Consider the following 52,059-nt stretch of genomic DNA (forward strand, 5'->3'; position numbering starts at 1 on the left):
TGAACTGCGCCGAGTATCTCGGAGGCTTTTTGGTTTGGGTCAGGCTGCAAGGTTTGGACCTCGGCCTGGGCATAGTAGCGCGCTTCCGCCTCGGCGGGAGGGATGTGGCCGATGGGTTCGAGCAGTCGGCGGTGGTTGAACCAATCGACCCATTCGAGGGTGGCGTACTCGACGACCTCGAAGCCTCGCCATGGCCCGCGCCGATGGATCACCTCGGCCTTGAACAGGCCGATGATCGTCTCGGCCGGGGCATTGATGCTCCTATAGCGGTCAAGCAGTTTTTGCGTCGCGCACTGGAGCTCCCCCGGTACAAAGATGACGGTAGATTTCTCGGGCGATGTAGCGCTTCAAGCATCGGCGGATCTCGCGAGGCGACTTGCCTTCGTTGGTTCGGCGCTGGATGTATTCCCGAGTCGGCCGATGATACCGCATCCGGACCACAGCGACGCGGTACAAGGCGGCGTTCGCCCGGCGATTACCACCGCGGTTCAGACGATGGCGGCTGGTCTTTCCGCTCGATGCCGGCACCGGGCACACGCCGCAGAGTTTTGCGAATGCGGCTTCCGACCGGATCCGCTGGGGATTGTCGCCCAGAACGACGAGCATCTCGGCGATGGTGCCGGTCGACACGCCAGGCGCTTCCATCAGCGCTGGGGCCTGGGCACGCACCAACTGTTCGAGGACGGCGTCGTGCTCCTTGATCTCGGCATCCAGCACCAGCCACCGATTGGCCAGTGCGCGAAGCGCCACCTTGGCGGACGCGGTAGTGGACACCGGCGCTCCCGGCCGCAACGCGGCGATCGCGCGGATGAGCGTCATCTTGCCGGTGATGCCGATGAACCGCTCGCGGAGCTCCTGTGGTGCATTGACCAGCAGCGTTTTGAGCGTGACCATCGCCTGGGTTCGCGCCTTCAGCGCGGTATCGCGGGCAATCTTGAGGTGACGGATCATCTCGACGGCCCCATCGCCGAGCTTGGGCTCGTCGGTAGCCTCACCGGCCAGAGCGGCCCGTGCCGCCGACTCGGCATCGACGGTATCGGTCTTGCCATGGCGGCGGCGGAGCTGCCGGTTGACCCGACCAACTTCGATGACGCGCAAGCCCATGGCAATCAGGGCCCGCGTGAGGCCGGCACCGTAGGAGCCGGTTCCCTCGATGCCGAAGGCATGCACGATACCGAGTTCGGCGGCCCAGGCTGCCAGCTCGCGATACCCCGCGCTGGTCACCGGGAATGATGCGGTGGCAAGCCGTGCGCCCAATCCGTTGATCGCGACGGCGACGTGGACATCCTTGTGCGTGTCGACGCCGATGACGACGGCGTCCGGTGTGATAGCGTGCATACAGGTCCTCCAGGTCGGTAGAACCCGAAGGCGATCTGCGAGCGGACAGGACTGTGACGGGACGGCACTCCCTCAAGCTCCTATCAGGTCACGTCTCGTGACGCCCTGGGTGCAGCCTGGAGGGCCGACAGATCAACGCCATGACACGCGGTCAATCGTAAGCACGGGTCAGGCCTCCCAGGCTGCACGCACCTTCTCACAGTCGTAGGCGTCGCCCACCGAGCCCATGGAGGGCCACACGCCCGCTTCGCGGCAGCGACCGCCGAAGGCCAGCGACGTGTATTGCGANCACCTTCTCACAGTCGTAGGCGTCGCCCACCGAGCCCATGGAGGGCCACACGCCCGCTTCGCGGCAGCGACCGCCGAAGGCCAGCGACGTGTATTGCGACCCACGGTCGGAATGGCGGGAGGCCGCCGCCAGCGAAGGGGCGGCGCTCGTGTAGCGCCTGCTCCAGGGCATCGAGCACGAAGTCCGCCCGGGCAGTGCGCGACACGCGCCAGCCCACGATACGGCCGGCGAAGTCGTCGATCACGTAGGCCGCATAGACGAAGCCGCCCCAGGTGGCGATGTCGGTGAGATCCGCCATCCATGGCCGGTTCGGCCCCTCGGCCCTGAACTGTCGATTGACCCGGTCGCGGGGGCAGGCCGCCGCCGGATCGGGAACGGTGGTGCGGACCCTGCGCCCGCGGACGACACCGGCCAGGCCCATCGCCCGCATCAGCCGGGCCACCGTGCAGCGCGCCGCCGCGATCCCCTCGCGGGCGAGCTGCCGCCAGACCTTCCGGAAGCCGCTGACGCCGAAATTGGCCGCGTGCACGCGCCGGATCTCGGCCGAGAGCACCGCGTCGCGCTTGGCCCGGGCCGGTAGCCGCTCCGGATCGGCCCGCCGCGCGGCATGGGCGTGGTACGTCGACGGGGCGATCGGCAGCACCCTGCAGATCGGCTCGACCCAGTAGGGCGCGCGATGATCGTCGAGTGATCGCGATCATGACCGGAACCGGCGGTCGAGCTCCGCCTGGGCAAAATACGCCGATGCCCTTCTCAGGATCTCATTGGCCTGCCGGAGTTCGCGCACCTCCCGCTCCAGGGCCCTGATCCGCTCGCGCGCATCCGTAGTCGGCCCGGCCCGAACGCCATTGTCGCGCTCGGCCTGTCGCACCCAGTTGCGCAGCGTCTCGCCCGAGCAGCCGATCTTGGCCGCAATCGAGCGGATCGCGCCGTACTGAGAGTCGTGCTCGCCCTGATGCTCCAGCACCATCCGCACCGCACGCTCGCGGACCTCAGGGGGAAACGATGGGGTTCGCTTCGTCATAGCCCCATCCTCGCAAGAGTTGGGGCCTCCGGGAAACCCGGCGTGGTTCAGATCCAGCCGCCCCGTCATGGCCGGCCTCCCTCGGCCAAGCGGCGGCCGACGGCGGCGTAGACCTCCAACGAGCGCAACGCGACGTGCTCGCCGGTGCGGCCGATCCGAGTCAGCCGAGGATGGCGAGGTGGACGCGGCCGACGCCCGGCAGGCCGATGGTCCGGGCCGCACCGCGCCGCGCGAGAGGTTGATCGCTCGGCCGGCGACAAAGGAGCCGCGGTCGTCGATCCGCACCACCGACCGGGCGCCGCGGATCCGCGCCCGCGTGCCGAAGGCGAGGATGCGGTGCGGAGCGGTCAGGCCGTCGGGTGAGAACCGCTCGCCGTTCGCCGTGCGGTGGCCGGAGCCGTTTCAGGAGGCGGTCTCGGCCAGGGCGCACGGGGCCGATCCCGCGAGCACGAGGCACGCGAGGGCGGCCCGCGCCGGGAAGCGCAGGAGCATGACGGGGTCCTGAGAAGAGAGCTTAGCAGGGGAGCTTAGGAGGCTGCCCGGCCATGGCTCACGGTAGTTCCTTGAAGGAGGCGATCCGGCCATCGACCTTGAGGGTGATCGAACCGGCCAGCGATCCGCCGCTGTAGGTCGCCGGGACCCGAGCTCCGACACGCACGGCCCCGGGCGTGGTCGTGGTATCGAACTGGAGTTCGACCGGAGCGGCACCGGCGTCTTTCTGCGCCGCCACGGGGGTCGGCGCGGTGACGGTCGTGCCGTTGTGGATCAGCAGCACGTCAGCCACGGAGTTCACCGCGCCGACATTCTGCATCAGCCCCTCGACCTCGACGCTGAGACGCAGGCCCCGATAGGGCGCCAGCGCGATCTCGTAGAACGGCACGCCCCTCGACCTCGACGCTGAGACGCAGGCCCCGATAGGGCGCCAGCGCGATCTCGTAGAACGGCACGAATGCGGCGGAGCTGGCGGGGGTCGGCAGGCTGATCGGCCGCTGCTCCGCGATGGCGATGCGACCAGCGCCGGTCACGCGCTGGTCCGCGACCTTGGTTTTGCAACCGGCGCAGAGGAAGTCGTCGATCCGGACGTTGGTGGCCGGATCCTGGATCACGACACCCTGCTGCAGGATGCGGAGCAGGCTCGTCCCCGGCAGCACGCTGATGTTGTCGCCSCCGGCGATGATGATGCCGTAGTTGGTATCGCGGGTGATCGGTGCGAGCCGCACGTTCTCGACGCCGGGATAGACGCCGATCGAACCCGTGACCTGCGCCTCGATGCTGATGTTTCCGACCTTGCCGGTGGTGCCGCCCTCGATGCGCCCGAGCTTGATCGCCTCGCTCGAGCGTGGGTTCTCGAAGGAGTTGGACCCGTCGATCATCAGGTTCGAGGTGCCGCCGCCGTCCGCGATGGCCAGCACGAAGCTGCGGTTGAACTGGAGCGTCTTGACGCCGACCAAGCGCAGGCCGCCCCCGCTCTCCTGCCGGATCGCCGTGTCTCCGATCGGACCGTCCGCGTAGAGGACGGAATTGGCGATCACGCCATCGCCGCTGTCCGCGTGGAAGCCATTGCGGACACGCATCGCGTACCGGGCCGCGTTGTGCAGATCGAGGTTGTCCGCGGTCCAGAACTCGCCGGACTGGATATCGATCTGGTCTTGGAATCCCTCGGCCTTGATCCGCTCGACCATCTGCCCGCGCGGATTTGAGATACCGTCCGCCATCTGGACTGCAACGGCGGTTGTGGCCGTGATGGCGTTCCCGTTGAGATCCTTGTTCTTGAAGAATATCCCGGACACTGCCGCGGCGTCGCCCATCATCTTGACGGCCGGACCGGAGTTGTTGGTGTACCGCAGTTCCGTAGCAGCGAGCGCGCGCCCCACGCCGCGCAGCCTGCGCCCGTTGAGCTGGATCGTCCCGCTGACCGCGATGCAGCCGGGCGGCAGGGCCAACTCAGCCCCGGCCGGCGCCGCCAGTATGGCCGCGTTGATGTTGGCGAGCTGATCGGAAGCGCAGGCTGTGTCTTTTGACGGCCGGACCGGAGTTGTTGGTGTACCGCAGTTCCGTAGCAGCGAGCGCGCGCCCCACGCCGCGCAGCCTGCGCCCGTTGAGCTGGATCGTCCCGCTGACCGCGATGCAGCCGGGCGGCAGGGCCARCTCAGCCCCGGCCGGCGCCGCCAGTATGGCCGCGTTGATGTTGGCGAGCTGATCGGAAGCGCAGGCTGTGTCYGTCGTGCCATCCGGCTTAACGAGGAAGGGCCGCAGGTAGAACGTCGTCCCTTGCAGCGCCTCGAAGACCGAGCGACCAACCCGCCCCGGCGGAAGAGACGCATCCGGATCGGCGCTCGTCCTCCCGATGGGGCCACTTGAGCCCGTGCCACGGAAAATGATCTGAGCGCCGGTGTCTNGAGGAAGGGCCGCAGGTAGAACGTCGTCCCTTGCAGCGCCTCGAAGACCGAGCGACCAACCCGCCCCGGCGGAAGAGACGCATCCGGATCGGCGCTCGTCCTCCCGATGGGGCCACTTGAGCCCGTGCCACGGAAAATGACGCCGTCCACGTTCGGTCGGTACATGTCCGGCGACATGTACCGGGACGCCCTCGTCGCGTCGTACGCGAGGGCCGAACCGGAGAGCGGCACCGCAGAGAGGGCCGCGGCGATCATGCGATGAAACATGCGGTAATCCCCGACGCGGATCGGTCAGTTGGTGGTGAAGCCCGTGGAGACATTGACAGTCGCCGCGTTCGGGCCGTTGACGATCGAGGCGTAGTAATATCGGAAGTTCACGATCATCGACGTTTGATAGACCGTGTTCGCCGTCATGGCCTGATTGTACAGGGTCACGAGCGTCGAGCCGTCATTCGATCCATAGATGACCGCCGTCCCGGCTTGGTTCGACTGGAAGGTCGCGTTGAACCGCGTCCAGGGCACGAGACCGCCGCTCTGGCTGTCGCGCGGGGCGCCGCCCGACGTGCCGTTCGCCGCCACCGCGACCGCGGTGGCATCGGCGTAGACCATGGCGCGGGCCGCGAGCTGCCGCCAGATCGCCGAGAGCCAACCGGTCAGGCCCGCGCCGCCGGCCGGCATGGCGGTGCCCGTGATCGGCGCACCGGCGGGCTCGATGTTCGCCAGATCGGAGGCAGGCGTGACCGAGCGTGACGCGGCCTTGGTTTGCGTCCCCGATGCCGAGAACTTCCCGTCGATCGACGACAGGGATGCGTTGCCGGTGGTCTGGTTTGCGGCCGTCGCCGCGCCGGCCGGAAGCGGCAGGCTCGCGGCGCTGATGGGCTGCGTCACCCCCGAGCCATCGGTCTTCCAGGCCGTCGCGCCGGCCGCGCCCTGCGCCGCCGTGACCGTGCCGGAAACGGTCAGGGTTCCGAGCAGGCGATCCCTGATGGCCCGGAGAGCGCCGATTACGGAGGTGCTCGCCCCTGAGGCGGTCGCTGCGTCTGCGACGGTACCGGTCGCCGCGGCGATCGCCGCCGTGCTGGTGTTCCCGGCCTGCGCCGTCGCGTCGAGCGCGAATGCGTTCCCGATGGTGCCGATCTGCGCGGCGCCGGCCCCCAGGTTGACCGTCCCGGAGACGGGCTGCGTCGCCGGGAAGTTGCCGACCGTGACCGGCTGGACGACGCCTGATCCATCAACCACGAGCCGGCCGTTAGCAAGGGCGGCCGGAAGCCGATCGCGGACAGCGGCGAGGACGGATGCGATGCCGCTCTGCGTCAGCAGGAGCCGCGTCACCTTGGCGATCAGCGAGCCCGCCCCGGCATCCGAGCCCGGCGCCGCGTCGGAGGGGGTGCCGAGGCCGGTGGCCATGTTCGAGAGCGTCGCGCTGCCGGTGGCGAGGAGCACCCGGCAGGCCTCGAGGCGGGCATCGGTCGCGACGTCGACACCATCGTCGCGGAAGCCCGTGATCGGGCCGGCCGAAAGCGCCGCGGTCGCGAAGACCAGCGTCAGGACCTGGCCGTTGATCCCCTTCCGGCCCAGCCCGCGGCGCCCGACCGCGTAGATGAACTGGTTCGTCGGTTCGTGCAGGACCGCCAGCACGGTGCGCGGGTCGATGTTCGCGCCCGAGAAATCGAGCGTGCCCGCGGCGGGGTCGAGCACCACGCCGGTGAGGTCGATCTGCTTCATGGTCAGTTGCCGCCGAAGATCAGGGCCGCGGTGAACGCCGCATCCTCGGCATCGCTTCGCGCGAAGCCGCCGAAGTCGCTGACCCAGCCCGGGCCGGACGCGATGGCGAGATAGAAGGCACCGGCGCGCACGGCCCCGTAGGGCGGCGCGCTGCCATCCAGGTCGAGCCACGGCCGGGCACCGGTCCCGTCGACGTTCAGCGTCGGCGCGTCGGTGTTGTCCCGATCGGCCTGCACGAGGACCGCGATACCGGGACGGAGCGCGCGGACGCCCGAGGCGGTGCGCGCGACGTAGGCGTTGAAGATGCCGCCGGTCTGGATGGCGCCGCCCTGATCGCCGACGTAGCTGGCGAAGGCCGCCATCAGGTCGCGGACGAGGCCCGGCAGCTCGCGCGCCGAGGCGCCGTCGAGCGCCGGTACGCCGGCATCCGCGACAGCGTTGGCGGCCGGGCGCGTCGACCAGTCGAAGACGCTCACGACTGCGCCCCGGTCGTGACTTGGAAGGTGCCGTTCGAGTACCAGAGCTTCCCGGCCCCGTCCGGCGCCTCCTTCGGCAGGAGCGCGGCGAGCGCCTCCATAGCGGTCTGGGCGTTCATCACCTGGAGGTCGGTCGCGGCCGGATTGATCTTCCGCCACGCCGGCTTCTCGGGCGACACGGCCTCGTCCCAGACCACCATCTGGAGCTGGCCCTTCACGACCGCACCGGGCGCGAGCTCGCCGCCGTCGGCTGCCAGGAAGGCCACAGGCCCGTAGCCGTCGACCATCAGGGACGGCTCGGCCTCGTTCGTCCGGTGCGCCCAGAAGGCGATCATCGTCCCGGGTCGGGGCTTGAGCCCGGAGAAGGTGTTCACCGCGTAGAGGTCGCCCAGCCCGACCGAGACGAGCGCGCCCGACGTGTCGGCGATGAACTGGGCCACGGCCGCCATGAGGCCGCGCACGAGGCTCGCGTAGACGCGCGCCGAGACGCCGTCCGGTACGAGCATGGCTTTGTCCGCGATGGCGTTGAGCCCCGCGTTGGTGGACCAGTCGAAAGCGCTCATCGGGTCCTCAGGTCTTGATGGCCCAGGTCACCACGGCGCCCGGCGGCACGTTCGGGTGCGGGTCGCCCGAGCCGGCCGTGTCGATCACCAGCGTGTGCACGTGGTCCGGGGTCGGATCGATCGTGTGGATGTGGCCGCCGTCGAGCTGGATGCCGTGGCTGTGGGTGCCGCCCGGATCGGTCGCGAAGCTGTGCGCGTGGTTGCCGGTCGCGCCCGTCGTGAAGGTGTGCGAGTGCGGCCCGCTCTGGGTGGTCTGGCCGTTGCCCTGCGAGCCCAGATTGATGCCGGTGACGACCTGCGCGTTGTTCGGCGTCGCGGTGCTGACCAAGCCGTAGCCGTACTGGACGACGTGGGCGTGATCGCCGCTGATGTCGGTGGTGCCGGTGTGGGCGTGGTTCCCGGTCAGGTTCGTCGAGCCGGTGTGGTCGTGAGCCCCGTCGACATTGGTGCCGCCGTGGTTGTGCGTGCCGGCAGACTGGATGTTCGGCGCGAAGCGCCCGGCCGGCGACATGGTCGAGGTGTGCATGTGCCGCGGCATCTGCGTCGCCAGCATCGCCACTGTCTCGGCCCCGCCCAGCGTGCCGAGCGAGCCGACGAGGCCGCCGGCTGAGGTGAGCAGGTTCAACCCGCGGTTGGCGCCGAACAGGGAGCGCCCCCGCAGATCCGGCAGGTTGAAGGTCTGGAATCCGTCGCCGACGCCCCACAGGCTGCTGATCGTGGCGAACAGCGCGGCGTACGAGGCGCGCGAGACCGGACGGCCGTCGCAGATCTCCCAGCCGGAGGGGACGTTGGGGCCGCCGAACGCGGCGATCTTCCCGGCCGATTCCGTGGTTGGCGACAGGGTGCGGTAGACCTTCGCGTCGGGGTCATAGACCACCGACCAGACGACGTTCTGCCCGATGTCGCCGGGCCCGAACTGCGTCCCGTCCGAGCGCAGCCACGGCACCGCCGTGTTGCCGTCGGCGTTCAGCGTGCACGGGTTGAGGTTGGTCGTCGTGGTCCGGAACTTGAGCGTGTGCGCCTGGGACGCCGCTTTCGCCGACACGCCCTGCCGGGTGAGAACCGTGTAGGCGTCCGACCCGTAGGCCTGGTTCACACCCGAGTTGTCGAGCATCCAGAGCTTCATGGACGCCATCAGCGCGCGCATGGCGTCGTTGATGGTCTTGGCCGGCTGCCCCTCGTTGAAGATGATCGGGGGATCCGAGACGTCGTTGCCCGAGGGCGCCTCGTCCCAGTTGATGGCGCCGGGCATAGGGCCGTCCTTGAGTTAGCGGGTCTTGGCGCCGGGCAGCAGCGCGAAGAAGCGCTGCGCGTCGAAGCCGGGCGCCTGCCGGCGGGCCGGCTGCATCTGAGCCGCGGCAGGGGCGGGCGCCGCGGCGGCCTGCGCCACCGGGGAGGCGGCCGGCGCATCGGCGGCGGTGAGCGTCCGGAGCAGCGAGGCGACCTGGAGGGTGCGATCCGCCTCGGGCGACTGCATCGCGGCGCCGCCCGCCGGGGTCACCGAATTGGGCGTGCCGGACACGGTCGGACCAGCGAGGCCGAACGCGCCGTTGGGCGAGGCCGAGCCGGGCGAGAACGCGCCGCCGAGAAAGGCCGCGGCCTTCGCGCGGTGGCCGGCCATCTGGCTGTTGACCTTATCGGCGACGGTACCGGGCGTGCCGCCGTTCGCCGTGTCGCTCCGGTTGTATAGCCCGGGCGAGCCGGCGTTCACCGTGGAGTAGAGGTCGAGCATCCCCATGCCGGGCTTGAAGCCACGGTCGGTCAGGTAGCGCTCGACGGCCGGGAGCTGGTCGGCGAAGCTCTGGTCCTGGCTCGCGCCGTACTGCTGCTGTTCGGTCGGCCCGAACTGGATCAGGCCGATGTGCCGATTGCCCGAGCCGCCCCGGATCGAAGGGCTGAACCCGCTCTCGAACGACATCACGGTCGCAAGGTCGAGCGGGTCCGCGCCGATGCGCTGCGCGCTGGCGATCAGCGCGTCGCGGTCTGCGGCAGTCGGCATGTCGGGAGGTCCTGAAACGCAAAAGGCCCGCGCGATGGCGGGCCTTGCAGGGTCGGGCGCATGGCGCTCGCGACAGTGGCTGTTTCGGGCAGTTCGCCCGTCGGGTCAAGGGGTGGGCCGGGCGCTTGCGACAGCGACCCGGCCCCGTCATCCTCGGAGGTGCGAAGCTACCGATGGATGAGAAAGTTTATGCCGAAATCAGCGGGCGAACCAAGCCGCGCAAAATCCGCCAACACCCCACCCTACCCAGAGCGAAAGCGAGCAGCATCTAAAGCACTTCTCAAGCAACTGCCAAGCGATACCGAAATAAATAGCTTAGTTGCGCAGTACGACGACGATAACGACGCCTCCTTTGCAGTCAGAAGCTGCTCTTATGTCCACAAAATGCTGGAGCGATTAATCCGCTCAAAATGCCGCGCCCTAACGCCAGACGACGATGGATTCTTATTCGACGGCGGGAGAAACGGAATCATTGCCGGGTTCGCAAACCAACTAAGGGTTGCTTTTGCGTTCCAATATATAGATTTTACGGCCTACGACGACTTAATGTTGATGAACAGCATAAGGAACGCTTTTGCGCACAGTTTGCATCCCGCAACTTTTGAAACAAAACCAATTGCTGAAGACTGCAAAAAATTATTTATGTACGAGACCAGTATCTATCTGCGGCAAAATTGGGAGGAAAAGACTGGGAAGAAAGCTACCATATCACTTTCCAGAGCCGTCTACTCCAACAGTATATTTTTGTACTATCACGCGCTGTATTTCAATCTGCACGGCATGGATCCTGTCGGCTCGACGCCTGAGGATTTTGCTCGCCTAATGGAGGGCATTCCGAGAAGCAGCTACGAGAACCCGTGGACATCATAGCGAAGAATATCTCTTCGACGATTTCGCCATACGTCTCCATGTCGAGCCGGGCGCGTGCCAAGACTTCAACACCCGCCGCAACCATCTCGGGGGTGGGCGTAGGCGAGGGGCCGTTTGAGAGCGCTACGTCAGGCATGCCGCGTCATAACACAGATGCAAGGGGTATGGACTTTCCTTGCATCTGGCTCCCCTGCTACCCTCCCACCATGCCCCGCTGGCTCCAATTCGCCCTCCACGTTACGGCGTGCGTAGGCTTCGCGCTGGCCGTGTGGGCGATCATCTGACCCGTAGCACAATGCGGCGAGACTGTGGCGGCGGCGCCATAGCTGGAACGGCTTGCCATCGTGCTACCCTGCGGAGCGCGCTACACCACATCACCGTTCAAGGGTTCGAGTATGCCTCCTAAATCGTCATCGGTAGTTGAGGCGGAGCTCCGAGGCATGCGCGCGTTCCAGCCCGACGGACACAACCGACCAGCAAACCCCTACTCGTCCGATGCGCAGCCGGAAGAGCATGACGCTTGGGAAAAGGGTTACGACGAAGAGAGCCGGAAAGGCACAATGGCCGAAGACGAGGATTGATGCCCCGCTGGCTCCAGATCCTGCTCGCGATCGTCCTGTTCGTCGGCATCATGCTCGCCGTGCGAGCGGTGCTGACAGCTGGGCTACACGCCACGATTCCAGGGTTCACCGCGTGGATGGACGAGACCGTGGGCCACACTGCACACGGCGTCCTCCTGACCGGTTTCCTCGTCCTGTGCGGGGCCTTTGGCTTTTGGCCCCGCGACAGGGCCGGTCGGATGAAGCGGCTTCTACCGCGCCGCCGCTGACTGCCTGAGCGGACCGGATCCGCCATTCGCGAGCGTCAGGAGCCGATGGGTGAACAGCTCCGCGTTCTTGCTGCCCGGCGCCGACTTCGCCAGCGCCCGGAGATCCGGCACCGCCTGCGGATCGGTGAAGATGCGGGCGATGGCCGCGTTGTTCAGATCCCGGGATCGATCGCCGAGGGCGTTGGCAGCAGCTCTGCGGACGCCGACCAGGCCGCCGGCCGCCGCGCCGAGCGGCCCCGCGGCCGTTCCGCCCGCCGCCGCGCCGGTCACGGCATCCGAGATCGCCGCCGCCACCGGGGTCCCGTTCTTGAGACGCTCCTGGATCGCGGCGTTGAAGGCCGTGTCGCTGCCCTTATTCGGGCGATAGCCGGTCGCCTCCAGGGTGGTGAGCAGCTTGTCGAGCGCGGCCCACCGGGTCTCGCCCTCAGGCAGGGCGCGCATCACGGCTTCGAGGTTGTGCCGCTGCTGGGCGTTACCCCGGATCGCGGACGCGAAGCCCGCGCCGCCGTACTGCGAGGCGAGGCCCTTGGTCTGCTGCGTCGCTTCGTTGAACACGGTCTCGAGGTAGGTCCGCGACAGCTCGCGCGCCTGCTGCGGGCGATTGGCCGCCAGCGCTTGCATGGCGGCGGCCACCTCGGTGTGGCTGCCGGGCGCCGGGTTCGGGTTGAACAGCGTCCGCACGGCGTTGCCGACATCGGGTGACCGCGCGAGCTGGCCGAGCGGCGAGGCCTCGACCCGCGCGAGGCCTTCGCGAGCCAGCACGATGTTCGAGAGACGATCGCGAGCGCCCGGGAGCTGATCCAGGACGTCGGCATGCTTGCGCATCGCGGTGCGCATCGCCTCAGCGGACAGGTTGCCCTCGGCGCCGGCCGCACGGTCCAGGATCTGGGTCGTCACATACCGCTCCAGGGCCTCGCGCGAGAGAGGCGCAGGCTGCGCGAGCAACTCGCGGGCGGCGGTCGCGCCCGTGAAGGTGCCGGGCACCTGTTCGGCCGGCATCCGGAACGGGCCGTCGCCGGCCGGTGTCTCGAACCGATCCGTGGCGCGCCCGAGCGGCGCGTTCGGCTGGGTGTAGGGCTCAAGCGGCACGGAATGGCGTGCGAACACCTCGTCGGCCGCCGCCACCTCGGGCACTTCCTTGAGCCCACGGTCGATGCCCTGACGCGCGATCGTCAGGTCGCGGACCTTCGTACCGTCCCCGTTCTCGATCGCGGTCCGAACGTCCTGGTCGAGCCGCTCGCGGGCGCGGAGATTGCCCGCCACGGTCATGTCGATCTGTCCGTCCGGATTCGCCCCCTCGAACAGGTTGCGGCGCGCGGCCTGTAGGCCAGAGCGCACATCCCCCTTCGCCGTCTGCAACAGTCCGTCGATCGCGGCGATGCCAGGTTGCGGGTTCACCTGCCCGAACCGCACATCCGGGATCTGCTCCTGGATGGTCGTCGACCTCACGAGCGGCGTTGGCGGCTCGCGCATCGCACCGACGACGGCCTCGTAGGCGTCGAGCGGGTCGGCGTGCTGGCCGCGCACCAGCGAACCGATCACGCGTTCGCGGACGTCAGGATGCAGGGTGTTCGCGTCGATGCCGACCTTGCCGAGATCCTCGCGGAGTCGGCTGTTCGCCAGCGACACCGCCTGGCTGTAATCATCGGCGAGCTGGCCCGCGGTCGGCGCGCCGCCCACGCCCCGGGCCGTGCCGAGCGGGTACGAGGGGAAGCCGCGCTGCTCGTTCTGGAGCTTGCGCAGGAGCTCGGACGAGATGTCCCGCGCCATGCCGCCGTCGGCGTCGGGCCGGAAGTACCCCTCCTCGATCAGCCGCTCGCGCCAGAAGTCGTCGATCCCCTTGCCGGTCGGGCGGGCGACGTTGCCGTGGCCCGGGATGTTGAAGCGCTGGAGATCCGTCGCCGCGGCGTCGCCGTCGAGGCGGATGCCGCCGTTGCGCGCGATGAAGCGCGCGAGGCTCTCCGGCCCGGCTGCGGCGGCCTCGGCCTCCGGACGCACGAAGGCCTCCATCGGGCGCGGCGCCGCGTCGGTGAACTGCGGGCGCGAGTAGGCCTGCGGGGTCACAATGGGGTCGCCCGGGCGCTCGACGGTGATCATCCGCTCGATGCCGGCGCGCTCCGGAGCGTTACGCGCGGCCTCGTACAACGGGTCGCTCGCCGTCTTCCGCGTCGCCTCAAGGCCGCCGCGGATCCCGGAGAGCTCGCCCTGGATCGTCTGGCCTGCCTGCTCGGGCGTCACCCGCGGTCCGGCAGCCGTGCGCGCCGCCGAGAAAGCCATCCCCTCCGGAGTCTGCGAGACGCCGGCGCGGGCGGCTTCTTGGATCTGAGGGCCGAGTGTGGAGGGCGCCTCCGGGATCGGGGCGAGACGCTCGAAGGCCTCACGACCCACGTTGTCAATCGCGGCCGGGCGTGCCGCATAGAACTCGTTCATGACGCGGCCGCCATCGCCGCCGGAATTGGCCACTACCCGCGCGAGCTGCGACGCGCGCACCGCGCGGCCGCCGGTCGCGGCGTTCAGCGCCTCGTCGAGGGACAGCGGCACGCCGCCGCCAGGGAGATCCCGCGCCTGCCGGATCAGATGCTGCGCGGCTTCCAGGTCCTTCTCGTCGAGACCTTCCAGCGCCTCGCGCACGACACCCTGGCCGCGACCGCCACCGGTGACGGCAGAAACCACCTTGCCGGCGAGACGGCCAGCCGCAGGGCCAGCCGCGCCGAGACCCGCGCCGAGACCTGCCCCGAACTCAATGGCGCCGACATCACCCCCCGAACGGACGGCCGCATCGGCACCGCCCAGCGCTGCACCGGAGAAGCCAGATGCCACCATTCGGGCCGGCAGAGCGGCGCCAGAGGCGCCGAACGCAGCCGGAGCAGCGGCGACCAGAGGCGCCGAGCCGAGCACGCCGCCGAGGATTTCACCGGCACCGCTGGCATAGGGGTGCTCGGACGCGGTCCGCTGCCCGAAGTCCTCGACCGCCTTCAGCTCGTCGCTGTACCGGCTGTCGTTCTTCAGCGCGCGGACACCCGCCGCCACCCGGTTCAGCCCGCCGAGCAGGTACGGGCCGACAACGGGAACGCCGTCGACCAGCCCGCGGCCGATCGCGGCAGTGGCATCGCCGGGCAAGCCGGCCGCCGGGGCATCGTCCTCGACGAGCGTGCCCGAGAACCGCGGACCGGCCGGGGCCGGCGCCGCATCATCCTCGACGAGCGTGCCGCTGAAGCGGGGTCCGGCCATGGATCAGTTCTTCCGGTAGCGGCGGCCGTCGGCAGGATCGACGTACATCGCCCCCTTCGGCAGAGCATCGAAATCGGCCTGGGAGCGCGGGGCAGCGATGCCGCCGGGACCATTCGCTCCGGTGGCGCCGTCGGACCGCTGCGTCGCCGATGCCTGCGCGGCCGGGAACAGCGGGTTGGCCGCAGCGTACTCCTCGAGCTTCTGGTCGAAGCCGGAATCAAGACGGCCGCCGTTCGCCGCGGCGTAGTCCCGACCGAGCTTCGCCACCGCCTGCTGCCGCTGCGCCAGCGAGCGGGCGATCGCGATGAGTTCGAGATTGCCGGCCTGGCTCTGGGCCAGGGTCGGCGCGGTGCGGCCGATATAGTCGCGGTCGGTATTCGAGATGCCGGGGCCGAGCGAGCCGCCGAGACCATCGAGCACGACCTTGTTGGAGAGGGCGTCGAACACCTCGGTGGGCTTGGTGTAGTTCGCGTCCTTCACGCCCATGGCGACGAGGAACTGGTTCGCCCGCTTCACCGTCTCGGCGCCCGTGCCGGAGTAGAAGTTCGGGCTGCGGGCGGCCTGCTCCATGAGGGCGAGGCTGTTGAGGGTGTTGCCGGCGTTCCGCCCCTTTGTGGCGAGGTCGACCTGATAGTCGCCGTACGCCTTGCCCACGGTCGCGTCCTGCGCCTTCTCCGCCCCCATGTTGATCGTGGTCCCGGTCGCGTTGATGGGGCTGATCTTGCCGTTGGCGTCCTTCTGGTAGGAGCCGGCGGGCAGGCCGAGCGCCACCCGGTCGGCCTCCGCGAGCGGGGTGACCGTCTTGTCGTCGTCCGCCTTCAGCGCGACCGTCGCCTGCCCGGTGCGGGCGTTCTGGTTCCAGATGTTCCCCTTGTCGTCCGTGTACTGCTTGTACAGCTCCGACGGCGGCAGGACGCCCTTGAACAGCTCGTTCATGAAGGTCGAGTTGCCGCCGAGGGTCAGAGCATGCTCCGGGCTGATGCCGGGGATCTTGCTCGTGACGTACTGCGCGTTGCCGGCGAGCTGGCGCTGCTCCTGCGTGTCCTTCCGGACCTTCAGGCCGAACTCGGCCCGGGCGAGGTCGGAGGCGGCGCGCTTCCCTTCGTTGTCCTGGTAGGCCTTCAGCCCGGCTGCCGCCCCGCGCCCGAAGCCGGGCGTCGACATGAGCCCGATCCCAAGCGAGGTCAGCAGGTCGCCGCCGCCGTTCGCGTTGAGATTTCGCAGTCCGTCGCCGATCCGGTCGAGGAACGACGGCTCCGCTGCGGGAGAGGTCGGCGCGGTCGCAGCAGGGGCAGTCGTCGACCCGGTCGTCACTGGAACGGTGGGCGCCGGCAGACTGCCAAAACTCAGCGGGCGCGCGGGCCCGGCGGCGGCCGGCGCCTCATCATCACCACGCGGCGCGGGCGGCGCGCTGACCGGCAGAGCGGGCGCGCGCGAACCGACGAGGCTCGGCAGCGGCGACCGCTCCGGCTCCGCGGCGACGGGCGCCGACATCTGCGGCGGCAGGGCGCCGAACATGCGCAGCGGCGTGCGCGCCGGCGCCTCGGGCTCGGCCGACGGCGCCGCCGCGGCGACCTGCGGCTGCATCGTCGGGGCGGTCGGGGGCACGAAGCCGGTGAAGCCCGGCGGGATCGCCGCCGGGACGTCGTCGGCCGAGACTTCGACCTGCGGCCGCGCCTGCTGCATCAGGCGGGCGATGTCGGCCGGGGAGAGGGCGCCGAACGGCGTGAGACCTGCGGACACGACGCGCTCCTACTTGCCCATGAACTTCGAGGCGGTCCCGGCGATGGCCAAACCGCCGCCGAGCAGCTGCTGGAGCACGCCCGGCTGCGGGATCTTCTGCACCGACGTGCCGCTCGAGGAGCCGCCGAGACCGGCGATCGGATTGACCAGGCCGGAGTAGAGCCCGAGCTGCTTCCAGGGAGACGCCTGCTGCTCGTCGAAGACCTGCTGGGCCGTGTCGAGCTGCTGCTGGCGGTCCGCGTCGAGGGCGGCACCGACACCGGCCAGGGTCAGCCCGGGGCGCTGGAGGTTGTCGATGTTCGTCCCGACCATGCCGAGACCCTGGAGCGCGGCGGCACGGTCCGACTGCGCGGCCGACAGCTTGAGGCTCGACTTCGACATCTCGTTCTGGATGTTCTGATTATCCAGACCGGCCAGCGCGGTCGCGCCGCCGAGCGCCGTCGTGTTCGTGTCGTTGTAGAGCCCGGCACCGGACAGCGCGAGGCCGGCGTTGACCTGCTCGGCGTTGTTGATCGACCCGTAGAGACCCTGCTGAAGGCTGGTGCGGGCGTTGCGCGAGCTGTCGATCGCCGTCGCCGCCTGCATCTGCCGGGTGCGCTCGTTGTCGTAGTCCGTGTAGCGCGCCTGCGTGCCGATCGCGCCGAGGGAATCGGCGATGGTCGCGGCGTACCGGCCCGAGCCGCTGCGGCCGGCCGCACCCATCTGCTGGGCGATCTTCGAGGCCGCCTCGCCCTGGCTCCGGCCAATAACCGCGTCGAGGTACGGGTTCGCGCCGCCCAGGAACTTGCCGTCGGCGGCATCCTGCAGCGACTTCTCCGTCTGGGTCTGGCCGGACAGGGTGCCGAGCAGACCGGTGTAGCCGTCGGTCGACAGGTTATAGTCGCCCCGGGTGAGCGCCCGCGCCGTCGAGTAGGCGAGGTTGTTCGGGTCGGCCATCTGGTCGGCCAGCGACGAGACCCGGGACGTGTCGATCTTCCCGATGCTGTCGAGGCCGGAGAGCGCCGACTGGATGCCCGAGGTCGTTCCGCCGTTCTGGAGCAGGCCGGTCAGGTAGCTGTCGCCGGCCTTGGCCGCGCCCTGGCCCGCGCTGGCGCTGCCCGCGATGCTGTCGAGCGCCGCGAGCGAGGTGTCCCCGAGCCCGGCATAGCGCTGGCCGCCGTAGACCTGCGAGCCGACGCCCGAGTTGTACGCGGCCGTCGCGCCGGAGAGCACGCCCTGGAGCGCGGGCTGCGCCGGCGCCCACGGGTCGTTGTTCTGCTGCTGGACCGTGGTCTGGGTCTTGGTACCGCCGCCCATGTCAGGCCCCGATGCGCTTCGTGAAGTGGTGGCCGAGCTCGCAGGGCGCGGCGGTGTAATCCGGCAGCACGCGGGCCCAGCCGCGGCGGCCGACGAACTCGACGGTGGTGCAGCCCAGCCGCGCCGCGCCGCGCTCGACGGCGGCGATGACGGCGCCCCACGGGCCCGCCGCGCGGCCGCCGAGGGACAGCACCCAACAGGACAGCCGGCCGCCGGGGTGCTGGCGGACCTGCGTCACGCCCGCCGCCACGAACCGGTCGCCCTCGAAGATCCCGACGAGCTGCGCCTGTCCGGCCGCGCAGGACGCGAGCAGGCCGGCCACGGTCAGGTCGCAGCGGGGCAGGGCGCAGGCGGCGCCCAGGCATGCCTCGACGCGCTCGGCGAGGTCAGGCGCGAGCGGCATCGACAGAGGCTGGAGGCGCATCAGGCCCGGCGCATCTCGAAGCGGAAGGTTCGGTCGGTCGCCGAGTTGAAATCGTGCCCGACCGTGAAGCTGCCGCGGTCGGCCGAGACCAGCCACACCGTCGCCTTCGACGCGGATTCCGTGACCGGGACCCAGCGCGGCAGGGCGCCCACGCTGCAGTTCTCGCAGGGCACCTTCGTGCGCGAGACGCCGTTGGCCAGGGTGAAGGTGTCCGCCGAGATCGCGTTGGTGGCGCCGCGCGCGAGGTCATCGATCGCGCGGCTGAAGAGGGACAGGTCCTTCTCGTTCCGGCCGGGGACGTTCATCGCGAACCCTCCGCCGTCGCATCCGGCTCGATCGCCGAGACGTAGGACCAAGTCGTGCCGGCCGGGATCCGCACGCGGGCGCGGTGATAGCGGCCCGAGGCGCGGGTCGGCGCGATGCGCTCCACCGTCGGCGCGGTCTCCGGCAGCCAGCGCGGCGGCGCGGACGCGGCGAGGCTCTCGCGCACGCCGACGGCCACCCGCCAGTCGTCGGCATCCGTGTCCACGCGGGCCCCGCGCAGGAACGCCCGGTTCGGCCGTGCCAGCATGGCGTCGGGCGTCTGCACCACCGCTTCGAGGGCGGGCCCGTCGAGCACGGCGAGCCGGTTGTCGGTCGTCATGACCGCCAGCAGCGTCGCGCCGCCCTGGTACATCGGGTCATCGAGCGAGGGCTGGGCCGGGTCGTCGATCGAGCCTTCGATGCTGTCGATCGACACGTCAGGCGTCGCCGCCGACATGCCGAAGCGGAGCGGGGTGGCCAGGAACGACCAGCGGTCGAGGAGCCAGTCGTACAGCAGCGCCTCGCCCAGCAGGGACGGGTCTGCCGCGTCGGTGCCGGCGAGCCGGTAGGCGAACAGGATCCGCTCGCCGGTCGGGTCGCGGAACGCCACCGTCATGCCGACGCGCTCCGGATCGACTCGCCCCTGGAAGAACCGGTTCACGCGCTCGGCGCCGATCGGCGTGGACGGCCCGCCGCCGATCACCAGGGCATAGAAGCCGTCGCGGTCGAGGAAGAAGATGCGCGGCCCGACCTTGGCGATGCACCAGGGCGCCACCGCGCCGCGGTTCTCCTCCAGCACCGAGCAGTCGAACACGTTCCCGGAATCCGGGCTCAGCGTCATGCGCCGGATCGCCCGCTCCTGGAAGATCACGCCATACTCGCCGCCCGCGAAGCCGGTGATGGCGCCGCCGTCGGGGAGCTGCTGCTCGTCGCCGGTCTGGTCGAGCTGCCCGAGCGGCCACTGCTCGATGTTGCCGCTGTTCGACCACCGCACCGTCTGCGGCGTGTCGGGCAGGCCGGCCAGCACGAGGAAGTCGCCGACGACGCCCATGTGCCGGGCCCGGGGCGGCTTGCCGCCGAGGTCCGCGAACGGCTGCGTCCCGGCCTGGAGCACGTCGATCGTCGCCTTCTGCACCGGGGTGCCGGCCGAGCAGGCGAGCAGCAAGGTGCCGTAGACGACGAAGGACCAGTAGTCCCCCGGCGGCACGCTGTAGGAGGTGCTCGGGTTCGTCACCTCGTGCCACGCCTGATCCGTCGTCTTGTAGACGAACAGGCCCTTCGACGTGCCGGCCACGTAGATCGGGAAATTGTAGGTCGGCGAGAACACCGCGATCGCCCCGCGGCACTCCGCCGGCAGGGCGAGCGACAGCGGCACTGGCGCCAGGACCGGGCCATACCCATCCGAGCGCGGCACCACGTTCGTCGCCACCGCTGAGACCGAGGCATCGACCGAGGCCCTGTCGGGCGCGAACGGCGCCAGCTTGATCGGGTCCATGCTACTCGGGCCGCGCCACGGCCTGCGTCGAGGCCTGGATCTCGGCCGGGCGGCCGGTGCGCTTGGCGACCTTCGCCGTGTCGGCCTTGATCCCGAGCGCGGCCAGGACCTGGAGCATCAGGCCGGTGTGCGCCTGGACCGCGGCCGGATCCTTCTGGAACAGGTAGGCCTCCGCCAGGACGGCATAGAGGTAGGCGTCCGGCGCCTTGGCCAGCAGCCAGTTCTTCGGCGCGTCGGAGGTCAGCGGCGGGATCCCGGCGTAATAGGCCAGGGTCACCACGCCGGGCTTCTCCGGCACCATGCGCACCTTGCCGGCGCGGATCGTGAAGTACTGCGGGTCGCCGCCCGGGCGGTGCCGGAACCGCGCCTCGGGGCTGTCGGCCTCCGCGAAGGTCGGGCGCGCCGTCCTGCCCGAGCCGGCCCAGGACACCGCCAGCCACTCGATGAAGTCGGCCGGCAGGGGCATCACGGCGACCGGCGCCGCGGCGGTGCCGAGGCTCACCTCCGCCTCCATCTCGCGCGCGCGCAGGATCGCGTTGAAGTGGCTCTCGGCCAGCGCGATGAAGCCCGGCAACGCGTCCGCGAGGTCGGGGCGGGCGATGTAGTCCAGGACGGCGGCCTTGAGGCTCGCCAGATCGGTGATCGGTGCGGCCACGGCTGCCTCAGAGATAGTAGGCCTGCACCTGGTCGGTGGAGGCGATGACGTTGGAGCGCCCGCGCAGGGCGTTCAGCTCCTCGGCGACGATCAGGTCCTGATCCTTCGCCATCACGGGGCTGCGCAGGACATTGCGGGCAAGGTGCCGCTTCGCCCAGGCCGCGATCAGGCTGGAGGCCTCGTCGGTCCAGGCGTTCGCCTCGTCGGGGCCCGGCGCCGGCAGCCGGACATGCGCCATGATCCGCACCGTCCAGGCGTCCGAGGGCATCGGCCACAGCCGCAGCGAGCGCTCGAAATACGAGTAGGCGCAGGGCCTCGACTGGCTGGTGGGCTCGTCGCCCTTCTCGATCCAGGCCTCATCGACACGCTGCAGGACGGTCGGGGTCTCGCCGTCGAGCATGACGACGCTGTCGATCGCCATCAGGTCGGGGATCGCGCCCGCATCGCCGGCCGAATAGACGTCCGACCCGGCGATGGTCTGGAACGTCACATAGCCCTCGTTGAAGAAGAACCGGTCCGGCTGGAAGAACCGGATTGCCCGGTCAACGGCGGTCGCGATCTGCGGGCCGAGGTCCGCGCGCTCGATGTCGTCCGCGATCTCCGCGTACAGATCGGCGAGCGTCGGCCGCCCGTCCTGTGTCGGCATCGGGCACCGTCTCCGTCTTCGAGGGCGACGGCGGGGCGCTGGGCTCCGCCGCCAGGACCGCCGCGCCGAGGTGCAGCAGCATCCACGCCGACATCAGGCGTCGTTGTCGGGGGTGTAGTGGACCACGATCGTGGCCACGCCCGCGGCTGGGGCGCCGGCGATGGTGCCGTAGACCGGGGTATCGGCGGCGAGGCGGCCCTTCAGGGTCGCGGTGTCGACGCGCTTCACGCCGGCCGCGGTGACGGCGGTGTCGGCCGCGGCGGCGAGGTCGTTGCCGCCGGCGGAGGTGCCGAGCGTGAGGGAGGCGCCGGCCGTGAAGGCGGTCTCCACCAGCACGAGCAGCGAGGTGATGAGCGCGCCGGCCGGCAGGGACGCCGGCATGACGAAGGCGCCGTTGGCGAAGTTCACGGTCTTGCGGATGGTGTGCGAGACCTGCTCGCGCAGCTCGCGCGCGGGCGGCTGCACCGGGATGACGTTGGTGGGCACGGTGGCCTCCGGGTTCGGGACAGGCAGGGAGAGGCGACGGGCCGGAGCGCGAGGCCCCGGCCCGGGTCAGCCGTCAGGCTGGATCAGCGGCCGATCAGGCGTCGACGGGCTTGGCGTAGGTCGGGATCACGATCGTGCCGAAGTCGTCGCCGTTGAAGGTCGTCTTCTTCATGCCCCAGATCGCCCAGGCCGAGACCTCGAGGTTCCGCTTGTGGTCGAGCAGCTCCTCGTTCCAGCGGTACCGGGTGTCGCCGCCGGCCTTGCCGTAGGCGATGGTCGCCGCCTGGGCGCCGAGCAGCACCGCGCGCCGGGTGAGCGGCACGGCGGACATGCCGTCGGGCGAGACGCCCGCTGTGACGTCCTGCGCCTCGCGGAGCACGACGCCGTTGTACTCGCCGAGCGCGCCCGAGAAGATCGGGCTCTTGCTCGACTGCATGCCGGCCATCGCGGCCTTCTGGATGTCGAGCCACTGGCCGGCGCCGGTGTTGGTGCGCAGCGACGTGACCTGCTCGGAGGCGAGGTAGAGCACGTAGAGCTTGCGCCCGCCGACCACGACCGGGCGGATCATGACCTTGCGGTTCTTGCCGCCGGTCTTGGCGAGCTCGACCGCCTTGTCGATCAGGTCGAGGGTGAAGCCGTCCGCGTTGGTCAGGGCGGCGTCGTCGGCCCGGCCGTTCGGGCGGAAGATGCGGCCCGCCGTCGCCGCGGTGACGACGTTGTTGGCGGTGAACTTCTTGGCGCCGTTGAGCTGGTTGGCCGGGGTGAAGCCGCAGACGTGGTTGAAGAAGCAGACCGTGCGGCGGGTCTGGAACCAGTCGGCGATGCCGGCGCGGGCGGTCTCGCGCAGGTTGAACGGCACGCGCTGCTGGTCGATCGTGTTCTCCGACTTCACGCCGACGACCTCGCCGAGCTCGTCGATGGTGACCTTGTCGGAGTTGACGCCGATCTGCTCGCCGTTGCCCTCGGCGACGTCGGACGAGGAGAAGCCCGGGCCGCGGAGCTGCATGCGCAGGCCGAAGGTGACCTGGTCGCCGTTGCCCTTCTTGGTCTCGGTCTTCTCCTGGATCACGGCGTCGTCGCCGGTGCCGATCAAGGGATCGATGTCGATGGACTTGTTGGCCTCGGCCGCGAGCTTCTTGCTCCACAGCTTGACGGCCATCGGGTCATTCTGCCCGAACGCGGTGTAGGACATGGGGGTGCCTCTGGAGGCTGGATTCCGTGGGGGGAGGGTTCGTGCGGGCCGTGCGTCGGCGCGCGGACGGAAGCCGGGCCCCAGAGTGACCGTTGGGGACGGGGTCGGACGGGCGCCGTGCGTGGCGCGGACGAAGGCACTGACGCGGCCGGGCGGATCCTATGCGGGGATCAGACGAACGACCGGACACGCGCGTGCGCCCCGCCTTGCAGCGGGGTGCGGCACGGGGCCGGACGGAACTCGGGAATGCGCGGAGACGGGGCAGGGCCCGCACGTCTCGCGACGGATAGTCCTTTGAGCGGGTTCGCCCGTCGGGTCAACTGGCAAATTGAGCCGGGCAGGAAGCGGACCAGCTCACCGATCCTCGAACGTTGCGGATTGGATTCGCCTCCACGCCAAAGCCGACAGAGAGAAGATTTGAAGACGCAGTCGTAGCTCGGGACGAAGCGGGCACTCCGTCTCCAACCCAATCAAGCTCTCGCTGGCAGGGCTTTCAACGATCCTAGACCGGACGTGCGCGCGGACGCTGGCCAAAACCTATCACAAATCCGAATTTGCAGGAGCGGCTTGGTTCGTCGAGGCGCTTGCCATCGCAATAGGCTGGGACTGAGATGCAAGTCACATTCATGACAATTGGAGGATCTTAAAACTCAAAAAAATGAGATGTCGTGAATTCACGCCTCGCTATTGCAGTCACGAGCACACATTAAATCGATATTAACTGATCTATGATTTATTAAGGCATCCTGTGCAATTGACAGTTGTAGGCCGTGATGCTGCTGAGCCGCTCTGATAGCCAGACCAAGTTGACTGCGCTGGACAGCGCGCATGCTCTGATCGAGTTTGACCTCGCGGGCAAAGTCATTTCTGCCAACAGCAACTTTCTGGCGCTTCTCGGATATGAAATAGATGAGATCCGCGGGAAGCATCACTCCCTATTCGTGGATCCCACCGAGCGCGAAAGCCCAGCATACAAGGAGTTCTGGGCGGCGTTGCGCCGAGGTGAGCATCAGGTCGCCGAGTACAAGCGAGTCGGCAAAGGCGGTCGCGAGGTGTGGATCCAAGGAAGTTACAGTCCGCTCATCGGCCGTAACGGCAAGCCGTACGGTGTGTTCAAATGCGCCACCGACGTCACTGCGCAAACGCTGCGAAACGCGGATTTCGAGGGCAAGATGAATGCCCTCGACCGCTCGCAGGGTATTATCGAATTCGACCTCGACGGAATGGTCATCACCGCCAACGCCAACTTCCTCGCGGTGGTTGGCTACAGCCTCGACGAGGTGAAGAGTAAGCACCACTCGATGTTCGTCGATGCAGCAGAGCGCGACGGTGCAGCCTATCGCACTTTCTGGGAAACGCTGAAGCGCGGTGAGTTCCAACAAGCCGAGTACAAGCGCATCGGCAAGGGCGGTAGAGAGGTCTGGATCCAGGCCACCTACAATCCGGTTCGTGATGCTGCGGGCCGCCTCGTGAAGGTGGTGAAGTTCGCCACCGACATCACTGAGGCGGTTGCCGACCGACTGCGGCGGGCGGAACTGCATCGGGGCGTCGACCGCGACCTGGATGGTATTGCCATCGCGCTATCCCAGGCATCGCAACAGGCGGTCGGCGCAGCAAGCGCCGCTGAAGAGGCCTCTGGTAACACGCAGAGCGTGGCTGCCGGATCAGAGGAGCTGGCCGCGTCGGTTGGCGAGATCAGCGCCCAGGTGAACCGTGCGTTGCAGGTGACTGGTCGGGCGGTCGAGCAGGCGGTTGCAACCTCGACAGTCGTTGCTGGACTAGCCTCCACCGCGCAGCGCATCGGGGAGGTGGTCGAGATGATCAAGACGATCGCCGGCCAGACCAACCTGCTGGCGCTTAACGCGACCATCGAGGCTGCCCGGGCCGGTGAAGCGGGCAAGGGTTTCGCGGTGGTGGCCTCCGAGGTGAAGTCCCTCGCAACGCAGACCGCCAAGGCGACCGAGAGCATCAGCAGTCAGATCGCGCAGACTCAGGCCGCGGCGAACCAAGCCGCCACTGCCATCTCCGGCATCGGGCAGACGATCGGCGAGGTCAACGAGATCTCCTCGGCCATCTCGACAGCCGTGGAACAGCAGGCTGCCGTCGCCCAGGAGATGTCGGCGAACATGCAGGCTATGACTCAAGCCGTGGGAGAGATCAGCCGCAACGTCAGCATGATTGCTGGCTCGACCCAGGAAATCGATGCCTCCACGCGGCTTGTGCGCGGTGCATCGCGAGCCATGGTAGCTTAGGCGCCAGATCCCGCCATGTCTGCATTGGCCCTTTGACTGGTCGATTGCAGACTGTGTCTACCCGCCGTTGCACTCCTTCTGCGGACGAGCAACGGGTCGCGAGCGGCCTAAGTCAGAGAATGCCGTGCGTCGGATCGCAATCACCGACGCAGTCCATTCAAGTCAGCCGCCCATGAGAGCTCGAACCCGGGCCGGGTTCGAAGTCATCAGCCTCTCGAAGTCCGCCTCCGACATGCTGGACAGCGTCTCCAGCGTGATCTCGCCGGCCGGCTGGCCACCGGCGGCCGAGAGCGAGCGACCCGGGCCCGCCTGACCTGCGGCGGCGCGCGCGGCCTTGTCGGCAGCGCTCTCCTGCGGGGCGGCGGCCGGGGCCGGGGCGGGCTCCGGAGCCTTCGGGGCGAACCCGCGGCTCTTGGCGAGCGCCGCGATCATGGCGGAGGGCGAGGTACCCCGCTGGCGGGCCGTCTGGGCGAGGTTGAACTCCTCCTCGCGCACGGCCTCGATCGCGGCCTTCTGGTCCATGCCGAACAGGGTCAGCTCGGCTACGCGGCCGGCGAACAGGTGCTCGTAGGCGTCCGCGACCGACGCGTCGGCCTGGATCGCGGTCCGGAGGTCCTGCTGGTAGAACCCGATCACCTCGTTCCGTTCGTCGTTGGCGCGGCGGGTCTCCTCGGCCTTCTTCTGGCTCTCGGTGAGCTGGGTCTGGCCGGTGCGCAGCGCCTCGATCTGCTGCTCCAGGTGCTTCGCATAGCCGAAGATGTCCTCGGCCGGGTCCGGCACCTTCACCGGCTCTGAGGCGGGCTGGGCAGGCGTCGCCGGACGCTGCATCGCCTCGGACAGGATCCGGAGTCGCTCGTCGCCGCGGGCGAACCGCTCGCGCAGCTCGTCGCGCTCCTTCTCGACCGCCTTCCGACGCTCACGCTCCTCGTGCAGGGCACCGTGCGGGACGAATTTGCCCTTCTCGTCGCGCGGCTGGGCCTCCGGGGCACCCTCAGGCTTCGCGCCTTCCTCATCGGGCTCGGCCGCGGGCGGCTCGGCAGCGGCCGGGGCGGGCTCGGCGGCCGGCGGGGTCAGGCCGTCGGAGGCGGCCGTCTCGCCGCCGCGCTCGTAGGCCTCGAAGGCAGCCTGCTCCTCGGGCGTGAAGGCGTCTTCGCCGCCGCCGATGGCGAGGTCGTTGTCGGTCATGTGGTCCTCGTGACGTGAAGGGGACGAAAGCCGGCGTGCGCCGCCGGCGGGCGTAAGGGGTCAGGCGGCGGCTTCCGCGGCCTGGGCTGCGGCCTCGGGTGCCGTCAGGAGCTCGGCGAGCTGCACGGCGGCCGAGGCGTGATCCTGGTGGGTGAGCGCCTGCTCGCGCCCGGCCTTGGCGTTCTTCAGGTTCGCCCCGGCTGTCATGTCCTGGATCTTGGCGACCGCCGACTGCACGGCGAGCGCCTTCTGCTGCTCCTGCTCCGGCGTGTCGGCCGTCTGGGCGAGCAGGTCGCGCATCTTGGCCACGAACGAGGCCGGGAACGGCGAGTAGGGCAGGATCTCGAGCAGGACCTGCGGCGTGATCATGCCCTTGATGATCGGCAGGACCGAGGTGAAGGTCTGCCACACGATCTGCTGCTGGTTCGGCGAGGCCGGGGCGTCGTCGATCACCACGTCGAAGTCGCCCATCGTCCGGTCGCGGATGAGCGGCACAACCTTGGCACCCTCGTCGCCCACGATCCGGATCAGGCGGCCGTCCGAGAGGTACGTCTGGATGAAGAACAGGCGCACCCGGCCGATGTGCTTCCGGGCCCGGCGCAGGGAGTCGAACAGCGTCGCCAGGATCGTCATGGCGGCTTGCTTGCGCTGGTACTCCAGCACGCCGGCTTGGTCGTTCTGCTTCTGGCCGAGCAGCTCGAGGTTCACGCCCGACGTGTCGCGGATGGAGCCGATCGCGAACTCCATGAGCTGCCAGTGCCCCGAAGGCAGGACCGGGAGCGGCTTCTCCTTCATGCGGGCCGACTGCAGCGTGCCGTCGGAGACCCACGACACCGCGCCGGGCTTGGCGATGCTGGCCTCGAAGGCGCGCTGGTCGGGGACCGCGCCCTTCTCCATGATCCAGCCGCCCTTGGACTGGCGGTTGAGCATGTCGAGGGTCTGGGACAGCCACTTGTTGGCGAAGCGCTGCGGGTCGCGCATCGGCCGCACGATGCCGAACCATGTGCCCTTGTTGTGGTCGCGGTCGCCGGTCAGGCAGGCGTAGGAGAACTGGTCGCCGGCCGGGGCCGGGCCCTCCTCCAGCACCACGGCGCCGAGGAAGGCGCGGCGGTAGACCCGCTTCATCCGGTGGAACACCTTCACCGGCATGCCGAGCATCTCGGCGCGGCGCTCGAGAACGGCGGCCTGCTCCGGCGGCATCTCCTGCGACTCGCCGGTCGTGGGGTCGATCACCACCGCGACGCGGGCCCGCTCCCACCACTGGCACTCGACGATCGTCACGCGCGAGGACGAGGCGTCGGCATCCTGGCCCGGCCGGTCGGTGCGACGTTCGCCGGGCTGGATCTCGCGGTGCTCGCCGTCACCGTCACGATCCTCGGCCCAGGCGGCATCGAGGAGGGCGGGGTCGACCTCGGGGAACAGCGCCTCGGCCTCGGCCCGGTCCATCGTCTTCGCGCGGAACAGGCGCCGGGCGTCGGCGAGGTTCCGCTTCCGCGCGGCGGCGTCCCAGATCATCTCTAGCGCGTTGACCCGGTCCTCGACATAGGCGCCGTCCGGGTTGGTCTCATAGTCGAGACGCATCTCGACCCAGCCCATGCCGCAGATCGCGCAGTCGACGAACGCGTCGGATTCCTCGTCCTCCGCCTCGGCCTCGTCCGCGAGGTAGCGCGACGCCTCGGTGAGCAGCTCGTTCTTGGCCGCGTCGCCGATCTCGCGGGGCAGGTACTGGATGTCCTGGCGGCTGTTCACCTCGGAGCCGGCCACCGCCTTGATGACGGGCAGGATCCGGTTGAACGTGACGGGCGGTCGGCCCTGCTGGCGCAGCACGGCCTCGTCCTCGGTGCTCCACTGGCGCCCAGCCACGAAGTCGAAGTCCTCGCGGGCGTCCTCGCGCCACTTCGCGGAGGCCTCCCGGTCGGTGCGGTACCAGCCGCGCAGGCGGCGCAGCAGCGCCTCGCGGTCGAGCCCAGCCTGATCCACCGCCTCGCCGTCGAGGGCGGGCGCGTCCGTGTCCGTCATGCCGCCCAACCTGATCCTGATGTGCTGTCGTCCGCCTCGCGGCGGCGTCGACGCGCGTAGACGTCGTTCGGACCATCCACCGGCGGATCGTCCTCACGGGGCTCGGCGATGCCGATGGCGAAGTACCGGAAGGCGTCGGCCGCGTGGCTCGCCCAGTCGTGCAGAGGGGCCTTGGAGAAGGCCTGCGTCTTCTCGTCGACGTCGTACCGGTAGTTCCGGAGCGCATGGAGCCCATCGGCGCAGGCTTCCTCGTCGAACCAGCACCGCGCGAAGATCTTGCGGGCCGCGTCGATGCCGGCCGCCACGGTCAGGCGCGGCGTGATCCGGACGCGATGCCCGGCCGCCCACATCTGCTGCTCGATCGTGCGCTCGGAGGCGAGCAGCTCGTTTCGGGCATCGTGCGGGAGCCAGTGCTCGCCGTAGACGTAGCCCTTCCCGCCCTGCTCGACCGGGAGCGCCCGCTCCTTCAGCACCTCGAGGTAGTGGCCGAGCGCGTGGCCGCGGTTCTCGTAGAAGTCGATCAGCCGGAACTCGAACCCGACGATCTGGGCGAACCAGATGCTGGTCTTGTCGGCCCGGCCGAGGTCCCAGAACGTATGAACCGGCTTCGTCGGATCGTACGGGACCTTCGTGAACCGCTTGGCGGTCGTCGCCGCCAGGATCTCGTTCGCGTAGATCGCGCCGTCGAGCACCGCCTTGCAGTTGCCGCCCCAGACCGTCTCGTAGGCGACCGGGTCCCGCGCCTTCAGGTCCAACGCCTCCTGCCGGAGCACGTCGGGGAACCACGGATTGTCCTCCCAGCCGATTTTCACGACGCGCGCGCCGGTCGGCGGCTTCGCCACGAAGCGCTTATAGGTCTCGTCCTCCGCCAGCTCCGTGTTGAAGCTGATCCAGATCTCCGAGCCTTCCTTGCGGATGGTCGGGATCAGCACGTCCCAGGACGTCTTCGAGACCGTGCGGGCCTCCTCGACCCAGCAGATGTCCACGCCCTCGGTCGACTTCACCGAGGCGACGTTGTGCCGGAGGCCCTTGAAGATGAACTCGGTGCCGTTCCGGCCGAGGATCCGCTTCTCCTGAACCTCGTACAAGCCATCGAGCCCGAGGAGGTCGATCTGCTGCGCGAACAGCGCGTGCGCCGATTCCGCGATGCTGTTCTGAAACTCGCGCGCGCAGAGCACCCGGAGCGGCCGCTGTGCCCCCATGATGAGGAGCGCCCGGCCAAAGCCCCAGGATTTCGCCCCGCCGCGACCGCCATAGGCGACCTTGTAGCGGGCCGGCTCGAACAGGAAGGCGAGCTTCTCCGGGAACTCAACCTGCATCGGGCGGCTGCCCGGGCCGGATGAAGGTGACCGTCATGCCGGTCGGGATCGCGCCGCCCTCGCCATCGCCGTCGATGGGCTGGGTCGGCTTGCCGTAGCCGCGATCCAGGATGGCGTTGGCGGCAGCGACGCGGGCCGCCTCGCTCTCACCCGCGGTCGCGATCTCGACGAGGACCTGCAGCGCGGTCTCGGTATGCGCGCGGGCGAGGTCGCGCACCTTGGCCGACGCTTTCGGGCGGCCGCCAGGGTTGCCGGACTGGCCGGGCTGGAACTGGCTCATGGGCCTGTATCGTGCCTGATCTCAGGTCCGCCGCCGCAAGACGCGGTCTTCGCGGGGCGGTCGAACACCCACACCCAGGCCCAGCCCGCGGCGAGCACCAGGAGGATGCCGGCGAGGTGCCGGAAGCCGACGATCTCGCGCATCAGTGCACCGCCCGGGATGGCATGTCGCCGTGCAGCAGCATCAGGCGCTCGGCCATGACGCGCACGTCGTCGGGGACGGCCGGTCGGACCAGCACGAAGGCGGCGGGCCGGCGTGGACGCAGGGCTGCCGCGGCGATGCCGGCGAGCAGGAGGGCGGCGCAGAGGCGGGACATCAGCGGCGCGCCTGATAGGTGCGGAACACGCGGTCCCAGAAGGTCGTGACCACGCCGAAGTTCGCCTCGACGCCATGGTGGTGCATCGCGTGGCGCATCTTCAGGCCGTAGAGCGGATGCCGCGGGCCGATCCGCCAGTGATGCACGGCGTGGTGGGCGGTGATGTAGGCGAGGTAGCCGAGCGCGACCCCGGCCAGGACGCCGGCCGAGAGCATCAGGAACAGCGCGCCGAAGATGGCCAGCGAGTGCCACGAGGTGACGCCGGTCCGGGCGCAGGGCCGGGCATGGTGCAGGTCGTGCGCGTCCCGGAACACCGGCAGCCGGTGGAAAAGGAAGCGGTGGATCACGTACTCGGCGAGCGACCACGCCGCGAGGCCGAAGGCGATGCCGGCGAACGAGGCGTCGCCGACGGCGACCAGCAGGAGCGCCAGCACCGGGATGGCGACGAAGTCGGCGTAGTAGGCGGCGCGGGACATCAGAGCCGACCTCCCTGGTGGACGCCGAAGCACCGCAGCGCCTCGTCGTAGGACAGCTTCGGGACCGGGCCGGACGGCGCGCCGAGATCGGGGCCGGCCGTCAGCTCGCGCTCGCCGCGATGGACGATCGGCGCGGGCGCGGCGGGCTGGCCGCGGAGCAGCCAGCGAAGGACGAGGCGCTTCAGCAGCATGGCCGGGCGTTCCTCATCGCCATGGAGCGGCGGACCTCGAACTCGCCGGTCCGCGCTTCGTCGTACGGGGTCTCGGCCGGAAGCGGCGTGGCGGCCGGCTTCCCGATGACGCCCTGCCGGCGCATCTGGTCGCCGTAGGCCTGGGCCGCCGGGTCGCGCTGGAGGCGCTGCGCGTGGCGAAGCGCCCGGTCCGCGTCGGCCGGGGTGAAGTCGGGGCGTGCGGTCACGCGAAGGCCTGGCGCAGCGCCGTTGCGAACGCCGGGCGGGCGGCCTCGGCAGCCTCGCGCGTGGCGAAGCCCTCTTGGACGAGGCCGCCGGCAAGGCGAGCGCGCAGCAGGAAGGGACGAGGCCCGGCGGAGGGCTCGTGGACGAGTTCGATGCGCATGGAGGCCTTCAGCCGATGATGGCTTCGTGGGTGCCGGCCTGCAGGACGTGCTGCTCGGCGCCGGTCCAGGTGAAGAGGTACTCGACCGCCCCGCGGTACTTCGGGTTGTCGAGGACGTAGCCGACCGTGTCGTGCCGCCACCGGCGGCCGGTCGGCGAAGGGATGCCGTCGCGGTTCAGCCCCTCGGCGATAGCCTGAAGGGTCGCCCGCGGGCGCTTGCCGCGGCCCCGCTCCCGGAAGATGCGCCGGACGACCGCCGCCTGCTCCGGAACGATGACGAGGCCGCCCGCCCGGTCGGTCGCGTAGCCGTAGGGGACCCGCCCCCCGGCGAAGCCGCCGCGGCCGGCCTTGGCGAGCTTCCCGCCTGCGGTCCGGTCCCGGATCGTGAAGCGCTCCGATTCCGCCATGCCGGCGAGGATGGCGAACACGGTGCGCCCCATCGGCGTCGCCGTGTCGATCGGCTCGGTGACGGACCGGATGCCAACCTCGTGCGTCTCGGCGAGATCCGCCACCGTGGTCACCGCGTACCGGATCTCGCGGGCGAGCCGGTCGAACCGGTAGACCAGCAGCACCGAGAACTTCCCGTCGGCCGCGAGCTGCAGGACCTCCCCGAAGCCGGCCCGGTCGGCGGGCCGGGTCGCGCCGGACACGCCCGCGTCGGTGATGACCGCGACGAGCTCGTAGGCCTGGCTCTCGGCGAAGGCGCGGAGTGCTCGCTCCTGCGTCTCTAGCCCAAAACCGTGAGCGGCCTGCTCGTCGGTCGAGACCCGGAGGTAGGCCACCGCCCGGGTGGCCAGAACCGCCTTCGCGGCCTCTTGGGTTTTTATTCTGCCCCGGGCGCGAGCGGTTCGCCGCGACCCTGAAATCGCGGGTAAGTCACTCATTTTACTGCGCTATTTACGCTGTCGGGGCGGTTCTTGCGGAAATGTCTTGGTAATTCCGCATCGGGGCGTCGGATTAGCCCCTCGATCGGTGAAGACGCCGCACCCGTGAGGCAGTTCGGCGGACGTTACCTCCCGAAGAGGAACACCATGACCTTGCTGCGCACACTGACGCTCGCCGTCACGATTATCGCTCCGACAGCCGCCGGAGCCGAACCGATCGGGGCTTCAGTGGTGCTCGTCCGGAATACGACCACGCTTGGTCAGACCAAGCCGCCCCGCCGCCCGGACGACATGACCTTTCGAGGAGCGGCGGCCGGCCGAGCGAAGAATGATGCGGTCGGTGATAGGCTCAGCCGCGGCATCTGCATCGGGTGCAGCCCGAAGTGAGGATTAGGCCGCCCGACGACGCCGGGCCACTGTGAACGGCTTGCCCTTCGTGCTCTGCCCGGAGGCGCCGAACGTGCGCTTCTCGACGGTGCCGATGAGAGGCCGAAGCTGGTGGATCAGCGACCGGATGCGCCGGCAGTGATGGTCCCGCGCGGCGAGGTCGACGTCCTGGCGCCCGGTCGCGCGGAGGCGGCAGAGCGCGAGGCTCTCCTCCTCGATCGCGGTGACGATAGCGTGGGCGCTCATCTGGGACCGATCATGGCATGGAACACCGCCAGCGTCTGCCGGGGCAACGCCTAAGCTGTTGAGCGGGTTCGGTGAAGCCGGGTCCGGACATGCGAACGCCCGGCGGCTTGTCAGCCCCGGGCGTGCGTCTCGCGACGGTCGGGTTTTGCCGGGTTTCGGCCGTCGGGTCAAGACTTGCGGATGCAGGCTTGGGTAAACGCTTCGCCCAATGGCGTGAGACGCACGTTGTAAGAACCGGTCGAAGACCGTCCGCTTGCAAGCTTCTGAATAGCGTCTGCCATATCTTCAATATGTCTAATTTGCGGACGCGCAGAAAAGCTGATGAATTGTATAAGCCCCATCCCTCTTAAATTATCAAAATGCACATCCGCACCTCTTGCAAATATCTTTCTATCTTCAACTTTCAGTGGAAATTGGATATTAAAATAAACTCCATTTCTGCCCGACGCCGTAACGAAAAATTGCCCAGCCGATATATCTTTAATCAACGAAGCTTCAATAGAAGACATTCGCTTCAGAATTCCTGAAAAAGCGGGATGCACAGTATCTCGAAATTCCTTGTGCATTGCTTTAGAGAGCAACTCTTCAAACATTACATAGATATCGCTGCCCTCCTCCTCGTAAGTAACCCCCTCCAAAATATTCCCGACCACCTCCGGTTTCGGCACTATCCTTTCTTCAATTGGAACGTTGTTGAGCGCTTTCAATATAAATGGTTCGTATTTCTCGCGTATTAAGTAGCCGAATCCGCGGCCCGCAACTACTATAGCGCTGACAAATTCCCCCAACTCATTGCCGACAATGCGAGCGGCAGGCTGCAAAAGATCACCATAGGCCACCTTCACAACCTCTCTGGCCGCAGCTTCCGCAGCCGCGGTCATCGGATCCTTGTCAGCCATAGATGCCTCCGCACAGGCATCCATGCTGGCACAGCCAAGTCAGGCTGTCTCGCCCACTCGGCACCGCGCCGCCACGATGTCCCGCACCCGCCCGCGGCCGGCGACGGCTCGCTGGACGTCAGGCTTGGCCTGCGGGGCGTAGCGCGCTTCCTCGGCCCCCCAGTACTGGCCCTGGCCGGCCGGGACGGCCCGGCCCCGCGCATCGGTCTCCTCGCCGGTCTTCTGGCCCTGGAAGAACCGCTCCTGGACGTTCGCCACGCCCTCGGCGGCGAAGTCCTCGTCGAGGTTCTCCATCAGGATACGGAAGTGCTCGGCGATGTAGGCCGTGCCGCGGTCGCCGCCCTTGCCGCGGGCCTCGGCGAACTGCGCGAAGGTCTGCCGGCCGGTGAGTACCTCGTGGAGGAATCGGGCGCCCGGCACGCCGACGGCGCGGACGACCTTGTCCTTGAGCTTCGCCACCAGCCGGGCGTCGTCGATCGCGTAGATGACCGACAGCTCGTGCGCGATGGTCATGTCCTTCGAGCCGCGGACGCCGAAGTCCATGGAGCCGAGCCGGGCTCCGGAGGCGCGCTCGAAGATTGCCTGGACCTGGCGTCCGACCTCGTACTGCGAGACGGTGAGCCGCCCGTGCGAGCGCTCCATCTCGAGGACGTCGACCCGGCGGTTGACCGCGGCGAGGCTACGGCCGCCCGGGGTCCACGGATCGTCGACCGCCACGGCCGCCGTCTCGATCGGGCCGCGCCGGCCCCGGACCGGCTTCGATAGCTCGGTGCGCGGATCGAAGGCGCCGGCATGGTCGTACCGGTCGCCGCGCGGATCCCGGCGACGCTCCGGCTTGGCCGCGCGCACGTGGGTGTGGGTGGCCGGCGAGCCGGCGAGGGTGATGGCCTTGGTCCTGGACGCTGCCACGGTGGTGCCCCTTGAGGCGGTCGACCTTCCGTCGATCCGTGACACCTGATCTGCGTCCCGTTTTTGGACACACGCAAGCGTGATCTATGCCTGCGTCACTCCGGCGTGCCCGTGACCTTTGCGTTCCAGGCATCGGCGAGGCGGTGACAGGCGCGCTTCCGACGGCGGTCGAAGGTGCGCCGCTGGACGCCGACCTCGGCGCAGTAATCGGTGACGGTGCCGCCGGGGACCTCGCGCAGCAGGCGGAGGCGTCGGTGCCGCCGGATCCGCCGCCGCGCCTTCGCCCGGGCCCAGGTGAGGAGCGCGATCCGCTCCGGGCTGCCGACGCCCAGAACCTCGGCCGAGAACACGATCCAGTCGAAGGTCGCCCGCATCTCCTGCGGGTCGTTCGGCTGGAGCCGGTTCGGCCGCACGCTGAAGATGCCCGAGCTGGTGAAGGCCATGAACGCCGCCACCAGCCACCGCTCCACATCCGCGCACGTCATGGCCGGCGGGTCCGGGCCCTCGATCCTCAGCGGGTTCGCCATCAGCACCGGACGCGGGTACTCCTCACGCAGCCGAGCGGCCGAACAGGTCAGCCGCCGGCGGGTCGGCCCGGGCGGGCGCAGACGGCATCGGCGGCACCGCCACGCGCGCCTCGACGATCGCACGGCAATCCGGATCGGCGCACGACCACATGCCGTCGCTGCGATTCCGGAAGACGCCGAAGCCGAACGAGGCGCCGAACACTCCGCAGGACGCGCAGGTTCGCTCGATCCCTCCCTTCGCCGCCTGCTCTGCGGCTTCTTCTGCGGCCAGCCGATCCGCCTCGCGACGCCGCAGCTCCGCCTTCCAGATGTCGGGGCGCTTGCTCATGCCGGCACCCGCTTGCGGTCGAGGCTCGCCATGAGGTGCGAGACGTCCAGGGTGCGGAGCGGCGCCACCATCTCGGCGTCAGAGGGACGAGGGATCACCGGTGAGGAGCCGCGCTCCGTCCTGCCGGCGATGAGCAGGCTGTTCGGCGCGGCCGCGATATCGTCGAGCACCTTCTGCCGCTCGGCATCGGAGATCGGCTGGTACGGCACCGCGTCGAGGACCTCGATCAGCCCGGCGATCTCCGCGTGGATCTCGTCGAGCGACCGCCTCGTCTCCGCGGCGAGCTGCGGTGGCGTCGGGCAGCGCTCCCCGGTCCAGGGGAGCAGGGTCTTGCCCCCGAGGAAGCGAGCGGCCGCCTCACGAACGGCCCACGTCGGCAGGTCGGCGAGGGCCCGAACGTAGAGGTTCGCCGTGGCCCGGGCACCGTCGGCAGCCACGCCGAAGGTCGGGAACGCGGCCAGCAGCGCCAAGACGACGTCGCGCTTCGCCACCTGTCCAGGCTTCGGATCCTCGCCGTCGGAGAGGCCGGCCCGGAGCGCGACGAGGCGGTCCGTCATCACGCCGCGGTCCGCCACCGTCGGGGCCTGGTCCGACCGGATCGCAGGCCGCACGCCATAGCCGCTGCTGCGGTCCAGGCGGTTGCGGTAGATCGCGACCACCACGTCACCGGCCCGAGTTGCGGCCGCCGGCCGCGAGGCGATGGACGTTTCCGTGTTCGGCGTGGTGGTGGCTGGAACCTGGGTCATGGGAACCCCCGTGGTCGTCGAGGAGAGCGTCGAGGAAGCCGTTGCCGGTGCCGCGGCGGGCAGGGGCGTCACGGGGGCGGCCCTGGCGGCGGGTGGATTCGCGGAGGCGGTTCCGGAGCGTGGCGAGCCAGTCGAGCTTCATGCCGCGGACACCGGGCACGCCGATCCAGAAATCCTGGAACTCGGCCAGCGCCTCGTCGACGTCGCGACCGGTCAGGCCGGCATCGAGGCATGCCTGCCGGGCTTCCGGCCGAAGACCGAAATCGACCGGGATGCGGGTGCCCCGATGCCGGTCCGCCCCCTTGGGGGCAGAGGACCCTTTAGGGTCCGAGGGGGAATCCCCTGGGGGTGTAGTTTTAGGGGGTGCGGGGGACCTTTTAGGGGGCGTAACGCCGTTACTCGCGTTATCGGCGTTACTTCCGTTACGTTCGCCGTTACGCGCGTTACGCCGTGCCCGGAAGGCGGCCTGCCGGAGCCGGTTGCCCTCGCGGTTCGCCTCGATGCGCGCCTGCTCTGCCTCGGCCGCCGTGACACGCTCACGGGCCAGCTCGGAGCGAACGACGACGAGGATCTGCTCCGGGCTGATGCCGGCGGCGACCATGGCGTCGATCATCTCAGCGGTGACGGCCATGGCGGCTACTCCGCTGCCATCGGGAGCGGCGCCGGCGCGCTGACGATCTCGGCCGCGGCTCCGATCCGGCGCGCGGACATCGCCGCATATTCGGGGTTGAGCTCGATCAGCGTGGCGTCCAGGCCTAGGCCCGCGGCCACCAAGCCGACGGTGCCGGCACCCCCGAATGGGTCGAGCACGCGCCCGGCGACCGGCTCAGCGAACCGGCACAGGCCCTCGCACCGCGGATGCGGGAGCGCGGCGCCACAGAGGCCGCAGGCCTGCGCCGGGACGCCGGCCTTGATGCAGCGCTCGGCAAGGGCAGGCGGGAACGTGGCGAAGTGCGCCTCTCGGTAGGCCTTCGGCGCGATCGTCCAGACGTTCCGCGCGTTGCGGGTCTCGAGAGGCGACAGGCTCAGCTCGGCAAGCGCGGCATCCATGCTCGCGTTGTTCTTCGTGCCGCTGCCCGGCTGGGCGAGCTTGCGCGAGCGCGGCGTGCGGTCGACGAGCTGCCGACTGTTCGGGCCCGGCCGCTTCACGCGATCCCGCCCGCGGTCGGACTGGTCCGGGTCGAGGCGGTCGAGGCGCCCCCAGCCGACACCCGTGTCGGTACCGCGGGCCGCCGCGCGGACATGCGCGCCGCCGGTCACCGGCTCGCGGATGGCCTCGTGGTTGTAGAAGTAGTCCTCGCTCTTCGTGAGGAGCCAGACCTTCTCGTGCGCGGTCGTGGGCCGGTCATAGACCGACTCCGGCATGGGGTTCGGCTTGTGCCAGATGATCTCCGAGCGGACCCACCAGCCATCGTCCTGCAGGGCGATCGCCAGCCGGTTCGGGATCATGCAGAGGTCCTTCGGCTTCAGGAAGCCGCCGGCCACGATCGCACCGGGCGCGGTCACGCCGGCGCGGCGACGGAAGACGGATCCACGCTCGCCACGGTCTGCGTAGCGATCAGCCTGGTAGATCGGCCCGACCGTCGAGAAGGGCTTGTCGCGGAAGGTGCGATCGTCGCCGACGACGTCGGCCGCAGCGCGACCGTTCGGCGTCGCGGCGTAGCAGTCGCCATAGTTCAGCCAGAGGGTGCCGCGCGGCTTGAGCACGCGCCGGACCTCGCGGAACACGTCGACCATCACGGCGAGGTGCTCGCCCAGCGTCCGCTCGAGGCCGATCTGACCGGCGACCCCATAGTCCCGCAGTCCCCAGTAGGGCGGGCTGGTCACGACGCTGTCGAAGTAGGCGTCCGGCATCGCGCGGAGCTGCTCGCGCACGTCGCCGACGTGGATGCGGACCGTCATGCGAGCCCCCGAGCGGTGAGGGCCAGGTCGGCGTGAGTCGCAGCGCACTCGAACACCTGCGCGGCCACAGCCTCGCAGAGGACGTTCGCGGCCTTCGTGTCGCCCTCGGCGGCGATCGCGATGGCGAGACCGACGCCAGCCGTCAGCGCAGCGCAGAGGTCCTGGAGGCGGGAGAGATCACCCTGTGCCTCGAACACCTTGTCGGCGATGAGCGAGTCGAGGTCGAGAAGCGTGCTCATGCGGCCCTCCGGCGGCGGACCGGCATCATGTCTTCCGGGACCAGGCGCACGCCGGGCGCGAGGCGGGGCGCCATCTCGGTGCCGTCCAGGTGGAACGACCGCGCGCAGAGCGAGAAGGACTCGGCGGCGTCGAGCGTCTGCCCGTAGGAGCCGCGGTAGAGGACGCGGCTGGCGCTCATCAGGAGCCACGTCATGCCGCCGCCCTCACAGCTTGCGGCTCCAGCGCCGTGACCTGGATCACCAGCTCGGGCGTCTCGCCGTAGAACTTGCGGACAAGGCCATCGACCACGGACGCGTCGTCGGCCCAGACGACGTGGTTCAGCGCGTCGATGACCTTGGCGATGTTGTCCCAGTCGGGCTTCGTCGTGGGACGCAGGCGGCGCTCGATCGCGTCCAGCCGCTTCCGCTTCGACCAGCTCGCCGGAATCGGCATGGTGGCGAAGATCCGGACCTCCAGCGGTCCGGTGAGGAGGGCGCGCCCGCGCATGACGGCGCCGGCCGCGAGGCGCAGGGCGCTCTCGTAGGCCTCGGTCTTCTGATCGGGATGGGAGTGGATGCGCGCCACTCCTCCCCGATGGACGAGTTGCGCGCGGTGCCGGCCCTTCCCGCGAGGGGCGCCGGGCAAGCGGATGATGACGGTCTCGGACACCGCGCGCCTCCAGGCTCAAGCGTTCGCGGGTTCGCGCGTGCGGCGCGACCGGTTCTCGCGGGCGGGCGGCTCCGGCAGGGGCGAGCGATCGGCGTCGTCCTCGTCGCCCTCCTCGTCGCCGTCCTCGGCCTCCGAGTCCTCGTCGATCGGCAGGTCGGGCTGGTCCTTGTCGGCGACCGCATCGGCGCGCTGGCCGAAGAAGACGCTCGGCTCCGCCAGGACGAGGACGGCCGGCTTCGCGCCGTGCTCGGCCAGCTTGGTGATGTCGTCGACCGACCCAGAGGCGCCGACCTCGAGCTTGAGGCCATCCTTCACGGTCCACTTGCCGGTCGAGACCACCAAGTGGTCGAAGCCCTGGTGCGCCACGATTTTGATGGCCTCGCGCACGGTCTTCCCAGCGACCTCGTCACAGCGGCCGATCATCAGCCGCTGCTCGTGCTCGGACATCTTGGTCCAGCACGGCATCTGCCGGCAGATGTTGTCGAGGATCCGGTCGCGGATATCACCGCGCAAGGTCTCGATGCCGAGCTCTACAGCGGCTTCGGCTTGCGCGACCGCGTCGGTTGTGGCTTCCATTGCTCTCTCCATGGATGGGCACCACGCCCATTCGGTTCAGACCGCCCGGCACCCGCTCCCACAGCAGGCCGGGCGGTTCTCGTTTCAGGGGTGCGGGCGGTTGCCCGGCAGGCGCGGGTCGCGGCTGCTGTGCCGGGGCACAAGCGGCTCCTCGACGACGGGCGAGCGGTCGCCGAGCGGCGCATGGAACTGCCGCTGTGCGGGCGCCGGCGTCTTCTCGGCCAGCATCTCCGCCATTCGCTCGGCCCACACGAGGAGCGTGAGCAGACCGTTCCGCACCAGCACGTTCGCGGCGGTCGAGGGCACGTGCTTCTCGACGCCCTCGCGCAGGGTCGCGAAGTGGGTCGGCAGGGTGGTGACGAAGGCGCCGTCGGACATGGTCAGGCCGCCGCCAGCCGCTCGCGGAGCAGGTAGCCCTCCAGTTCCCAGACGCGCTCGCGAGCGTTCCGGTGCGCGATCTGCTCGCCGATCGCCGGATCGAAGTTCTCGGGTGAGGCGGCCGCGCTGGTGCCGGTCACGATGAAGCCGTTGCGCAGGGTGAGCGCACAGACGGTCAGGGTCGTGCCCGGGAACACGTGGTAGGCCGCGCTGACGATGCGGCTGTCGATGTGGTCGGGCGTCAGGCGGGGCGCATTCAGCCCCTTCGCCTGCAGCTCGGCTTCCAGCTTGGTCTCGTCGCTCAACATGCTCACTCCTCGTTTGCGGCCCGCCACAGCGGCAGGTCGTTCACTTCCGCCGGATGCGCGGGAGCCTGTTGGCGAGCCGCACGCACCACTCGCGGAGCCGCGCCTTCAGCCGGGCGGTCTGCCGCGCGAAGAAGAGCTTCACCCGCGCGCACAGCAGGGTGCGCAGGGCCAGCGACGGCGGCGGTGACCTGGACGTCATGGGCGAGCCTCCTGAGTTGCCGCTCGCATTCGGCGGCGTGGGCGGCCTCGATCCGCGCCAGGATGTGCGAGGCGATTTCCTTGGGCGGCCGGTACCGGAGCGCCCACAGCTTCCCGAAGGGGATGGCGGCGCGCGTCGCGATCCGGCGCATGGCGTTGGCCGTGTCGCCTGGTCCGCGGATCTCGAGGCGCAACAGCTCGTCGAAGGCGCTACGCGCCCGGATCACGTCAGCGTCTGGCATTTGAGCTTTCCGCAAAAACCTTTTGCACATCAGCAAATCCGTCCGTGGTTACTTGAGACCACGGACGGAGAGGGCCGACATGCAGAGGGAGTTCTTGAGGGTACGCACGACACACGAGCGCGACCGCTGGCTTGGCGGCATGGACGGGCGCGCAGGTAGAGGGACGACCCGGCCGAGGGTCCGAGATTGCGATGGTCTCGGCCGGGTCGCTCGCTGGCGGGAGGCGTGAGCCTGCGACCGCCGCGATGGGGAATGAGGGACGCCTGCCCGCCGTTGTCGAAACGGAGGGGAAGGTGCGGGCAGGCGATCGGCCGGTGAAGCCCGGCGCGATGAGTGAGCCGGACCGTCATGCGACGCTCCCAGCGATGGCGCAGATGATGCCGGCGGTGAGTGCGATCCCGGCCATGCCGAGCGTCGTGCGCTCCACATGCGGCTCGGACGAGCAGGGGCTCGCGGCCAGCACCATGAGCCCGACCGCGTCGAGCCCACAGAGGACAGCGAGGCCGTTCAAGATGATTGACGCGGCCATCTCAGGCTCCCCACCGACGGCGGAGCTTGCGCGCCCGCGTGAGCACCACGCCGAGCGAGGCGGCGTTGCGGTAGCCGAGATGCTGGGCCAGGACGGCGCGCGGCAGATCCGAGTTCTCGGCGATGTCGAGGACCGCGAGCAGCCGCGTCCGCTGCGTCACGCGGGTCTGGCTCAGCCCCTCGCAGTGACGCCGAATGACAGACCGCGAGCGGCCGAAAAACCCCATGATCTCCGACGAGCCCGCGCCATCGGCCGCGAAGGCGCGCATCTGGGCACGCTCGGCGTCGTGGACCGGGCACGAGGTCGCCAGCGATGCGGCGGCTCGGCTGGCGAGGTGCTGCGGTGAGCGGGACGGGGCGAGCCGGCGCATCAGTGACACCGCTCGGCGGCAGGACGCGCATTCGTGTCGGACCGCGCGCGCACGAACGCCATGGCGGCCACCGCCGTGTCGAGGAGGCGCTCCTGCCCCGCGGGCGTGGGCGCCTTCGAGATCGCCTCGCCGAGGACGAGGCCGAGATCCTCCGCGATGCCGACCAGGTCGACCTTGGAGACCCCGTCGACCTCGACCGACATGTGCTCGCGCACGAACTCGGCCAGAAACTCGGTCAGGGCGCAGTGCAGGCAGGGGCGATCCATCAGCGCCGGCCCTCCACATCGGGGAGCAGCCGCGCGTCCTCGGTCCCCTCGTCGGCCGAGCAGAGCGTGCCGGCGACGGCCGAGCCGTCCTCGCGCGTCGCCCGGAAGCGCACGGCGAAGGGCTCACCCCAGCCGCAGGGCCGGCCGAACACCGGCGCCCGCTCGACGGCGATGCCGTGAAAGCCGAGTTCGGTCAGCGTCGCGCGGGCGGCCACCGCGTCGGCCTCGCAGGCCACGAGCGTCAGCGGCAGCAAGGCCACCAGCGCGGGCCGGAGCATCGCTTGGACGCCCGACCCGCGCGGCCTACCATCGGAAGTGCGAAGACCGATGGAGCTGCAAGTGGAAGATGATCTGCGCGCCCGAGTAGAGTGGCTTGAGCTCGAACTGAAGGCCAGAACAGCAGTGCTAGAGCACTTGATGGCCGCTACAGCGCTTGCGGCGCATGAAAACAAGCATCCTGGTTCGGCCGAAGAAAGCCTCGAAACGATTGAGAGGTTGCTTGCCGATCCCCGAACCGGCGAGACCATTGAGCAGCGCGACGCAATCAGGAGTGCGTACCGGCGAATATTCTCGCAGGTTGAAACGCCCCCGTTCTGGAAAGCATCCGGCTGGGCGGACCTGCTGGGCCGCACGTTCTGGCACTTCTGGCGTAAGTTTCGACGCCGCAGGAAGAAGCCGCTGCCACCGGTAGAGCCGACCTCTTCCGAGCGGCCTGCGAACCGCGACGAGTGCGAACCATGAGGCACCGCCGGCGCGCCGGAGCCGCGTGCGTGGCCGCCGCTGTCGCTTCTTCCGCCAATCACGCGGCCGCTCCCTCGACGGGAGGCTGCGCAGCTTCAGCTTCGGCCTGCGCGTCCAGAAAGTCGTTGGGGGTGACGTGGCCTTCGGTCGCTTGAACGATCCGCTTGAGCACGTCCCACTCGGGGCGCCGGTCACCCGACTTGTATCGCCACAACGTCATTCGGCTGACGCCGATCGTCTCGGCGAAGTCGGAGTCCTTGATGCCGCGGTCGGCGAGAAAGTCGGCGAGCCTCATACCGCAGAGCATGTAGCCCTTTTGGATACGCGTCAAGAGGCCTGTAGCCGAAACGGATGCTCGTCACGTAACCAAGGTGGTGACAGGGTGCCCGCATGAAGGGCAAGTTTCCAAATGGCCTAGCGGAAGCGATGGCGGAGGCAGGCGTCGGGCCGACAGAGCTTGAGCGTCTGACCGGCATCACGAAGCAGGACATCTACAAGCGCGCACACCAGAAGGCGCGACTCACCGCAGAGATGGCGCAAGCGATTGCTCCGCACTTGGGTGTCTCTCCGGCAAAACTTCTCGGCCTGCGCGAGGTCGCGGCCTTCACTGTTCCGCTCGGTGGCCGAATTGGCGCTGGCGGTGCGATCGACACTTCAACTGCGCAGGATCAGCCCGGCGTGCAGTACGAGATCGAGACGGCCGTCGAAGTCCGCGATGCGGCAGTAGCGTACCAAGTGATCGGCGATTCCATGTTGCCGATCTTCGAGCCCGACACGGTCATCATCTGCCGCGCTCATACTCAGGACATCCGACAGCATATCGGTAGGCGTGTCGCTGTCGGCACAGTCGATCATGGGCGCCAGCTCAAGATCGTACACCAGGGGTCCAAGCCCGACCTCTTCGACCTGATCAGCCTCAACCAAGCCTATCCGACCCTGCGCGACGTGAAGGTCGACTGGGTGGCGCGCATTGCTGCGATCATTCCAGCCGATGAATGGAAGATCCTTGAGCGCGAGGCGGAGGTTCAAAATCAGATGCGCGAGCGGCTGAAGAAGCCTTCAGAGCGCCGTTCAAAATCTGCGGCAGAGGAAGCTTAGATCAATGAAGTGGCTCGTCGGCGCCTCAGTCGCGCTCGCCCTGGCCGGATGCCAGACCGCATACCAAAAGACCGGCCTTACGGGCGGCTATGATGAGCTTCGACTGTCCGAGAACACGTATCGCGTCTCGGTCAAAGGCAACGGCTTCACGTCGAAGGAGCGCGCTGGGGACATCGCGCTGCTCCGCGCAGCCGAGCTGACGCTGGAGTCCGGCTATGACCGCTTCGCCGTCGTGGGTGGTGAAGGCGTCAGCAGCCAAGTCTCAGGCTTCGATCCGATCCAGACCAATCGCTACGGCAACACGCTCGTGACCACTGGCGGCGACCCGGTATTCAAACCCGGCGGCAACATCGTCGTCCGCATGCTTCGGCCGAAAGACGCAGGCTATGCAGACGCTCTGGATGCAACGCTAATCGCGACACAGCTCCGCTCGAAGATCGCGCCCAGCTAAACCACGATTATATCTAGACCAGACGCGATACCTGCCCCGCCCTGTGCGGGGTTTTTTTATGCCCGCGATCGGCGGGGCTCGGTAACCGCCTGCGCGCCGTAGCCTTTTCCACATCCATCCACACCGGTCCACAGCCGTGCGGCAGTCGGCGTGCGGCTCTGCTGTAGCCATTTTGGATATTTTGCGCTTGACGCGTATCCGTATCGGCTACATGATCACTCCATCGCCGCTCACCGAGCCGATGGAGCCGCAGATGCTCGATGCCCCCGCAGATCTCGTCCTGACCCTGATCGCCGTCAGCGCGGTCCTCCTCGCTTTCGGCGTGCCGGCTGTCGGCATGTCCCTCGGCTGGGGGCGCTGACATGGCCGGCCAACCCGCCACCGACGTCGACGTCCGCATCGGCGAGCGCATCAGCGCCGCCAGGATCCGCGCTCGCCTCACCCAGCGCACGGTTGCCGCCGAGATCGGCGTCTCAGCCGCCCAGCTCCAGAAGTACGAGAAGGGCACGAACCGCATCAGCGCGATCGCGCTGAGCATCATCGCTCGGCTCACCGGCGCGCCCATCGCGTCCTTCTTCGACGTGCCCGAAGCGCCCGCGCCGCTGACAGCTCCGCAGACCGTCGACAGGGCTCGCGAGCACCTCCTGAAGGCCGCCGACCTCTACTTTGAGGCGCGGCTGGAGGCTGGGGAACTGACCAGCCCGCGCGCGATCGCCTTCATCGCCGAGGCCGCCTGACAATGGCGCGCCTCGACCTCCCCGCCGGCTACGCGATCCGCGGCTCCTCCGCCGGCTACGCCCTGCGCGGCCCCTACGGCCCCCTCGGCGACGACTTCGACTGCTGGGCCGAGGCCTGTTTCGCCGCCCAGGACCACGCCGATTCCCTTGCCCTGGAGGCCGCCGACGAGCTGGCCGCCATCGCGGATTTCGAAGCCGACCAGTTCCGCGAGGCAGCATGAACGTGGATCGAGAGGCGGCCGTCGCCGTCGTGACCGAACACCACGGCCACGCCGCCACCGACGACCACGTGCTGGCCCGCGTCTTCCGCCGCTTCGGCTGGGAGATGCTCACCGAGGACGCCCTGGCGATGCTCGCCCGGGAATACGAGGCCAACGCCGCCACCCGCGAGCGGATGGACGCCGAGAACCGCGCGATCGCGGCGAGGCGCCCGTGATCCTCACCCCCTTCGATCCCGCGACGCTCGCCCTGATCGGCGTCGTCATCGCCAAGCCCATCCAGGAGGCGCTCGTGCCCGCCGTCGCCCGCGTGATCCCGACCGAGCCGGAGGATCTCCGTCTCACATCCGCTCAGGCAGTCGCTCTGCTGCCGCCGGACGAGACCATCCACGTGCAGGTCGGCCAGAGCCGAAGCCGCTGGCGCCGCGGCAACGTCATTTTGGCCATCCGCGGTGGCAGCGACCGGCGCATCGCGCTCGCGTCCCGCTCCGCTGGGTTCGGCCTGTCCTTCACCCGGGACACCGGGGAATCCGTCCTCGTCCAGACCGACGACGCGAAGGTCCGCGGCTGGCTGGAGCGCCAGGCCAAGCGGGCAGGGGAGTGACGGCGATGGCGCTGCACCTCGAACCCTACTGGCTCGTCCACGGCGCCGGGCCGACGCACTACCGGCACGAGACGAAGCTCAGCGCGATCCGCGAGGCCGAGCGCCTCGCCCGCGAGAACCCAGGGCAGGCCTTCGTCGTGCTGGAGACTGTCGAGGCCATCCGCCTCGTCGAGTTCGAGCGCCACTCCTTCGGCCTGGAGCCGGATCCCGAGGCGATGCCGCGCAGCCGCGTGAGCCGCCTCGGCGACGACATCCCCTTCTGAGGAGCGCCCTATGGCCTTGCTCGCCCCCGACGCCCCCGCGCGCCCGTCCACGGTGCGCATCCACGCCGACCTCTACCAGGGCACGGCCCGCGCATCTGTGACGCGTGAGCGGGTGCTGGAGATGCTGCGCTTCGAGCCGGAGACGGGCCGGTTCTTCTGGCGCTCGACCCCACGCTGTCACTCGGAGCTGAACGGGCGAGAGGCCGGGTGTGCCCAGCACTGCGGTGGTGGGAAGTATTACTGGCACATCAAGATTGACGGTCGCAAATACAAGCGGTCGCATCTCGTTTTCCTGATGTGTCACGGGCGCTTTCCATCACCGTGCGCAGACCATCGCGATGGAGACTCGCTGAACGACCGTCCGGAAAACATCAGGGAAGTTACCGTCCAGCAGAACGCCATGAACCATCGGAAGCGGGCGAAACGCTCGCAAATGCCGATGGGTGTGAAGGCGCTCGGGAGCCGCTTTCAGGCCCGGATCTCCCACAACAAGCGCCAGATCTGCATCGGATCATTTGCGACCGCCGAAGAGGCGAGCGCGGCATACCTCATCAAGCGCAAGGAGCTGTTCGGTGATTATGCATGACATTGATCATGGCAGCGAAGCTTGGATCAAGGCTCGCTGTGGCTTGCTGACCGCGAGCGAGATGAAGCTGATCATCACGCCGGACACGCTCAAAGCTGCGAGCAACGACAAAGAACGCTCGCACTTCTACGAACTGCTCGCCCAGCGCATCACTGGCGAAGTCGAGCCGAGTTACGTCAGTGACGACATGCTGCGGGGGCAAGAAGACGAGTTCGAAGCCCTCTCGCTGTACGCCAAGCACTATGCGCCAACGGAGCACATCGGTTTCATCACGAATGACAAATGGGGCTTCACGCTCGGGTATTCGCCTGATGCGCTCGTAGCCTCGGATGGCTTGGTAGAGTGCAAGTCACGGCGTCAAAAATATCAGGTTGAGACGTTCTTGGTGCATGTCGCCGAGGGCACGATACCCAAGGAATACGCGATCCAGATCCAGACCGGTCTTCTCGTTTCAGAGCGAAATTGGTGCGATCTGGTCTCGTATTCCGGCGGCCTGCCCTTGGCCGTGATGCGCGTCGCAGCGGACCCGCAGATCCAAGACAAGATCCTCGCTGCTGCCTCCAGCTTCGAAGCGCGCCTCCGCGAGGCAATGGACCGCTACCGCGCCGTCGTCGCGTCCGCCGGAGCCATCCCGACCAAGCGCATTCCCAGGGAGATCATGGCGTGATCGACATCTCGCAGACGGTCGCGCCCAAGAGCGACCAGCTCAACGCCGACGACCTGATCGGCGGCCCGCGCACCATCACGGTCACGCGCGTGTCGAAGATGAAGGAGCCGGATCAGCCGATCGCGATCTACTTCGAGGGCGACGGCGGCAAGCCGTACAAGCCCGGCAAGTCGATGCGCCGCGTGCTCCTGCGGATTTGGGGCCAGGACGGCGCCACATACGCCGGTCGGCGGATGACGCTCTACCGGGACGACACCGTGCAGTTCGGCGGCGCGGCCGTCGGCGGTATCCGGATCAGCCACATGTCGGGGATCTCCTCGGCGGTGACGATGGCGCTGACGGTCACCCGGGCGAGCCGCAAGCCATTCACGGTCAAGCCGCTGGCCGAGGAGCGCAGGCCGGCGCCGGAGCAGCAGCGGCTCGCTCCGCCGACCGGCGAGGACGGGTCGGAGAACCAGCGCCAGCCGTCCTCGCGCGACCGCCTGTACGCCGCCGCCCGGGCCGCGGCCGCGAAGGGCAGCGACGCGCTACGCGCCTTCCGCGCGGACCTCGACCCGCGGGCCGATCGCGCCCTCGACGACATCGCCGACGAGCTGGAGCGGATCGCAGCCGGTGCGGACGTCGCCGACGACGATGGCTTCCCCGGCTTCGCGCCGGCAGACGAGCAGGCCGCCTGATGAGCTGGATCAGCTTCATCATCGGGCTGGCCGTGGGTCTCGCCTTGGCCGGCGCTGCCTGGGGGCTCGCGTCCTCCTACCGCGCCCTCAAGGCCGAGGACGCCGCGCGAGGGGAGGGCGACCGCTGATGGGCGCCCCGATCCTCCGCGGCTCGCCGCAGCACGACCTATTCGCGCTCACGGCCGAGCGCCTGGTCTACGACGACGCTGTCGAGATGACCCTCGCCTCGCTCCAGGCCTACGGACCGCAGCACGAGCACTGGGCCATGGCGTGGTCGGGCGGGAAGGACTCGACCGCAACGCTGACCCTGATCGTCCACCTGATCGAGGCAGGCCGGCTCGCGCCGCCGAAGACGCTGACCGTCTACTACGCCGACACTCGCCAAGAGCTGACGCCGCTCGCGATCGCCGCGGCCGACGTCATGGCGCGTCTCGCTGGCTTCCCGTGGATCCGACTGCGCGTCGTCACCGCGCCGCTCGACCGCCGATTCCTCGTCTACATCCTCGGCCGGGGCGTCCCGCCGCCGAACAACAACACGCTCCGCTGGTGCACCCGGCAGATCAAGATCGACCCGATGGCGGCCGCGATCGAGGCCGACCTCGCCGGCCTGCCCGCGACCGACACGGTGCTGACGATCACCGGCGTCCGCCAGGGCGAGAGCGCGATCCGCGACAAGCGGATCGAGATGAGCTGCTCGAAGGACGGCGCCGAGTGCGGGCAAGGCTGGTATCAGCAGGTCCTGCCCGACATGAAGGGCGTGCGCGGCCGGCTCGCGACCCTCGCGCCGATCCTGCACTGGCGGGTCTGCAACGTCTGGGACTGGCTGCGGGTCTACGCGCCGATGCGCGCCTATGGCGGCTGGGCGACGGCGATGCTGGCCGACGCCTACGGTGGCGACGAGGCCGAGGAGGCGAACGCGCGCACCGGCTGCGTCGGCTGCCCGCTGGCTGCCCGGGACAAGGCCCTCGAGGCCGTCGTCGCGCTGCCGGCCTGGTCGTACCTCGCGCCGCTGCTCGGCCTGCGGCCGATCTACCGGGAGCTGCGGCTCGCCCGGAACCGGCTGCGCCAGCCCGGCGGCGAGACCCGCAAGGACGGAACGCTGGTGCCGAACCAGCAGCGCATGGGCCCGATCACCCTGCCGGCGCGCCTGGACGCGCTCGACCGGATCCTTGCCATCCAGGCCGCCTGCAACGCCGAGGCTGACCGGCTCGGCCGTCCGCACGTCGACCTGCTCAACGCCGAGGAGGAGGCGCGCATCCGCGAGCTGATCGCCGCCGGCACCTGGCCGCAGCGGTGGACCGGCGACGAGCCGACCGCCGACGTGCCGCTTGATGCGGTCTTCTCGGACGGGTCCGTGCAACCCCTTCTCATCGGAGCTGAGCTGTGAACGCGCCCCTCGTCATCGACAGCTTCGCAGGCGGCGGCGGCGCCTCCGAGGGCATCCGGGCCGCGATCGGTCGGGACCCGGACTATGCGCTGAACCACGACGGCTTGGCGCTGGCCATGCACCGGCTCAACCACCCGGCCACGAAGCACATCGAGGAGGATGTGTGGAACGTCGATGCGGTGGGCCTGTGCGCCGGCCGGGACGTCGGGCTCCTCTGGATGAGCCCGGACTGCAAGCACTTCAGCAAGGCGGCGGGCGGGAAGCCCCGCGAGAAGGCGATCCGCGGTCTGGCCTGGGTCGGCGTGCGCTGGATCAAGAGCCTGCCGAAGCGCCAGCGCCCGCGCGTCGTGTTCCTGGAGAACGTCGAGGAGTTTCAGGATTGGGGGCCGCTGCTAGAGGACGGCCGGCCGTGCCCGGTCCAGCGCGGCGCCACGTTCAAGCAATTTGTCGCCGCCCTGGAGGCCATGGGCTACGTCGTCGAGTGGCGCGAGCTGCGCGCCTGCGACTATGGCGCGCCGACGATCCGGAAGCGGCTGTTCCTGATCGCGCGCCGCGACGGCAAGCCGATCGTCTGGCCGGAGCCGACCCACGGCGCGCCGGACAGCGAGGGTGTGCGGGCCGGGCGGCTCCTGCCCTGGCGGACCGCCGCCGAGATCATCGACTGGTCGCTGCCGTGCCCGTCGATCTTCGAGACCTCGGCGGAGATCAAGGCGAAGCACGGGATCCGCGCGAACCGGCCACTCGCCGACGCCACCATGGCCCGGATCGCCAAGGGGACGATGCGCTACGTCGTGAACGCGGCGAAGCCGTTCCTGGTGCGGGTGAACCACGGGGACAGCCGCGGCAGGCGGGACCGCGGGCTCGATGAGCCGATGCCGACGGCGACGCACTTCGGCGGCGACGCGCTGGTGCAGCCCTTCGTCACCTACGGCCAGCAGGGCGGCGGCAACCGGGACGCTGGCGACCCGCTGCACACGATCTGCGCCAGCCCGAAGGACCAGAACGCGATCGTCGCGCCCTTCGTGACCAAGTTCAACCGCGGGGCGACCGGCCACGAGATCGATTGCCCGCTGGCCACCGTGACCTCGCACGCCAGCGAGACGCACGGCGGCGGGGCGGCGCCGCTCGGCATCGTGGCGCCCGTCATCGTCAACGTCGCCAACGGCCAGACCACCGGCCGCGCGCCGAACGTCTGGCCGGCCGAGGATCCGCTTCGGACGGTGACGCAGGCCGGGACGCGCGCTGTCGTGGCGCCCTTCCTCGCCCCGCGCCTGCAGGAGAAGCCGGGCGACGAGCCCCGCACCCGCGCGATCGATCTGCCGGCGGCGACCATCACCGCCAGCGACGTGCTGCCCGGCCACCTGGTCGGCGCTTGCCTCGTCCCGCGCTACGGCGAGCGGCCCGGGCAGGACCCACGCGCCCGGTCCGTCGAGGAGCCCGCGCCCGTCATCGTGCCGACCGGCAACGAGGGCAGCCTCGCCGCGGTCCACCTCGCCCGCGATTTCGGCATGTCGGTCGGGGCCGGCGTCGACGAGCCGGCGCCGACTGTCATGCCGCACGGCCAGGGCAAGACGAAGGTCGTTGCCGCCTTCCTGGCGCAACACAACACGGCCCGGGACGGCGCGGTGAACCCCGGGACGGACGCCCGCGCGCCGGTCTCCACCATCACGGCCGCGGGCGGGCACCAGAACGTCGTCGCCGCGCACCTGCTCAACCTGCGCGGCTCGGACCGCCGGGACGCCCCGGTCGACCGGCCCGCGCCGACGGCCACCGGCGGCGGCAACCACGCGGCCGCGGTCTACGCCTTCCTGGCGAAGTACTATGGCGAGGGGCTGCCCTCGCAGTCCGCGGACGAGCCGCTGCACACGCTCACCGCCAAGCCCCGGCACGGCGTGGTCACGGTCACGATCCAGGGCCAGCCCTACGCGATCGTCGACATCGGCATGCGGATGCTGACCCCGCGCGAGCGCTTCAACGCGCAGGGCTTCCGCCCGGACTACGTGATCGACCGCGGCGAGCTGGAGGACGGCTCGCTCGTGCCGCTCACCCTCGAGCAGCAGGGCCGCATGTGCGGGAACAGCGTCTGCCCGCAGATGGCGGAGGCGCTCGTCGCTGCGAACTACCGCGAGGCTGATGCCCGCGTGCGCCCGGCCGCCCAGGCCGTCCCGATGCCCCTCTTTGCCGCGGAGTAGCAGCATGGCCGAGTCCAGCACCATCACGCGCGAGCCGGAGATCTCGGCGCGCGACGTCGCCGCGATCCCGCCCGACGATTATCCGGCGGTCCAGCAGGCCCTTAAGCGGGCGGCCGCGACCGACGACCAGGTCGCGAAGAACTACGCGCTGAAGCGGGCGGCCGAGAGCATCGGTTTGCTCTCCGACCACCAGCCCTTCCCGGTCGAGCCGTTCTCGGATGGCGCCTATCCCGCGGTGTTTCTGCTGATCCGTGAGAGCCTGGAGGCGGGCGCGCCCGGCGTCGCCTCCGGGATCAAGGATGCGATGGCCCGGAGCGCCGCGCTGAAGGTGGTTGCCAGGAAGCTTGCGCCGGCCGCCTACGGGGACAAGCGCCAGCCCCACTACACCCACGCCATGGCCGGTGTGGAGGGCATGTGCGCAACCCTGCACCTCCGCGACGGCTCGCTGG

The 52,059-nt window shown here is 69.3% G+C and carries 70 protein-coding genes, 3 pseudogenes and 1 other annotated feature (1 of these 74 only partly in view); of the genes and pseudogenes, 21 read left to right on the forward strand and 52 right to left on the reverse strand.

From position 1 onward, the window contains the following. The 11 genes and pseudogenes from ASG32_RS32335 to ASG32_RS09495 form a co-directional block, all read right to left on the reverse strand. Positions 1 to 254: pseudogene (locus ASG32_RS32335) on the reverse strand (hypothetical protein); the annotation flags it as partial. A gap of 16 nt (positions 255 to 270) precedes the next feature. After that, positions 271 to 1,338: an IS110 family transposase gene (locus ASG32_RS09440; RefSeq protein ID WP_056524995.1), complete on the reverse strand. Its 1,068-nt coding sequence runs from the start codon at positions 1,336 to 1,338 to the stop codon at positions 271 to 273. Positions 1,339 to 1,627: 289 nt separating this feature from the next. Continuing rightward, positions 1,628 to 2,651: pseudogene (locus ASG32_RS32340) on the reverse strand (IS3 family transposase); the annotation flags it as partial. Then, positions 2,253 to 2,370: a sequence feature (AL1L pseudoknot), on the reverse strand. (Overlaps the previous pseudogene by 118 nt.) A gap of 160 nt (positions 2,652 to 2,811) precedes the next feature. Then, a pseudogene (locus ASG32_RS32345) lies at positions 2,812 to 3,143 on the reverse strand (septal ring lytic transglycosylase RlpA family protein). Positions 3,144 to 3,201: 58 nt separating this feature from the next. Then, positions 3,202 to 3,462 (reverse strand): hypothetical protein, encoded by a 261-nt coding sequence (locus tag ASG32_RS09460; protein ID WP_056525006.1) that lies wholly within the window; start codon positions 3,460 to 3,462, stop codon positions 3,202 to 3,204. Further along, entirely contained in the window at positions 3,428 to 4,594 is a 1,167-nt protein-coding gene (locus ASG32_RS09465; RefSeq protein ID WP_056525009.1) for a hypothetical protein, read from the reverse strand. The genes ASG32_RS09460 and ASG32_RS09465 overlap by 35 nt, the downstream gene beginning before the upstream one ends. A 747-nt stretch (positions 4,595 to 5,341) precedes the next feature. Next, complete coding sequence (locus tag ASG32_RS09475; protein WP_056525015.1) at positions 5,342 to 6,775, reverse strand: hypothetical protein; 1,434 nt, start codon at positions 6,773 to 6,775, stop codon at positions 5,342 to 5,344. Positions 6,776 to 6,777: 2 nt separating this feature from the next. After that, on the reverse strand, positions 6,778 to 7,251 hold the full coding sequence (locus ASG32_RS09480) for a hypothetical protein (RefSeq protein WP_056525018.1): 474 nt from the start codon (positions 7,249 to 7,251) through the stop codon (positions 6,778 to 6,780). After that, the gene (locus ASG32_RS09485) at positions 7,248 to 7,814 is read right to left on the reverse strand and encodes a hypothetical protein (RefSeq protein ID WP_056525021.1); all 567 of its coding nucleotides are present in this window, start codon (positions 7,812 to 7,814) and stop codon (positions 7,248 to 7,250) included. The genes ASG32_RS09480 and ASG32_RS09485 overlap by 4 nt, the downstream gene beginning before the upstream one ends. A 7-nt stretch (positions 7,815 to 7,821) precedes the next feature. Next, on the reverse strand, positions 7,822 to 9,066 hold the full coding sequence (locus tag ASG32_RS09490; RefSeq protein ID WP_056525024.1) for a tail fiber protein: 1,245 nt from the start codon (positions 9,064 to 9,066) through the stop codon (positions 7,822 to 7,824). A gap of 15 nt (positions 9,067 to 9,081) precedes the next feature. Continuing rightward, complete coding sequence (locus tag ASG32_RS09495; protein ID WP_056525027.1) at positions 9,082 to 9,813, reverse strand: hypothetical protein; 732 nt, start codon at positions 9,811 to 9,813, stop codon at positions 9,082 to 9,084. Between the two features lie 189 nt (positions 9,814 to 10,002). On the opposite strand from ASG32_RS09495, the gene ASG32_RS33755 reads away from it, so the two are divergent. From ASG32_RS33755 to ASG32_RS09500, 3 genes are all read left to right on the forward strand, one after another. Then, positions 10,003 to 10,683, forward strand: coding sequence for a hypothetical protein (locus ASG32_RS33755; protein ID WP_157861929.1), 681 nt, complete (start codon positions 10,003 to 10,005; stop codon positions 10,681 to 10,683). A gap of 440 nt (positions 10,684 to 11,123) precedes the next feature. Next, positions 11,124 to 11,264 (forward strand): hypothetical protein, encoded by a 141-nt coding sequence (locus tag ASG32_RS33760; RefSeq protein ID WP_157861930.1) that lies wholly within the window; start codon positions 11,124 to 11,126, stop codon positions 11,262 to 11,264. After that, the gene (locus ASG32_RS09500; RefSeq protein WP_056525030.1) at positions 11,264 to 11,512 is read left to right on the forward strand and encodes a hypothetical protein; all 249 of its coding nucleotides are present in this window, start codon (positions 11,264 to 11,266) and stop codon (positions 11,510 to 11,512) included. The genes ASG32_RS33760 and ASG32_RS09500 overlap by 1 nt, the downstream gene beginning before the upstream one ends. Here the strand turns inward: ASG32_RS09500 and ASG32_RS09505 are convergent. From ASG32_RS09505 to ASG32_RS09550, 10 genes are all read right to left on the reverse strand, one after another. Then, positions 11,495 to 14,743, reverse strand: coding sequence for a hypothetical protein (locus ASG32_RS09505; protein ID WP_056525033.1), 3,249 nt, complete (start codon positions 14,741 to 14,743; stop codon positions 11,495 to 11,497). The genes ASG32_RS09500 and ASG32_RS09505 overlap by 18 nt on opposite strands. A gap of 3 nt (positions 14,744 to 14,746) precedes the next feature. Further along, positions 14,747 to 16,486, reverse strand: a complete 1,740-nt coding sequence (locus tag ASG32_RS09510; protein WP_056525036.1) for a hypothetical protein — start codon at positions 16,484 to 16,486, stop codon at positions 14,747 to 14,749. 9 nt (positions 16,487 to 16,495) lie between these two features. Continuing rightward, complete coding sequence (locus tag ASG32_RS09515) at positions 16,496 to 17,782, reverse strand: hypothetical protein (protein WP_056525039.1); 1,287 nt, start codon at positions 17,780 to 17,782, stop codon at positions 16,496 to 16,498. Between the two features lies 1 nt (position 17,783). Continuing rightward, on the reverse strand, positions 17,784 to 18,206 hold the full coding sequence (locus ASG32_RS09520; RefSeq protein WP_056525045.1) for a hypothetical protein: 423 nt from the start codon (positions 18,204 to 18,206) through the stop codon (positions 17,784 to 17,786). Beyond that, entirely contained in the window at positions 18,206 to 18,511 is a 306-nt protein-coding gene (locus tag ASG32_RS09525; protein WP_056525048.1) for a hypothetical protein, read from the reverse strand. Before ASG32_RS09525 ends, ASG32_RS09520 begins: the two co-directional genes overlap by 1 nt. Then, positions 18,508 to 20,004, reverse strand: a complete 1,497-nt coding sequence (locus ASG32_RS09530; protein WP_024828227.1) for a hypothetical protein — start codon at positions 20,002 to 20,004, stop codon at positions 18,508 to 18,510. Before ASG32_RS09530 ends, ASG32_RS09525 begins: the two co-directional genes overlap by 4 nt. 1 nt (position 20,005) lies before the next feature. Further along, positions 20,006 to 20,659, reverse strand: a complete 654-nt coding sequence (locus tag ASG32_RS09535) for a hypothetical protein (RefSeq protein ID WP_056525051.1) — start codon at positions 20,657 to 20,659, stop codon at positions 20,006 to 20,008. Between the two features lie 7 nt (positions 20,660 to 20,666). Continuing rightward, complete coding sequence (locus ASG32_RS09540) at positions 20,667 to 21,305, reverse strand: hypothetical protein (RefSeq protein ID WP_056525054.1); 639 nt, start codon at positions 21,303 to 21,305, stop codon at positions 20,667 to 20,669. A 93-nt stretch (positions 21,306 to 21,398) separates the two neighbouring features. Next, positions 21,399 to 21,791 carry a hypothetical protein gene (locus ASG32_RS09545; RefSeq protein ID WP_056525057.1) on the reverse strand — a complete coding sequence of 131 codons (393 nt, stop codon included), beginning with the start codon at positions 21,789 to 21,791 and terminating at the stop codon, positions 21,399 to 21,401. A gap of 94 nt (positions 21,792 to 21,885) precedes the next feature. Further along, on the reverse strand, positions 21,886 to 22,983 hold the full coding sequence (locus ASG32_RS09550) for a N4-gp56 family major capsid protein (protein ID WP_056525063.1): 1,098 nt from the start codon (positions 22,981 to 22,983) through the stop codon (positions 21,886 to 21,888). 773 nt (positions 22,984 to 23,756) lie between these two features. Between ASG32_RS09550 and ASG32_RS09555 the strand changes: the two genes are divergently transcribed. After that, a complete protein-coding gene (locus tag ASG32_RS09555; RefSeq protein ID WP_056525066.1) occupies positions 23,757 to 25,235 on the forward strand; it encodes a PAS domain-containing methyl-accepting chemotaxis protein in 1,479 nt (492 codons plus the stop codon). Between the two features lie 162 nt (positions 25,236 to 25,397). Here ASG32_RS09555 and ASG32_RS09560 read toward each other — a convergent pair whose 3' ends face one another. Genes ASG32_RS09560 through ASG32_RS09595 form a run of 11 tightly spaced genes read right to left on the reverse strand, consistent with a single transcriptional unit; the run spans position 25,398 to position 32,188 of the window. Continuing rightward, positions 25,398 to 26,420: a hypothetical protein gene (locus tag ASG32_RS09560; RefSeq protein WP_056525069.1), complete on the reverse strand. Its 1,023-nt coding sequence runs from the start codon at positions 26,418 to 26,420 to the stop codon at positions 25,398 to 25,400. A 60-nt stretch (positions 26,421 to 26,480) separates the two neighbouring features. Next, positions 26,481 to 28,439 carry a portal protein gene (locus ASG32_RS09565; protein ID WP_056526103.1) on the reverse strand — a complete coding sequence of 653 codons (1,959 nt, stop codon included), beginning with the start codon at positions 28,437 to 28,439 and terminating at the stop codon, positions 26,481 to 26,483. Then, the gene (locus tag ASG32_RS09570) at positions 28,436 to 29,758 is read right to left on the reverse strand and encodes a PBSX family phage terminase large subunit (RefSeq protein ID WP_056525072.1); all 1,323 of its coding nucleotides are present in this window, start codon (positions 29,756 to 29,758) and stop codon (positions 28,436 to 28,438) included. Before ASG32_RS09570 ends, ASG32_RS09565 begins: the two co-directional genes overlap by 4 nt. Then, entirely contained in the window at positions 29,748 to 30,038 is a 291-nt protein-coding gene (locus tag ASG32_RS09575; protein WP_056525076.1) for a DUF5681 domain-containing protein, read from the reverse strand. The genes ASG32_RS09570 and ASG32_RS09575 overlap by 11 nt, the downstream gene beginning before the upstream one ends. Then, positions 30,035 to 30,181, reverse strand: coding sequence for a hypothetical protein (locus ASG32_RS33765; protein ID WP_157861931.1), 147 nt, complete (start codon positions 30,179 to 30,181; stop codon positions 30,035 to 30,037). Before ASG32_RS33765 ends, ASG32_RS09575 begins: the two co-directional genes overlap by 4 nt. Further along, positions 30,181 to 30,354, reverse strand: a complete 174-nt coding sequence (locus ASG32_RS34420; RefSeq protein WP_199866097.1) for a hypothetical protein — start codon at positions 30,352 to 30,354, stop codon at positions 30,181 to 30,183. Before ASG32_RS34420 ends, ASG32_RS33765 begins: the two co-directional genes overlap by 1 nt. Further along, positions 30,354 to 30,830 carry a sterol desaturase family protein gene (locus ASG32_RS09580; RefSeq protein WP_056525080.1) on the reverse strand — a complete coding sequence of 159 codons (477 nt, stop codon included), beginning with the start codon at positions 30,828 to 30,830 and terminating at the stop codon, positions 30,354 to 30,356. The genes ASG32_RS34420 and ASG32_RS09580 overlap by 1 nt, the downstream gene beginning before the upstream one ends. Then, positions 30,830 to 31,021, reverse strand: coding sequence for a hypothetical protein (locus tag ASG32_RS09585; protein ID WP_056525082.1), 192 nt, complete (start codon positions 31,019 to 31,021; stop codon positions 30,830 to 30,832). Before ASG32_RS09585 ends, ASG32_RS09580 begins: the two co-directional genes overlap by 1 nt. Beyond that, on the reverse strand, positions 31,012 to 31,248 hold the full coding sequence (locus ASG32_RS09590) for a hypothetical protein (RefSeq protein WP_056525085.1): 237 nt from the start codon (positions 31,246 to 31,248) through the stop codon (positions 31,012 to 31,014). Before ASG32_RS09590 ends, ASG32_RS09585 begins: the two co-directional genes overlap by 10 nt. Beyond that, the gene (locus tag ASG32_RS33770) at positions 31,245 to 31,406 is read right to left on the reverse strand and encodes a hypothetical protein (RefSeq protein ID WP_157861932.1); all 162 of its coding nucleotides are present in this window, start codon (positions 31,404 to 31,406) and stop codon (positions 31,245 to 31,247) included. The genes ASG32_RS09590 and ASG32_RS33770 overlap by 4 nt, the downstream gene beginning before the upstream one ends. Before the next feature lie 8 nt (positions 31,407 to 31,414). After that, the gene (locus ASG32_RS09595; protein ID WP_244491884.1) at positions 31,415 to 32,188 is read right to left on the reverse strand and encodes a recombinase family protein; all 774 of its coding nucleotides are present in this window, start codon (positions 32,186 to 32,188) and stop codon (positions 31,415 to 31,417) included. Positions 32,189 to 32,437: 249 nt separating this feature from the next. On the opposite strand from ASG32_RS09595, the gene ASG32_RS33775 reads away from it, so the two are divergent. Then, entirely contained in the window at positions 32,438 to 32,677 is a 240-nt protein-coding gene (locus ASG32_RS33775; RefSeq protein WP_157861933.1) for a hypothetical protein, read from the forward strand. 3 nt (positions 32,678 to 32,680) lie between these two features. Here ASG32_RS33775 and ASG32_RS09600 read toward each other — a convergent pair whose 3' ends face one another. From ASG32_RS09600 to ASG32_RS09685, 19 genes are all read right to left on the reverse strand, one after another. Then, entirely contained in the window at positions 32,681 to 32,923 is a 243-nt protein-coding gene (locus tag ASG32_RS09600) for a hypothetical protein (protein ID WP_056525091.1), read from the reverse strand. 167 nt (positions 32,924 to 33,090) lie between these two features. Beyond that, positions 33,091 to 33,822 (reverse strand): Abi-alpha family protein, encoded by a 732-nt coding sequence (locus ASG32_RS32350; protein WP_157861934.1) that lies wholly within the window; start codon positions 33,820 to 33,822, stop codon positions 33,091 to 33,093. 39 nt (positions 33,823 to 33,861) lie between these two features. Continuing rightward, on the reverse strand, positions 33,862 to 34,731 hold the full coding sequence (locus ASG32_RS09605; protein ID WP_056525093.1) for a hypothetical protein: 870 nt from the start codon (positions 34,729 to 34,731) through the stop codon (positions 33,862 to 33,864). A 95-nt stretch (positions 34,732 to 34,826) separates the two neighbouring features. Then, complete coding sequence (locus ASG32_RS09610) at positions 34,827 to 35,216, reverse strand: hypothetical protein (protein WP_244491886.1); 390 nt, start codon at positions 35,214 to 35,216, stop codon at positions 34,827 to 34,829. 64 nt (positions 35,217 to 35,280) lie between these two features. Beyond that, on the reverse strand, positions 35,281 to 35,586 hold the full coding sequence (locus tag ASG32_RS09615; RefSeq protein ID WP_056525098.1) for a hypothetical protein: 306 nt from the start codon (positions 35,584 to 35,586) through the stop codon (positions 35,281 to 35,283). Next, positions 35,583 to 36,332 (reverse strand): hypothetical protein, encoded by a 750-nt coding sequence (locus ASG32_RS09620; protein ID WP_199866098.1) that lies wholly within the window; start codon positions 36,330 to 36,332, stop codon positions 35,583 to 35,585. Before ASG32_RS09620 ends, ASG32_RS09615 begins: the two co-directional genes overlap by 4 nt. Next, positions 36,250 to 36,963, reverse strand: a complete 714-nt coding sequence (locus ASG32_RS09625; protein ID WP_056525104.1) for a hypothetical protein — start codon at positions 36,961 to 36,963, stop codon at positions 36,250 to 36,252. The genes ASG32_RS09620 and ASG32_RS09625 overlap by 83 nt, the downstream gene beginning before the upstream one ends. A gap of 5 nt (positions 36,964 to 36,968) precedes the next feature. Continuing rightward, positions 36,969 to 38,234 (reverse strand): site-specific DNA-methyltransferase, encoded by a 1,266-nt coding sequence (locus ASG32_RS09630; protein ID WP_056525107.1) that lies wholly within the window; start codon positions 38,232 to 38,234, stop codon positions 36,969 to 36,971. After that, positions 38,231 to 38,473: a hypothetical protein gene (locus tag ASG32_RS09635; protein ID WP_056525110.1), complete on the reverse strand. Its 243-nt coding sequence runs from the start codon at positions 38,471 to 38,473 to the stop codon at positions 38,231 to 38,233. Before ASG32_RS09635 ends, ASG32_RS09630 begins: the two co-directional genes overlap by 4 nt. After that, a complete protein-coding gene (locus tag ASG32_RS09640; RefSeq protein WP_056525114.1) occupies positions 38,470 to 38,667 on the reverse strand; it encodes a hypothetical protein in 198 nt (65 codons plus the stop codon). Before ASG32_RS09640 ends, ASG32_RS09635 begins: the two co-directional genes overlap by 4 nt. Continuing rightward, entirely contained in the window at positions 38,664 to 39,122 is a 459-nt protein-coding gene (locus tag ASG32_RS09645) for a RusA family crossover junction endodeoxyribonuclease (protein ID WP_082557819.1), read from the reverse strand. Before ASG32_RS09645 ends, ASG32_RS09640 begins: the two co-directional genes overlap by 4 nt. Before the next feature lie 15 nt (positions 39,123 to 39,137). Beyond that, positions 39,138 to 39,698 carry a hypothetical protein gene (locus ASG32_RS09650; protein WP_056525116.1) on the reverse strand — a complete coding sequence of 187 codons (561 nt, stop codon included), beginning with the start codon at positions 39,696 to 39,698 and terminating at the stop codon, positions 39,138 to 39,140. An 84-nt stretch (positions 39,699 to 39,782) separates the two neighbouring features. Continuing rightward, on the reverse strand, positions 39,783 to 40,076 hold the full coding sequence (locus tag ASG32_RS09655) for a hypothetical protein (RefSeq protein WP_056525119.1): 294 nt from the start codon (positions 40,074 to 40,076) through the stop codon (positions 39,783 to 39,785). Between the two features lie 2 nt (positions 40,077 to 40,078). Further along, the gene (locus tag ASG32_RS09660) at positions 40,079 to 40,384 is read right to left on the reverse strand and encodes a Gp49 family protein (RefSeq protein WP_056525122.1); all 306 of its coding nucleotides are present in this window, start codon (positions 40,382 to 40,384) and stop codon (positions 40,079 to 40,081) included. Between the two features lie 2 nt (positions 40,385 to 40,386). Then, complete coding sequence (locus ASG32_RS09665; protein ID WP_056525125.1) at positions 40,387 to 40,824, reverse strand: hypothetical protein; 438 nt, start codon at positions 40,822 to 40,824, stop codon at positions 40,387 to 40,389. 346 nt (positions 40,825 to 41,170) lie between these two features. After that, positions 41,171 to 41,353, reverse strand: a complete 183-nt coding sequence (locus tag ASG32_RS09670; protein WP_056525128.1) for a hypothetical protein — start codon at positions 41,351 to 41,353, stop codon at positions 41,171 to 41,173. A 1-nt stretch (position 41,354) separates the two neighbouring features. Beyond that, complete coding sequence (locus tag ASG32_RS09675) at positions 41,355 to 41,723, reverse strand: hypothetical protein (RefSeq protein WP_056525131.1); 369 nt, start codon at positions 41,721 to 41,723, stop codon at positions 41,355 to 41,357. Continuing rightward, complete coding sequence (locus ASG32_RS09680; protein ID WP_056525134.1) at positions 41,723 to 41,989, reverse strand: hypothetical protein; 267 nt, start codon at positions 41,987 to 41,989, stop codon at positions 41,723 to 41,725. Before ASG32_RS09680 ends, ASG32_RS09675 begins: the two co-directional genes overlap by 1 nt. Further along, entirely contained in the window at positions 41,989 to 42,267 is a 279-nt protein-coding gene (locus tag ASG32_RS09685; RefSeq protein ID WP_056525139.1) for a hypothetical protein, read from the reverse strand. Before ASG32_RS09685 ends, ASG32_RS09680 begins: the two co-directional genes overlap by 1 nt. Before the next feature lie 49 nt (positions 42,268 to 42,316). Between ASG32_RS09685 and ASG32_RS33780 the strand changes: the two genes are divergently transcribed. Beyond that, entirely contained in the window at positions 42,317 to 42,730 is a 414-nt protein-coding gene (locus tag ASG32_RS33780) for a hypothetical protein (protein WP_157861936.1), read from the forward strand. 58 nt (positions 42,731 to 42,788) lie between these two features. Here the strand turns inward: ASG32_RS33780 and ASG32_RS09690 are convergent, their stop codons facing one another. Continuing rightward, positions 42,789 to 43,025: a helix-turn-helix transcriptional regulator gene (locus ASG32_RS09690; RefSeq protein WP_056526109.1), complete on the reverse strand. Its 237-nt coding sequence runs from the start codon at positions 43,023 to 43,025 to the stop codon at positions 42,789 to 42,791. A 95-nt stretch (positions 43,026 to 43,120) separates the two neighbouring features. Here ASG32_RS09690 and ASG32_RS09695 point away from each other — a divergent pair, with 95 nt between their 5' ends. From ASG32_RS09695 to ASG32_RS09755, 15 genes are all read left to right on the forward strand, one after another. Further along, positions 43,121 to 43,828, forward strand: a complete 708-nt coding sequence (locus ASG32_RS09695) for a S24 family peptidase (RefSeq protein ID WP_082557820.1) — start codon at positions 43,121 to 43,123, stop codon at positions 43,826 to 43,828. A 4-nt stretch (positions 43,829 to 43,832) separates the two neighbouring features. Next, positions 43,833 to 44,279, forward strand: a complete 447-nt coding sequence (locus ASG32_RS09700) for a hypothetical protein (RefSeq protein WP_056525145.1) — start codon at positions 43,833 to 43,835, stop codon at positions 44,277 to 44,279. 187 nt (positions 44,280 to 44,466) lie between these two features. Beyond that, positions 44,467 to 44,640, forward strand: coding sequence for a hypothetical protein (locus tag ASG32_RS33785; RefSeq protein WP_157861937.1), 174 nt, complete (start codon positions 44,467 to 44,469; stop codon positions 44,638 to 44,640). A gap of 1 nt (position 44,641) precedes the next feature. Next, a complete protein-coding gene (locus tag ASG32_RS09705) occupies positions 44,642 to 45,016 on the forward strand; it encodes a helix-turn-helix transcriptional regulator (RefSeq protein ID WP_056525148.1) in 375 nt (124 codons plus the stop codon). A gap of 2 nt (positions 45,017 to 45,018) precedes the next feature. After that, positions 45,019 to 45,237: a hypothetical protein gene (locus ASG32_RS09710; RefSeq protein ID WP_056525151.1), complete on the forward strand. Its 219-nt coding sequence runs from the start codon at positions 45,019 to 45,021 to the stop codon at positions 45,235 to 45,237. After that, positions 45,234 to 45,452 carry a hypothetical protein gene (locus ASG32_RS09715; RefSeq protein ID WP_056525154.1) on the forward strand — a complete coding sequence of 73 codons (219 nt, stop codon included), beginning with the start codon at positions 45,234 to 45,236 and terminating at the stop codon, positions 45,450 to 45,452. Before ASG32_RS09710 ends, ASG32_RS09715 begins: the two co-directional genes overlap by 4 nt. After that, on the forward strand, positions 45,449 to 45,838 hold the full coding sequence (locus tag ASG32_RS09720) for a hypothetical protein (RefSeq protein ID WP_056525157.1): 390 nt from the start codon (positions 45,449 to 45,451) through the stop codon (positions 45,836 to 45,838). The genes ASG32_RS09715 and ASG32_RS09720 overlap by 4 nt, the downstream gene beginning before the upstream one ends. Positions 45,839 to 45,843: 5 nt before the next feature. After that, positions 45,844 to 46,101: a hypothetical protein gene (locus ASG32_RS09725; RefSeq protein WP_056525159.1), complete on the forward strand. Its 258-nt coding sequence runs from the start codon at positions 45,844 to 45,846 to the stop codon at positions 46,099 to 46,101. Between the two features lie 10 nt (positions 46,102 to 46,111). Beyond that, positions 46,112 to 46,687 (forward strand): HNH endonuclease signature motif containing protein, encoded by a 576-nt coding sequence (locus ASG32_RS09730; protein ID WP_056525163.1) that lies wholly within the window; start codon positions 46,112 to 46,114, stop codon positions 46,685 to 46,687. Beyond that, positions 46,680 to 47,354, forward strand: a complete 675-nt coding sequence (locus ASG32_RS09735; RefSeq protein ID WP_056525167.1) for a YqaJ viral recombinase family protein — start codon at positions 46,680 to 46,682, stop codon at positions 47,352 to 47,354. The genes ASG32_RS09730 and ASG32_RS09735 overlap by 8 nt, the downstream gene beginning before the upstream one ends. Then, entirely contained in the window at positions 47,351 to 48,031 is a 681-nt protein-coding gene (locus ASG32_RS09740; RefSeq protein ID WP_056525170.1) for a hypothetical protein, read from the forward strand. The genes ASG32_RS09735 and ASG32_RS09740 overlap by 4 nt, the downstream gene beginning before the upstream one ends. Further along, positions 48,031 to 48,159 (forward strand): hypothetical protein, encoded by a 129-nt coding sequence (locus ASG32_RS35585; protein WP_280141566.1) that lies wholly within the window; start codon positions 48,031 to 48,033, stop codon positions 48,157 to 48,159. The genes ASG32_RS09740 and ASG32_RS35585 overlap by 1 nt, the downstream gene beginning before the upstream one ends. Continuing rightward, entirely contained in the window at positions 48,159 to 49,418 is a 1,260-nt protein-coding gene (locus ASG32_RS09745; RefSeq protein WP_056525173.1) for a phosphoadenosine phosphosulfate reductase family protein, read from the forward strand. Before ASG32_RS35585 ends, ASG32_RS09745 begins: the two co-directional genes overlap by 1 nt. Next, on the forward strand, positions 49,415 to 51,610 hold the full coding sequence (locus ASG32_RS09750) for a DNA cytosine methyltransferase (RefSeq protein ID WP_056525176.1): 2,196 nt from the start codon (positions 49,415 to 49,417) through the stop codon (positions 51,608 to 51,610). The genes ASG32_RS09745 and ASG32_RS09750 overlap by 4 nt, the downstream gene beginning before the upstream one ends. Before the next feature lie 4 nt (positions 51,611 to 51,614). After that, positions 51,615 to 52,059, forward strand: partial view of a hypothetical protein gene (locus tag ASG32_RS09755; protein ID WP_056525180.1) — the 5' portion only. Its footprint extends 401 nt past the window's final position; only the first 445 of its 846 coding nucleotides appear in the window; it begins with the start codon at positions 51,615 to 51,617; the stop codon falls past the right edge of the window.

Origin of the sequence: Methylobacterium sp. Leaf361 (assembly GCF_001424445.1) — a bacterium.
Taxonomy (GTDB): domain Bacteria; phylum Pseudomonadota; class Alphaproteobacteria; order Rhizobiales; family Beijerinckiaceae; genus Methylobacterium.

Coding starts and splice junctions, on each gene's coding strand:
- ASG32_RS09440 (WP_056524995.1), bottom strand. CDS start 1,338: ATGCACGCTATCACACCGGACGCCGTCGTCATCGGCGTCGACACGCAC.
- ASG32_RS09460 (WP_056525006.1), bottom strand. CDS start 3,462: ATGCAGAATGTCGGCGCGGTGAACTCCGTGGCTGACGTGCTGCTGATC.
- ASG32_RS09475 (WP_056525015.1), bottom strand. CDS start 6,775: ATGAAGCAGATCGACCTCACCGGCGTGGTGCTCGACCCCGCCGCGGGC.
- ASG32_RS09485 (WP_056525021.1), bottom strand. CDS start 7,814: ATGAGCGCTTTCGACTGGTCCACCAACGCGGGGCTCAACGCCATCGCG.
- ASG32_RS09490 (WP_056525024.1), bottom strand. CDS start 9,066: ATGCCCGGCGCCATCAACTGGGACGAGGCGCCCTCGGGCAACGACGTC.
- ASG32_RS09495 (WP_056525027.1), bottom strand. CDS start 9,813: ATGCCGACTGCCGCAGACCGCGACGCGCTGATCGCCAGCGCGCAGCGC.
- ASG32_RS33755 (WP_157861929.1), top strand. CDS start 10,003: ATGCCGAAATCAGCGGGCGAACCAAGCCGCGCAAAATCCGCCAACACC.
- ASG32_RS33760 (WP_157861930.1), top strand. CDS start 11,124: ATGCGCGCGTTCCAGCCCGACGGACACAACCGACCAGCAAACCCCTAC.
- ASG32_RS09500 (WP_056525030.1), top strand. CDS start 11,264: ATGCCCCGCTGGCTCCAGATCCTGCTCGCGATCGTCCTGTTCGTCGGC.
- ASG32_RS09505 (WP_056525033.1), bottom strand. CDS start 14,743: ATGGCCGGACCCCGCTTCAGCGGCACGCTCGTCGAGGATGATGCGGCG.
- ASG32_RS09515 (WP_056525039.1), bottom strand. CDS start 17,782: ATGGGCGGCGGTACCAAGACCCAGACCACGGTCCAGCAGCAGAACAAC.
- ASG32_RS09520 (WP_056525045.1), bottom strand. CDS start 18,206: ATGCGCCTCCAGCCTCTGTCGATGCCGCTCGCGCCTGACCTCGCCGAG.
- ASG32_RS09525 (WP_056525048.1), bottom strand. CDS start 18,511: ATGAACGTCCCCGGCCGGAACGAGAAGGACCTGTCCCTCTTCAGCCGC.
- ASG32_RS09530 (WP_024828227.1), bottom strand. CDS start 20,004: ATGGACCCGATCAAGCTGGCGCCGTTCGCGCCCGACAGGGCCTCGGTC.
- ASG32_RS09540 (WP_056525054.1), bottom strand. CDS start 21,305: ATGCCGACACAGGACGGGCGGCCGACGCTCGCCGATCTGTACGCGGAG.
- ASG32_RS09550 (WP_056525063.1), bottom strand. CDS start 22,983: ATGTCCTACACCGCGTTCGGGCAGAATGACCCGATGGCCGTCAAGCTG.
- ASG32_RS09555 (WP_056525066.1), top strand. CDS start 23,757: ATGCTGCTGAGCCGCTCTGATAGCCAGACCAAGTTGACTGCGCTGGAC.
- ASG32_RS09560 (WP_056525069.1), bottom strand. CDS start 26,420: ATGACCGACAACGACCTCGCCATCGGCGGCGGCGAAGACGCCTTCACG.
- ASG32_RS09565 (WP_056526103.1), bottom strand. CDS start 28,439: ATGACGGACACGGACGCGCCCGCCCTCGACGGCGAGGCGGTGGATCAG.
- ASG32_RS09570 (WP_056525072.1), bottom strand. CDS start 29,758: ATGCAGGTTGAGTTCCCGGAGAAGCTCGCCTTCCTGTTCGAGCCGGCC.
- ASG32_RS09575 (WP_056525076.1), bottom strand. CDS start 30,038: ATGAGCCAGTTCCAGCCCGGCCAGTCCGGCAACCCTGGCGGCCGCCCG.
- ASG32_RS33765 (WP_157861931.1), bottom strand. CDS start 30,181: ATGCGCGAGATCGTCGGCTTCCGGCACCTCGCCGGCATCCTCCTGGTG.
- ASG32_RS34420 (WP_199866097.1), bottom strand. CDS start 30,354: ATGTCCCGCCTCTGCGCCGCCCTCCTGCTCGCCGGCATCGCCGCGGCA.
- ASG32_RS09580 (WP_056525080.1), bottom strand. CDS start 30,830: ATGTCCCGCGCCGCCTACTACGCCGACTTCGTCGCCATCCCGGTGCTG.
- ASG32_RS09585 (WP_056525082.1), bottom strand. CDS start 31,021: ATGCTGCTGAAGCGCCTCGTCCTTCGCTGGCTGCTCCGCGGCCAGCCC.
- ASG32_RS33770 (WP_157861932.1), bottom strand. CDS start 31,406: ATGCGCATCGAACTCGTCCACGAGCCCTCCGCCGGGCCTCGTCCCTTC.
- ASG32_RS33775 (WP_157861933.1), top strand. CDS start 32,438: ATGACCTTGCTGCGCACACTGACGCTCGCCGTCACGATTATCGCTCCG.
- ASG32_RS09600 (WP_056525091.1), bottom strand. CDS start 32,923: ATGAGCGCCCACGCTATCGTCACCGCGATCGAGGAGGAGAGCCTCGCG.
- ASG32_RS32350 (WP_157861934.1), bottom strand. CDS start 33,822: ATGGCTGACAAGGATCCGATGACCGCGGCTGCGGAAGCTGCGGCCAGA.
- ASG32_RS09610 (WP_244491886.1), bottom strand. CDS start 35,216: ATGACGTGCGCGGATGTGGAGCGGTGGCTGGTGGCGGCGTTCATGGCC.
- ASG32_RS09615 (WP_056525098.1), bottom strand. CDS start 35,586: ATGAGCAAGCGCCCCGACATCTGGAAGGCGGAGCTGCGGCGTCGCGAG.
- ASG32_RS09620 (WP_199866098.1), bottom strand. CDS start 36,332: ATGACCCAGGTTCCAGCCACCACCACGCCGAACACGGAAACGTCCATC.
- ASG32_RS09625 (WP_056525104.1), bottom strand. CDS start 36,963: ATGGCCGTCACCGCTGAGATGATCGACGCCATGGTCGCCGCCGGCATC.
- ASG32_RS09630 (WP_056525107.1), bottom strand. CDS start 38,234: ATGACGGTCCGCATCCACGTCGGCGACGTGCGCGAGCAGCTCCGCGCG.
- ASG32_RS09635 (WP_056525110.1), bottom strand. CDS start 38,473: ATGAGCACGCTTCTCGACCTCGACTCGCTCATCGCCGACAAGGTGTTC.
- ASG32_RS09640 (WP_056525114.1), bottom strand. CDS start 38,667: ATGACGTGGCTCCTGATGAGCGCCAGCCGCGTCCTCTACCGCGGCTCC.
- ASG32_RS09650 (WP_056525116.1), bottom strand. CDS start 39,698: ATGGAAGCCACAACCGACGCGGTCGCGCAAGCCGAAGCCGCTGTAGAG.
- ASG32_RS09655 (WP_056525119.1), bottom strand. CDS start 40,076: ATGTCCGACGGCGCCTTCGTCACCACCCTGCCGACCCACTTCGCGACC.
- ASG32_RS09660 (WP_056525122.1), bottom strand. CDS start 40,384: ATGTTGAGCGACGAGACCAAGCTGGAAGCCGAGCTGCAGGCGAAGGGG.
- ASG32_RS09665 (WP_056525125.1), bottom strand. CDS start 40,824: ATGCCAGACGCTGACGTGATCCGGGCGCGTAGCGCCTTCGACGAGCTG.
- ASG32_RS09670 (WP_056525128.1), bottom strand. CDS start 41,353: ATGGCCGCGTCAATCATCTTGAACGGCCTCGCTGTCCTCTGTGGGCTC.
- ASG32_RS09675 (WP_056525131.1), bottom strand. CDS start 41,723: ATGCGCCGGCTCGCCCCGTCCCGCTCACCGCAGCACCTCGCCAGCCGA.
- ASG32_RS09680 (WP_056525134.1), bottom strand. CDS start 41,989: ATGGATCGCCCCTGCCTGCACTGCGCCCTGACCGAGTTTCTGGCCGAG.
- ASG32_RS09685 (WP_056525139.1), bottom strand. CDS start 42,267: ATGCTCCGGCCCGCGCTGGTGGCCTTGCTGCCGCTGACGCTCGTGGCC.
- ASG32_RS33780 (WP_157861936.1), top strand. CDS start 42,317: ATGGAGCTGCAAGTGGAAGATGATCTGCGCGCCCGAGTAGAGTGGCTT.
- ASG32_RS09690 (WP_056526109.1), bottom strand. CDS start 43,025: ATGAGGCTCGCCGACTTTCTCGCCGACCGCGGCATCAAGGACTCCGAC.
- ASG32_RS09695 (WP_082557820.1), top strand. CDS start 43,121: ATGAAGGGCAAGTTTCCAAATGGCCTAGCGGAAGCGATGGCGGAGGCA.
- ASG32_RS09700 (WP_056525145.1), top strand. CDS start 43,833: ATGAAGTGGCTCGTCGGCGCCTCAGTCGCGCTCGCCCTGGCCGGATGC.
- ASG32_RS09705 (WP_056525148.1), top strand. CDS start 44,642: ATGGCCGGCCAACCCGCCACCGACGTCGACGTCCGCATCGGCGAGCGC.
- ASG32_RS09710 (WP_056525151.1), top strand. CDS start 45,019: ATGGCGCGCCTCGACCTCCCCGCCGGCTACGCGATCCGCGGCTCCTCC.
- ASG32_RS09715 (WP_056525154.1), top strand. CDS start 45,234: ATGAACGTGGATCGAGAGGCGGCCGTCGCCGTCGTGACCGAACACCAC.
- ASG32_RS09725 (WP_056525159.1), top strand. CDS start 45,844: ATGGCGCTGCACCTCGAACCCTACTGGCTCGTCCACGGCGCCGGGCCG.
- ASG32_RS09730 (WP_056525163.1), top strand. CDS start 46,112: ATGGCCTTGCTCGCCCCCGACGCCCCCGCGCGCCCGTCCACGGTGCGC.
- ASG32_RS09735 (WP_056525167.1), top strand. CDS start 46,680: ATGCATGACATTGATCATGGCAGCGAAGCTTGGATCAAGGCTCGCTGT.
- ASG32_RS35585 (WP_280141566.1), top strand. CDS start 48,031: ATGAGCTGGATCAGCTTCATCATCGGGCTGGCCGTGGGTCTCGCCTTG.
- ASG32_RS09745 (WP_056525173.1), top strand. CDS start 48,159: ATGGGCGCCCCGATCCTCCGCGGCTCGCCGCAGCACGACCTATTCGCG.